Below are 56,289 nucleotides of genomic sequence, written 5' to 3'. Positions count from 1 at the left end.
GAAGATCGTGGACGACAAGGGCGGGCAGGTGGCGGCGGAGCCCCGGGAGGACGGCTCGGGCTGGGTGCCCAGCGCGCCGCTGAAGCCCAGCCGGACGTACACGGCCGAGGTGACCGCCACCGGTGACCGCGGCAGGACCACCACCCGGAAGACGACATTCACCACGATGCCGAAATCCACCAAGCAGGCGATAACCAGTACATTGTATTTCGCCGGTAATCGGACTTACGGAACGGCGATGCCGGTAACCGTCGCGTTCGACCCGCCCATTCCGAAAGAGGCCAGGGCGGCGGTGCAGCGCCGATTGTTCGTGAAGACCGACCCGCCGCAGCCGGGGGTGTGGTCCTGGGTGTCCGACGGCACCCAGGTGTACTACCGGGCGCCCGACTTCTGGCGGCCGGGGACCACGATCAGTTTCCGCGCCGGGCTCGAGGGCCTGCCGATCGGCAAGGAGCACGTGGGCGACGCCGACCGGAGGGCGACCTCGAAGATCGGCCGGCAGGTCTCCCTGGAGATCGACAACGCCACCAAGCAGATGTCCGTGCACCGCGACGGCAAACTCGTCCGCAAGATCCCGGTGAGCCTGGGCAAGCCGAGCACGCCCACCTCCAGCGGCAAGATGGTGATCATGGAGAAGCACCAGTTCACCACGTTCGACACCCGGGGCTCGGCCGACCCGTACGTGGTCGACGTCGAGGACGCGCAGCGCCTCACGTGGGGCGGCGAGTTCATCCACGGCGCCCCGTGGTCGGAGGGGGTCCAGGGGAGCGAGAACGTCTCCCACGGCTGCACCAACGTCTCCGCCACGGCGGCGGACTGGCTCATGAACATCACGCAGGTCGGCGACCTGGTGACGATCAAGGGCACCGAGGTGAAGCTGGACGAGGGCAACGGCTGGACCGCCTGGAACGTGAGCTGGGACAAGTACGTCAAGGGCAGCGCGCTGCCCGTGCCGGCCGGCCTGGCGCCGAGCCCCACGCAGGTGCCGCACCCCGGCGCGGTCGCCGGCGGCTCACCCGCGCCGGTGCCGTCCGTCCGCGGCGGCTGACCCGGGCAGTACGCGGGGACCGGTCCGGAAACGCGGGCCGGTCCCCGTGGCGTGGGAGCGCCGGGTCCGCCCGGTCCGCGGTGGACGCTCAGCCCAGCGGCACCCGGGCCACCCCGGCACCGGTGAGGCTGCCGAGCCAGAGGTGGTCGCCGTGCTGGCGGACACCGGTGACCATGTCGTACGTCCCGTTCGGACCGTGCAGGGTGCGCAGCACCTGACCGTCGCCGTCCACGAGGGCGACCAGGCCGTAGCGCAGCGGCTTCGGCTGCACCGCCGCCGGCAGGACGGCCACGAGCTGCCGCAGCCGAGGGTGCGGCAGCAGCCGCTCGACGACCGGCACGCGGGGGCTCGGCAGGGCGATCCAGTACGTCCCGTCGCCCACCGGGGAGACGTTGTCCGGGTACGCCGGCAGGTCCGCGAGCACCGTGACGACCCCGTCCGGCAGGTCGACCCGGACCAGCCGGTGGGTGGCCGTCTCCACCAGCATCAGTGCCGACTCGTCCGGGGTCAGCGCGATCCCGTTGGGGAAGTACAGCCCCGAGCAGACCACCTCGGTGCGCCCACTGCCCGGGTCGTACGCCAGCACCCGCCCGTTGGGGCGGTGCTCCAGCAGGTCGCGTTTCCAGTGCGAGACGGGGAACCGGCTGGACGAGTCGGTGAAGTAGACCGTGCCGTCCCGGCTGATCGCGGCGTTGTCGGCCAGGTGTGGCCGGGGGCCGGAGCCGCCCAGGTCACGGACCGCGCCGTCCCAGGTCACCCGCAGCAGCCCCCGGTAGGCGTCGCAGACCACGAGGCTGCCGTCGCGGGGGTCGACCTCCACGCCCAGCGGTCGGCCGCCGGTCTCGGCGAGAAGCCGCGGACGGGAGCCCGTCGGCGCGTCGACCGGCCACCACCAGATGCGGCCGTCCTCGGACCCGCTGACCACCCGCCCCGCCGGGTCGACGACGACGTCCTCGGGACCGGACGTGCCGTCGGGCAAGGGCAGCAGCTCGACGGCGTCGAGCCGGCGGTCGGCGGGCGCCCACGGCCCGTCGAGGGGCGGCGGGACCGTGGCGGGCTCGCGGACGGGTCGGATCAGCCACGGTGCGCGGGGGCGGGGGACGACCATCCGCTCATTCTGGCCCGCCGATCCGCCCGGCGTCGCCCCCGACGTACCGGCGCGGGCCGTCCACCGGTGTGGGTCGCCGCCATCGCTGCCGGGGTCGCCCGGAAGGGGGATCCCCGATACCGGCGGGTGCGACCCTGGTCGTACCCGGATCCCGTCCCGCGGCACGACGGAACTGTCGGTGGTCGGGGCTAGATTCGTGGCCATGGGACAGCGGGACGACCGGTTCCACGTCGAGGTCAGCGTGGGTGCCCGGGTGGTGGAGGTGCGCGCGACCGGCGAGATCGACGTCGCCACGGTCGGCGCGCTGCGGTCGGCGCTGTGGGCCGTGCCGGCCCGGTCGGTGCTCCGGCTCGACCTGTCCGGCGTCGGTGTTCTCTCCGCCGCCGGGGTGCGTGCCCTGGCCGCCGCCCACCTGCGGTTGCGGGCCGGTGGTGGCGAGCTGGTGCTGGTGCGGCCCGACCCGGTGGTCGCCCGGGTCCTGCGCGTGACCGGCCTGCACCGGGTGGTCCGCGTCATCGACGACGCTCCCGCGCCGGTGGCCGGCCGCACCTTGATCGCCGCCTGACGCAACCACTGACCGCCGCGATGCGGGCCCCGGTGGTGCCGGGGCCCGCATCGCGTCAGCGCACGCCGAGCAGGTCGACGACGAACACCAGCGTCTCGCCCGGCTTGATGACTCCGCCGGCGCCCCGGTCGCCGTAGCCGAGGTGCGGCGGGATGGTCAGGCGACGACGACCGCCGACCTTCATGCCGACGACACCCTGGTCCCAGCCGGCGATGACCCGTCCGCCCCCGAGGGGGAATTCGAACGGCTCGCCTCGGTTCCACGACGCGTCGAACTCCCGGCCGTCGGAGTGGGCGACGCCGACGTAGTGGACCCGCGCCACCTGCCCCGCACGCGCCTCGGGCCCGTCCCCGACGGTGATGTCCTCGACGACGAGGTCGGCCGGAGGCGCGCCCTCGATCGGGCCCACGTCGGGCTTGCCTGCCTGGTTCATCCGGAAGTCTCCTGCCGTGTCCGTCGTGATGTCCTTCGCCCCGTGATCCTGCCGGATCGCCACTCACCGATGTGCGCGCGGCCCCCGTTCACAACAGTTCCTGCCATGGACCGGCCCCTCGAAGGGCCGACAGCATCCGAGGTCTGGGCACCGCGAAGCGGGCCTCACCCGGAGGGTGAGGCCCGCCCCTGCGGCTGTGCGGAGATCAGGTCAGCGGAGCCAGGGGAACCGCTGGACGATGGGCAGCTTCTCCCAGGTGGCGCCGAGGCCGAGGGTCCGGCCGGGACCGATGAGGGTGAGGCCGACCAGGACGGCGGCGAGCGTCAGGTGTTCGTCCAGGAACGGGTTGGTCTGTGGGGGCAGGGCGACCGACCACATCATGACGTAGAGGGTGGCGCCGGTGGCGGCGGCGATGCGCATGCCGATGCCGAGGGTGAGGGCCAGGCCGATGCCGAGTAGGCCGAGCAGGAAGGCCCAGTTGGCGAAGGCGGTGCCGGCGAGGTCGTGGTAGATGCCGGCGAAGGGTCCTTCGGCGCCGCTCAGGAAGCCTTTGGTGGGGGCGTGATGAGGACATGGCAGGTGGGCGACGTGATGACCCGGGACGTCGCCACGGTGGGGGAGCAGACCCCGTACCGGGACATCGTCGAGCACCATCACCGCCGCGGCCCGGTTGATGGAGCACGAGTCGGTGAAGCGGCTGCCGGTGCTGGACGACCTGGCCGCCTGGTCGGCGTCGTGACCCGTGGTGACCTGCTGCGGGTGCACCTGCGGACCGACGCGGAGATCCGGGAGGACGTCGTGCGGGTGGTCAGCGCGATCGCGTACGACGTCGACGACACCGGCCTGGTCGCGCTGGAGGCGGGCCAGGTCACCCCGGTCGCCTGATGGGCACCGGGTTCGGCGGAGCGCCGCCGGAGGGCCGGCCGGCCGCCTAGGCTCGGGGCGATGACGTGGTCCGGTTTCCCCGCCGGTTGCCGGGCGGAACGGTCCCGCCCCGTGGCCGGCGCCGGGAGAGGGGCGTCACGGATGCGGGGGGCGCCGGGTGGACGAGGCGACGTTCGCCGTGCCGCTGTGGGGGTGGGCGGCGGTCGGCGCGGTCATCGCCGTCATGCTCGCCGTCGACGTGCTCTCCCACCGTGACAACCACATCATCGAGCTGCGCGAGGCGGTCATCTGGTCGGCGGTGTGGATCACCGCCGGTCTCGCGTTCGGCCTGGTGGTCCTGGTCTGGCTGGGCGGCGAGCCGGCGGTCGCCTACTACTCCGGCTATCTGCTGGAGAAGGCCCTGTCGGTCGACAACGTCTTCGTCTTCGCGCTGCTGTTCGGCTACTTCCGGGTCCCCGACGAGTTCCAGCACAAGGTGCTGTTCTGGGGCGTGGTCGGTGCCCTCGCGTTCCGGCTCGCCTTCATCTTCGCGGGCGCGGAGTTGCTGCACCGGCTGGCCTGGGCCGGGCTCGCCCTCGGAGCGTTCCTGGTCTGGACCGGCTGGCGGCTGGCCGTACGCGGCGAACCGGACGTCGATCCCGACCGCAACCCGGTCGTCCGGCTCTTCCGCCGGCTGGTGCCGACCGATCCGCGCTACCACGGCAGCCGGTTCACGGTCCGCGTCGACGGGCGCCGCAAGGCCACCGTGCTGCTGGTCGCCCTCGTCGCGATCGAGGGCACCGACGTGGTCTTCGCGGTCGACTCGGTGGCGGCGATCCTCGCCATCACCACCGACACGTTCCTGGTCTGGACGGCGACCGCCTTCGCGGTCCTCGGTCTGCGCAGCCTCTACTTCTGCCTGGCCGGCCTGCTGCGGCACTTCGAGTACCTGCGGTACGGGCTGGCGGTCGTGCTCGCCTTCGCCGGGGTGAAGCTGATCCTCGCCGAGACACCGGTGGGGGAGGTGCCGGTCTGGCTGACCCTGGCGGTGGTGGTGCTGGCACTGGCCACCTCGATCGCCTGGGGCCGGGTCGCCGCCTGGCCGGGACGCCGCCGGGCCCGCCGCCGGGCCCGCCGGAGACGGATCAGCCCGCGGGACGGGTGACCGGCGCGGCCAACTGGGCCGCCAGCAGGGCGGGAGCCTCGGCGAGCGACGGTCCGTACCAGGTCAGGTGCCGACCCGACACCAGGGCGCACGGCGTCCCGGGGAATGCGTCCGGCCCGTCGACGGCGGTGAACCGGTACGGCTCGTCGGGCAGCACCACCAGCTCCGGCGCCCGCCCGCGCAGCTCGTCCAGGCTCGGCCGGGGGTACCGCTCGGGGTGGTCGGCGTACCGGTTGGTCACGCCCAGCCGGCGCAGGACGTCACCGGCGAACGTGTCGCGACCCAGCACCACCCACGGCCGACGCCAGACCGGCACCACCGCCGGGCGCGGCGCCGCCTCGGCGGGCAGCGCCGCCCAGGCGCGGCGGGCCGCCAGCAGCCAGGTCGGCTCGGCCGCCGCGCCCAGCTCGGTCAGCAGTGCGCCCAGTTCGGTGAGCGCCTCGTCCACGGTCCGGGGGTAGGTGACCCGCACCGGCACGCCGGCCGCCGCCAGCGCGTCGGCGTCCTCGCGGCGGTTCTCCTCGACGTTGAGCAGGACCAGGTCGGGGCGCAGCGCGCGGACCCGGTCCAGGTCCGGGTACTTGCTGCCGCCGACCCGGGGGACGTCCAGCCCGGTCGGGTGGGTGCACCAGTCGGTCGCCCCGACCAGCAGCCCGGGCAGCGTCGACGCCACCGCCTCGGTCAGCGACGGCACCAGCGACACGACCCGCACCCGCACCCTCCCCGTTCCCGTACCGGCGGCCTCCGTCGATCATCCCGCGTCGGCTGGCCGGGACCGCCGGGGCCGCCGACAATGTCAGGATGCCCCCGAACCGCCCCGCCGGCCCGCCGGCGTCCCGGCCCGTGCCCGACTACGGCGTACCCCCGACGGATGCGCTGGCCCGGGTGCGGGCCTTCGCCGACGCGATGACCCGGCGCCGCACCGTCCGCGACTTCAGCGACCGGCCCATCCCGGCCGGCGTGCTCGACCAGGCGCTGCGGGCGGCGGCTTCGGCGCCGAGCGGCGCGAACCGGCAGCCGTGGCGGTTCGTCGTGGTCACCGACCCGGAGCTCAAGCGCCGGCTGCGGGTCGCCGCCGAGGCGGAGGAGCGGGTGTTCTACGAGCGGCGCGCGCCGGAGGAGTGGCTGTCGGCGCTGGCGCCGCTGGGGACGGACGCGAGCAAACCGTTCCTGGAGACCGCTCCGGCGGTGATCGTGGTCTTCGAGGTGCATCGGGGGCCCCGCAGCCCCCGCCCCTACTACGTGAAGGAGTCGGTGGGGATCGCGGTCGGCCTCCTGCTCGCCGCGTTGCACCAGGCCGGACTCGCCACCCTGACCCACACCCCGAGCCCGATGCGCTACCTCAACGAGCTGCTGGACCGGCCCACCGAGGAACGGGGCAACCTGATCATCCCGGTCGGTTACCCGGCCGACGACGCTACCGTGCCGGACATTTCCCGAAAGCCGCTGTCCGAGGTGGTCGTCTGGCGCTGAGCGGGGCACCCGGCCCACCCGACGCGCCGGCCGTGCTCGCACCCTAGACTCGGCCGGTCGCCGGCCGGGACGGCGACGGGACGGCGAATGGACGCGGGGCGATGACGAGCGGCGAGGGCGTGGACGGCGGCGGGCGGCGGGTGGTGCCCGGCGTCGGTGGTCCGGTGCTGACCCGGGACGGCCAGGTCGTGCACGGCCCACTCCGGCTGAGCGACCTGGTGCGCCGGCGCCCACCGGGGGTCACCGGCCACCAGTGGAGCACCGCCCTGCGCGAGACGTACGACCTCGTCGTCCGCGCCGCCGGCACTGGCCGGGTCATCGTCGCGGTCGAGATCGGGCCACCGCCGGCCGACGGGTCACCGGGCCAGCGCGTCGCCCGGATGAAGGACGCGGTCGCCGCCGCGGTCGGTCTGCCGGTGCTGCGGATCGGATCGTCGACCTTGCGGCCCGCCGACCACGGGCCCGGGATCGTGGCGTACGTCCTCGACGCCCACGCCTACACGAACCGGTGGGCGGGGGAGCCGGGTGTCACCGGGTTCCGGGACATCGCCGGTCGACTCCCCGACGGGCGGACCGGGTCGGTCAACGACCTCGGCGCGCTCACCCGCGCCGCGGCCGTCGAGGCGTACGTGGCGCGGCGGCTGTCCGACCCGATCGTGCGCGGTCTGCACGTGCGGTGGTCCGGTGGCCCGGCCGAGGGCTGGAGCTGGGTGGAGGTACGCCCCGGCGCGGTCCTGGTGGAGCGGGTCACGGTGGCGGAGCACCGGTTCACCTGCGGGGTCGACGCGGCGCGGCTCGCCGAGGACCTCGCCACCCTGGCGGTCGGTGAGCGGCTGCGCACGCTGGACGGTGCCGAGCCGCCCCTGACGTCGCGGGAGGAGCTGCGGGCCGGGATCCGTGGGCTGGCCGCGCGACGGGCCGAACTGGTCGACGGCTTCGCGTTCGACCACCTCTGCGTCGACTGATCGGCACCCCCCCCGCACGCCCTCTCGAAACCCGCGGGAAATTTACCTCGCCCCGGTTGAACCATCGCCGCGGCCGTTCCGTACTCATGCGGGAATGGACAGGATCTCCCCGACCGCGTCCCCCGACGTGGAAGACGGTGCGGAAAGGGCATCGTCGGTCATCGACGTGCCACCGGATACGGCCCGACGGTAGTCGTCGGGGCGTTCCACCTCAATTCCGTCGGTCCGCCGAGGTCTCGAATGAACTACCGGATCGAGAAGGAGAGCAATTCGATGCGCAGGTCCACACGGGCGCGCCGGCCATCCGGTAACGCGCGGAGCAAGCGGCTGATCGCCGTTGTCGGCACGCTCGCGGTCTTCGGCGGCATCGTCGCCGTGACCCAGATCTCGTCGGCGGGAGAGCGGCGGTCGAACAAGACCCGGCCCGCGTCCGCGCAGTGCGTGCAGCCGAGCCCGGGTGCGACCGCGCCGAGCGGAGCCGGCACCACGACGCGCACCTGGCAGAACGGACGGTGGGTGCGCAACCACTGGGGCGACGGCCAGCAGTCGGTCGAGGAGTGCCAGGAGACCCGGGACGGCCAGGCCCCCGGGAACAACGGCGGCTCCGCCGTGGCCTGTCCGGACGTGGCCGGCCGCCTGCCGCAGGTGCCCGAGCGGGCCCGCGCCGAGGTGGACCGCAACCTGGCCCAGTTGCAGGCCCAGATCACCGAGGCCGACCGGCGGCTCGCCGCCGAGGGAAGCCGCGGTGAGGCGTTCGTCCGCAACTCGATCCTGGCCCCGCTGGCCAGCAAGCGACGGGCGACGCTGGATCGCATCACGAACGCGATCGACCGGTTCGGTCCCCGCCCCCGCGGTCTGTCCCAGCTCGCCGAGTGCCAGGTCGCGCCGACCGGCAACACCAACGACGGAAACAACAACGGCGGCGACAACGACAACGACAATGACGGCGACAACAACGGCGGAAACGACAACGGGGGCAACAACAACGGCGGCGGTAACAACGCCCCGGGTGCCGGGCTCGGTGTGCTGGCGAACGACTGCGACGAGAGCCAGCTCCAGCCGCACGACGGTTTCCAGAACGGTAACCGGTGCGTGAGCACGGCCTTCGGTGAGGTCGCTGCCGCCGCGAACAACCCCTCGCTGCTGATCACGGACTTCCCGCAGGAGGTCCAGGCCGACGAGCCGTTCACCCTCCGGGTGAGCACCCGGAACCTGGTCCGGGACCGGTTCCTCGCCGCCGGCCAGGGCGGGTACTACGTGGAGAGTTCGCTGCTCAACGGCGACGGCCTGGTGCGCGGCCACTTCCACACCGCCTGCCGGATGCTGGAGAGCACCGACGAGGCCCCGGCGAACCCGGAGGACGTGCCGGCGTTCTTCGTCGCCACCGAGGACAGCCGGGGCGGCCGGGAGGCCGACGAGGTGACCATCCAGGTTCCGGGCATGCCGGAGTCCGGCACCGCGCAGTGCGCGGTCTGGGCCGGTGACGGTTCGCACCGGGTACCGATGATGGAGCGGGCCAACCAGACGCCCGCCTTCGACGTGGTGCGCATCGAGGTCAACTGACCGACCACGGTGGCGGGGCCGTCCGGGGGTACTGGGCGGCCCCGCCACCGTGCTCAGGCCGCGACCGGTGCCGGCGGAGCCGCCGTGGGCGCCGCGGCGGCCCGGAGCGCGGCGATCCGCCGCGTGCGGGACCGGGCCGCGAGCAGATTCGCGGCGGCCACCGCGAGCGCCAGGCCGAACAGGCCCAACCAGAGGGCGTCGACGGAGAACCGGTGGGCGACCAGGCCGCCCAGTGTCGGCCCGGCGAACGTGGCGAACGCGTGCCCGAGCGAGTAGACGCCCGGGAACGCGGAGACCGATCAACGCGGCGGTGCCCAGCAGCACGATGGCGTTGATCACGAACAGCAGCAGCGGGTCCACCCGGACCAGCAACCCGGCGACCGTCGCGGCGACCGAGAAGCCGATGTTGATGGCCAAGTAGTTCAGCGTCAGCGCCCGCAGCCGGTCCCGCTCACCGACGACGTCGATGATCGTGGCGGTGAAGGCGGGCCGGGCGACGCCGAGACACGCCCCGAGCAGCAGGGTCAGGGCGGCGATCGCGACCGGATGCCCGGCCAGGCCCAGCGGGAGCGCGGTGGCCGCGGCCGTGACGTTGCCGCCCAGCATCGCGGGCCGGCGCCCCCAACGGTCGGCGACGGGGCCGCCGATGACGCCCCCGGCCGCGCTGCCGGCCCCGTGCAACCCGATCACCATGCCGGCGTACGCGGGGCTGAAGTCCCGCACCGAGACGAGGTAGACGCCGAGGTAGATGGCGACGAAGCTGCCCAGCCGGTTGATCAGCGTGGCCGTCCACAGGTGCCAGAAGGTCCGGGGGAGTCCGCCCGCCGTCTGCGTCCACCAGTGCCTCATCCGCCGCCCCCGTCCGCTCGTCCCCGTAATGGCTGATCGGCTTTGCGATCATTACAGCCCAGGAGTGCGACAGGACGGCGGCCGCCGGCCGGCGCGGGTGGCGCCGGTCACGGTCCCGGCCGGAGGGAATGGTGCGGGCCGCAAATGCCGGCGGGGCCGTGCCGTTTTCGGCACGACCCCGCGCGCGGGCCGGCCCGCTCCGGCTCAGCGGTTCTTGTAGGCCTCGACGACCTCCACCGGGATGCGGCCCCGCTCGGAAATCTTGTAGCCGTTCTTGACGGCCCATTCCCGGATCGCGCGGTTCTGCTCGCGGTCCATTCCGGCGCCGGATCCGGCTCCCCGTCGGGGTGCCCGCGACGTTTCCACGCCGCCGCGACCGATCCGCCGGCCGGCGCTGATGTACGGGTCCAGCGCCTTACGCAGGACGCCCGCGTTCTCGTCGGACACGTCGATCGTGTACGCCACGCCGTCCAAGCTGAACTCGACGGTCCGATCGGCCTTTCCGCCGTCGAGATCGTCAGTCAGAACCGTGATTACTTTTCTGGCCATCGCCGATTACTCCCTGTGTGGGGACGGGGTGTGGTCAAAGTTTGACGTATCGCGTGGCATAACCGCAAGAAAACGCGTCCTCCTCATTTCGGCGGGTCGGGTAATCCCGCGCCGAAATCGGCGTGCCACCGGTTGGAAAGTGCCGTGCGGTCAGTCCCCGAGCAGGCCGGCGTGGCCGGCCAGGGCGGCAGCCTCGGCCCGGCTGGAGACCCGCAGTTTGCGCAGCAGCGCGGCGGTCATCCGCTTGACGGTGCGCTCGGAGACGTGCAGCCGGTCGGCGATGTCGACCGTGCCGTTCCCACCGGCGATCGCGCGCAACAGGACCTTCTCGTCGTCGTCCAGGTCCACCGGCGGGACCCGGGCCGGACGGAGCAGTCCCCGGAGCAGAACCGCGGGGAGCACCGCCCAGCCGTCGAGGACGGCCAGCAGCGGAGGCAGCAGTTCCTCGGGCTCGGCGCTCTTCGGCAGGAAAGCCTCGGCACCGGCCCGCAGCGCGTCGAGCGCGGGCTCCGGCTCCGTCGCGCCGGACATGGCCACCACCCGGACCCGCGGGCTGGTCCGGCGGATGGCGGCCACCGCCCGGACCCCGCCCGGCGGCGGCATGTACAGGTCGACCAGCACGAGGTCCGGCAGGCAGCGGCTGACCAGCGACGCCGCCGCGGCCGCGTCGTTGGTGGACCCCACCACGGCCGCCCGCCCGCGCGTCGTCGCCGGCAGCAGCAGTTCCAGCCCGCGTACGAACAGCGGATGGTCGTCGACGATCGCGAGCCGAAGGGAGGGGGCGGCGGGCCTGCCTGATCCCTTCCCGAGCGGGTACCGATCATGCGGGTGTGCACCGAACGAGGGGAGTCGGGTGGATGCGTGCGTGGCAGGGGCTTGTCCGGGGATTCCGTCGGTCCGGTCCGGCCCGCGCCGGCGCCCCGATGGCCGACGCCGACTCCGCGCTGGTGCTGCGGGTGCTCTGCCACGAGTTCCGTACCCCGGTCTGCACGCTCACCTCGGTGACCCGGGCGCTGGCGGACGAGCGGCACCCGCTCTCCGGTGACGACCGGCGCGCCCTCAGCGAACTCGCCCGAGACCAGGCCGTACACCTTCAGAACCTGCTCCGGGACGCGGTCGTCGGCACCGGCGTCCGCGCGGCGGCGCCGCCCGACCCGACCACCGTGCCGTTGGGGAGGATCCTGCACGAGGTGGCCCTCCTGGTGCCCGGGGACCGGCGGCGAACCGGGGCGACGGTGCGGGCCGGGGCCTGCCCGGTCCCCGAACGGCGGACCCGACAGGTGCTGGTGAACCTCGTGGAGAACGCGCTGCGGCACGGCCCGGCGGGCGGGCAGGTCGGCGTCCATGCCGCGTTGGGCCGCAGCGGCCTCCGCATCCTCGTCACCGACGAGGGACGGCTGGAACCGGCGCTCGTCAAGGCGGTCCGTCGACCGGCCCCCGGCGCCGGGACGTCCGGCCTCGGGCTGTGGATCGTGCGGCAGCTCGTCACGACCGACGGCGGCCGGATGCGCGTACACGGGCTGCGGCCACGGGGTGTGGCCGTGGAGGTTCTGCTCCCCGGCGTGGCTGCGGCGGGTTGACCCGGCCGGGCCGCCGGTTGGCACCGGCGGGCCAGCGCCGCGGGAAGTGTCCTCGGTACAGCGCATCCCGACCGAGGAGGACAGATGTTCAGTCACATCAAGGACCTGCAGTTCGAGGCGAAGCCGGACGGCCCGGACGCCGCCTTCGCCCGGCGGCTGCAGGAGATCCTGGGCGGCAAGTGGGGCGAGATGACCGTCGCCAACCAGTACCTCTACCAGGGATGGAACTGCCGTCTCCCCGGCAAGTACAAGGACCTGCTGCTCGACGTGGGCACCGAGGAGATGGGCCACGTCGAGATGATCGCCACGATGATCACCAGGCTGCTGGAGAACGCCCCGCTGTCGTTGCAGGAGGCCGCCGACGACAACCCGATGGTGGGCGCGATCTACGGCGGCTCCAACCCGGCGCACTTCATCCACGGCGGCGGCGGCGCCCTGCCGACGGACAGCAACGGGGTGCCCTGGAACGCCGCGTTCATCACGGCCAGCGGCAACCTGATGGCCGACTTCCAGCTCAACGTGACCGCCGAGGCGCAGGGCCGGCTGCAGGTCTCCCGGCTGTTCAACATGACCGACGACCCGGGCGTCAAGCAGATGCTGCGCTTCCTGCTCGCCCGCGACACCATGCACCAGAACATGTGGATGGCCGCCATCGAACAGCTCAAGGAGGACGGCCTCGAGGAGATGCCGGTGCCGGACGCGTTCCCCGACTCGAAGGAGTTCACCGAGCAGTTCAGCTACACGTACCTGGACTTCTCGCCGAGCCCCGACGGCTCCGCCGCCGAGGGGCGCTGGGCGGCCGGTCCCGCGCCGGACGGCAAGGGCGAGTTCCGGTACGACCACAGCCCCCGGGCGCACGCGCCCGAGCCGGTGCTGCCTCCTGGCGACCCGCGCCTGTACGGCACCAACCCGGGAATGGCCGGGAAGGTCGTCAACAAGGTCAAGAGCAAGCTCACCTGACCACGCCCCGCCGGGCCGTCCGTGAACGGCGGGCGGCCCGGCGGTGCCCGTACCGCACGGAGGTGTGCTGTGACCGACCTCGTCCTGCGTCCGCTCGCCGACGCGTTCATGCAGGTGGGCGTCTACGTCGCCGTGATGGTGGCGCTGTTCGGCTGGCTCCGCTGGCGCTACGGCGACCGGGTCACCGACGGCCTGACCCGGCGACGCAAGCTCGGCCCGCTGGTGGGCGCGCTGCTCGGGGTGAGCCCCGGCTGCGGCGGCGCGATCATCCTGATGCCGCTCTACGCGCGGCGCAAGGTGTCGTTCGGGACGGCGGTCGCCGCCCTGGCGGCCACGATGGGAGACTCGTCCTGGGTGGTGCTCGCCTGGAACCCGGTGTTCGCCGTCAAGCTGCACGGCCTGCTCTTCGCGGTCGGCCTGGTCACCGGGTACGTCGTCGACGCGCTCGGCATCGATCCGGCCCGGTCCCTGCGCCGGGCGCCCGCCCCGGTGGTGGCCGCGCCGGCCGGGCTCGCCGCCGCCGGTGGACCCGACCTGGCCGGCGCCCGGCGACTGCTCGGCGGGCTGCTGCCCCGGGTGCCCGCGTCCACCGCGTTCTGGGGGCTGACCACACCGGCGTTCGCCGTGTCGGTGCCGGTGGTCTTCCAGATGGTCGACGCCGAGTCACTCACCCGGACACTCGGGGGCGTCGACCCGTACCTGGCGCTCGGCGTGCTGGGAACGCTGGTGGCGGTGCTGATCTTCGCCGCCGGTCGGGGCCGGCTCGCCGACGACACGCTGGAGACGGCGCAGCCGCGCTCGGCCGGTGCCACCCTGCGGCACAGCGCCCACGAGGCGTCCTTCATCACCGTGTGGGTGGCCGTCGCGTACCTGGCGTGGGAGGTGGTCACCCGTACCACCGGGTTCGACGGCTCGCAGCTGGCCCTGACCGGTCTGGTCGGCGTGCTGGTCGGCGCGGCCATCGGCCTCATACCCGGGTGCGCGGTGCAGATCGTCTTCACCGGCCTCTACGTCAGCGGCGGCCTGCCGCTGCCGACCCTGGTCGCCAACGCGATCAGCCAGGACGGCGACGCCCTGATCCCACTCGCCGCGCTCCGCCGGCACTCCGCCGCGCTGGCCACCGTGATCACCACGATCCCGGCCGCCGCCGTGGGCGCCGCCCTGCTCGTCCTGCTCTGACGCCCGCCCGCCGTGTCCGCCCGGACGCCGCCGTGTCCGCCCGGACGCCGCCGTGTCCGTCCGGACGCCTACCTGAAGGAGGAACGCATGTCCGTCCCGCGTGCCCGACGCAAGCTCGTGTCCTTCGCGGCCCTGGCCGTCGTCGCCCTGCTGGCGGGACTGCCCGGCCCGACGGTCGCCGCCCTGGTCCTGACCACCGTGGCGATCCCGCTCGCGGTGGCCGTCGGCGGCGGAGGCGGGCCCGTGCGGGAACTGCTGGCACTCCGCCGGCCCGTCCGGGTTCGGCGTGGCCTGGGTCACACCGCGGAACAAGGGGAACGATTTGTTACTTGAGTTGAACACGCTCAACTCAACGCGATAGCAGGTGTTCGATGGCAACTCTTCCGGTCCTTCCCCTGACCGACGCCGTGCTGCTGCCCGGCATGGTCATCCCGGTGACCCTCGACCCGACCACTCAGGCCGCCGTCGACGCGGCCCGCGCCACCGGCGACCACCGGCTCCTCGCCGTGCCCCGCATCGACGGCGAGTACGGTCCCGTCGGCGTCGTCGCCACGATCGAGAAGGTCGGCCGGCTGCCCAGCGGCGAACCGGCCGCCGTCGTCCGCGGCCTCACCCGCGCCCGCATCGGCTCGGGCGTCCCCGGACCCGGCGCCGCACTCTGGGTCGAGGCGGCCGAACTCACCGAGCCGGCGCCCGCCGGCCGCGCCCGGGAACTCGCCCGCGAGTACCGGGCCCTGATGACCTCGGTGCTCCAACAGCGCGGAGCCTGGCAGGTCATCGACGCGATCGAGCGGATGACCGACCTCTCCGAGCTGGCCGACTCGGCCGGCTACGTCACCTGGCTCAGCCTCGCCCAGAAGACCGAACTGCTCGCCGCGCCGGACGTCACCGCCCGGCTCGAACTGCTGGTCGGCTGGGTGAAGGACCACCTGGCCGAGCAGGAGGTCACCGAGCAGATCAACACCGACGTGCGGGAGGGGCTCGAGAAGTCCCAGCGCGAGTTCCTGCTCCGCCAGCAGCTCGCCGCGATCCGCAAGGAACTCGGCGAGGACGAGCCGGACGGCTCCGCCGACTACCGGGCCCGCGTCGAGGCCGCCGACCTGCCGGAGAAGGTCCGCGAGGCGGCGCTCCGGGAGGTCGGCAAGCTGGAGCGGGCCAGCGACGCCTCACCGGAGGCCGGCTGGATCCGTACCTGGCTCGACACCGTCCTCGAGATGCCGTGGAACACGCGTACCGCCGACAACACCGACCTGGCGGCGGCCCGGGCGGTGCTCGACGCCGACCACGCCGGCCTGGCCGACGTGAAGGACCGCATCCTGGAGTACCTCGCGGTGCGCAACCGGCGCGCGGAGCGCAACCTCGGCGTGGTCGGCGGCCGCGGCTCCGGCGCCGTGCTGGCCCTCGCCGGCCCGCCCGGCGTCGGCAAGACCAGCCTCGGCGAGTCCGTCGCCCGGGCGCTCGGCCGGAACTTCGTCCGGGTCTCCCTCGGCGGTGTGCGCGACGAGGCGGAGATCCGCGGCCACCGGCGCACCTACGTCGGCGCGCTGCCCGGCCGGATCGTCCGGGCGCTGCGCGAGGCCGGCTCGATGAACCCGGTCGTGCTCCTCGACGAGGTGGACAAGCTGGCCGTCGGCTACGCCGGCGACCCGGCCGCCGCCCTGCTGGAGGTCCTCGACCCGGCGCAGAACCACACCTTCCGGGACCACTACCTGGAGGTCGACCTCGACCTGTCCGACGTGCTCTTCCTGGCCACCGCCAACGTGGTGGAGACCATCCCCGGCCCGCTGCTGGACCGGATGGAGCTGGTCACCCTGGATGGCTACACCGAGGACGAGAAGGTGGCCATCGCCCGGGACCACCTGCTGCCCCGGCAGCGGGAACGGGCCGGACTCACCGCCGACGACGTGACCGTCGCCGACGAGGCCCTGGCCCGGATCGCCGGCGAGTACACCCGGGAGGCCGGCGTCCGGCAGCTCGAACGCGCCCTCGCGAAGATCCTGCGCAAGGTGGCGGTCGCGCTGGCGACCGACCCCACGCCGGTACGCGTGGACACCGGCAACCTGGCCCGCTACCTGGGCCGGCCGAAGCACACCCCGGAGTCGGCGGAGCGTACGGCGGTGCCCGGCGTCGCCACCGGCCTGGCGGTCACCGGCGCCGGCGGCGACGTGCTCTTCATCGAGGCCACCAGCATGGAGGGCGAGCCGGGGCTGACCCTGACCGGCCAGCTCGGCGACGTGATGAAGGAATCCGCGCACATCGCCCTGTCGTACCTGCGGTCGAACGGGCGGCGGCTCGGGCTGGACCCGAACGCCCTCGCCGGACGGCGGATCCACCTGCACGTCCCGGCGGGAGCCGTGCCGAAGGACGGCCCGAGCGCCGGCATCACCATGGTCACCGCCCTCGCGTCCCTGGCGAGCGGCCGGCCGGTCCGCCCCGAGTTCGGGATGACCGGCGAGGTGACCCTCTCCGGCCGGGTCCTGCCCATTGGTGGCGTCAAGCAGAAGCTGCTCGCCGCCCACCGGGCCGGCCTGACCGAGGTGATCATCCCGAAGCGCAACGAGCCGGACCTCGACGACCTGCCGACCGAGGTACGCGAGGCGCTGACCGTCCACACCCTCGCCGACGTCGCCGACGTGCTCGCCCTGGCGCTGCGCCCGGCCGACCTCGACACGGAGGCACTGGACGGCTCGCCGGCCCTCACCACCGCCTGAGGTGTAAGGAAGGGCCCCCTGTTAACGCCTGGCGTTGTACAGGGGGCCCTTCTCAACAGCGTGGTTCCGGCGCCGCCCTCGATGCCGGTCGGCAACGTGCGGCGGTGTTAACAAGGGACCCTTTCGCTACCGCAGGCGTTGCGAAGGGGCCCTTCCTTACCGCTCAGCGGCGCTGCCAGCCGCGGTCGCGGCGGCCGTCGAAGCGGCGGTCACCGTCGGAGCGGCGGTCACTGTCGGAGCGGCGGTCGTCGCCGTCGGTGTCGCGGTCGCGGTCGCGGCGTACGGTGGCCTTGCGGCCCTTGATCGTGCTACCGCGCAGCCCGGCGATCACCTCGTCGGCCATCCCGACCGGCACCTCCACCAGCGAGAACCGGTCGGCGATCTCGATCGACCCGATGTCCCGCCCGCTCACCCCGGTCTCACCGGTGATCGCGCCCACCAGGTCCTGCGGCCGGACGCCGGCGCGCCGGCCCAGCCCGACGAAGACCTGCGTCGTGCCGGCGCCGCGGGGCCGGCCGCCGCCGCGCCGGTCGCCGCGGCCCTCGTACCCGGGCCGGCCCTCCCGCGCCGGGCGGACCGCGACCTGCGGGATCTCCTCCTCCTCGTCCGCGGTGCCCGGCAACGTGGCCTCGTGCGCCAGGCGCACCGCGGCGAGCGCCACCTCCATCAGGTCGAACTCGTCACTGAGCGACTCGACGATGGCACGGAACGGTTCGAGGTCGTCCTCCAGCAGGCTCTCCCGCAGCGCCGCCTGGGTGAGCTCCAGGCGGCGGGTCCGCAGGTCCGCCACCGTGGGGATCTTGTCGACGGTGATCCGCTGACCGGTGACCCGTTCGATGGTCTTGAGCATCCGGTGCTCGCGGGGCTCGGCGAGGGTGATCGCCACCCCCTCCCGCCCGGCGCGGCCCACCCGGCCGATGCGGTGCACGTACGACTCGGGCGCCGACGGCACGTCGTAGTTGACGACGTGGCTGAGCTGCTCCACGTCCAGGCCCCGGGCCGCCACGTCGGTGGCGACGAGCAGGTCGGCGGTGCCGGCGCGCAGGCGGCCCATCACCCGGTCACGCTGCTCCTGGCTCATTCCGCCGTGCAGCGCCTCGGCCCGGTACCCGCGGCCGTTCATGGTCTCGGTGAGCCGGTCGACCTCCTCGCGGCTGCGGCAGAACACGATCGCCGCGGTGGGCGACTCCACGTCCAGGACCCGGCCCAGGGCCGCCGGCTTGTGCCCCCGCGCGACGATGTACGCGCTCTGCCGCACCCGCGGGGCCTCACCGGCCACCGGCTGCTCGCGGGCGATGAGGATGCGCACCGGGTCGCTCAGGTGCTGGCGGGCCAGCCCGTCGATGCGCGACGGCATGGTCGCCGAGAACAGCACGGTCTGCCGCTCGGCCGGGGCGTGCTCCAGGATCGCCTCGATGTCCTCGGCGAAGCCCATGTCCAGCATCTCGTCGGCCTCGTCCAGCACCACGGTGGCGAGCCCGGCGAGGTTGAGGGTGCCCCGGGCGATGTGATCCAGGGCCCGGCCGGGGGTGGCCACCACGACGTCCACCCCGGCGTCCAGGGCGCGAAGCTGCCGGCCGATCGGTTGGCCGCCGTAGATCGGCAGGGTCCGGGTGCCGAGGTCCTTGCCGTACCGGTGGAAGGCCTCGGAGACCTGGACCGCCAACTCCCGGGTGGGCACCAGCACCAACGCCACCGGATTCCCGCCCGGCCGGTCGTCCGGCATCCGCTGCAGCAGCGGCAACGCGAACGCGGCCGTCTTGCCCGTACCCGTCGCGGCCTGACCGAGCAGGTCCCGGCCGGCCAACAGAGGAGGGATCGCCTCCCGCTGGATCGGCGTCGGCTCCTCGTAGCCGAGCGTCGAGAGCGCGGCCAGCAGTTCGTCGCGCAGGCCCAGGTCGGCGAAGGCGGTCGCGTCGTCGGTGGGCGATTCGGTGGGTGCGTCGTGCCGTACAGGTGCGGAACTCATGCCGCAAGCCTTCCATCACCGCCGCGCGTCCGCTCCGGCGACCGGCACAACACGCCGCCCGGGCATCCGCGGCCCCGTGCCGCGGATGCCCGATCACGTCGCCGACCGGGTGCCGCACGCGCCCCGGTCGTTCCTCACGGCGTGGCGAGGATCATCAGGCTCACCGTGACACCGACGACGGCGTCGAGGACGCCACAAAACTCGGCGTACCCGCGGGGCACGACCTCGTTCCGCCGGTGGTGGACCGCGTCCCACGCCGCGTGGGCCAGCCACCCGGCGGCCACCAGCCAGAGGGCGGCGTCCCCGCCGAGGGCCACCGCGGCCAGGGCCAGCGCCGTCCACCCGGCCAGGCCCGCCAGTTGTACGGCGAGCACCCGGCGGTCGCCGAGCCGGCCACGGTACGCCCCGATCAGCAGGTAGCCACCGGGCAGGACGAGCAGGGCCAACGGGTGGGGCGCCAGCGGCGAGAACCAGTTGCCGAAGGTCATCAGCAGGGCGAGTCCGGTGGGCCAGCGGTGGGCCAGCGCGCGGACCCGCGGGTGCTGGCGCGGGGTGGGGCGGGAGGCGTGGTGCCGGGCGTACTCGTCGCGGCGCCGAAGCATCGCCACCAGCATCGCCGGCAGCATCAGCAGATGACCGCCCATGAGCAGGGCGTCACCGTCGATCAGCCCGGCCCGGAACGGCACGAGCAACAGCAGCACCGGCACGTACATGGCGGCGGTCATCTCGCCGATCGCCGGCCCGGAGTGCCCGCGGTACCACATCCACACCGCCATGCCGACGCTCATGTCGGTGGCCATGAGCAGCGCTCCGACGCCGGGTGACGCCGGCGCCAGCCCGAACGCGCCGGCCAACGCGCCGCGTGCCGGACCGAGCAGCAGCATCCCGGCCAGCATGGCCAGCGCCATCTCCAACAGGTGCCGGGCCAGGGGCCGGAGTCCGGCGCGCCGCGCCCGACCGTCCTCGTGGTGGGGGGTCGTCGTGGTGGAGGTCAGCTCTGTCATGGGATCGAGCCTTCCGGCGGCGCCCGGCCGGAACCATCCGCGCGGTGTCACCGGTCGGCCGGGCGGAACGCACGGGCCGACCGTGCGCACCCGGCGGGTCCACCGGTGGGGCCGCCGCCTCTACGCTTCAGACCGTGGTGGCGGACCCTGCGGTGCCGGGCGGAGACCGGACCTTGTCGCGCGCCCGGACCGCGACCCTGGTCTCCCTCGCCTCCGGCATGGCCGCCACCCTGCTCCTGCCGGCGGTGGGGCTGTCTCGGGAACCGGATCCCTGGCGGGTGACGGCCGGTGCGGCCGGGCTCGGCGCGTTCGCGGTGGTGCTGGCGGTGGCGCTGCGCACCGCGGTGACCCCCGCGTCGTCCGACCGGTCACGCCGGCGGCTGCGGTCCGCGTACGCCGCCGTGGCGGTGCTCGGCGTTCCGCTCGTCGCACCCGTGGCCGTCGGCGTGTGGCCCACCTGGGCCTGGCTGGGCGCGGCCGTCGTCGGCGGGGTCCCGTTACTGGCCCCGTTCCGCTGGGTGGCGCCGACGCTCGTCGCCGCACTCGCCGTCGCCGGGGCGGTGGCCGGGTTGTCCGGTACGTCGGTGGCCCGGTCGCTGCTGGTCACCGGCCTGGGCGGCCTGGGCGTGGCCGCGGTGACGGGCTTCCAGGTGTGGTTCTGGGAGCTGCTGGTGCAGGCGGGGCAGGGACGGGCAGCCCAGGCTCGGCTGGCGGCGGCGCAGGAGCGGCTGCGCTTCGCCGGTGACGTCCACGACCTGCTCGGGCACCACCTGACAGTCATCGCGCTGAAGGCCGAGTTGGCGGCCCGCCTCGCGCCCACCGACCCGGAGCGGGCCGGCCGGGAGGCGGGCGAGGCGCAGCGCCTGGCGGCCACGGCGCTGACCGAGCTGCGCCGGACGGTGCACGGGTACCGCAGGGTCGACCTCGTCGAGCAGCTCACCGCCGTCGGGGAGGTGCTCCGCTCGTCCGGGGTGCGGTGCACCGTCGTGCCGCCAGCGGGCGAGCTGCCGCCGGAGGCGGCGACCCAGCTCGCGGCCGTGCTCCGTGAGGCGGGCACCAACGTGTTGCGGCACAGCCGGGCCGGCTGGTGCCGGATCGAGATCATCCAGGAGGACGACGTGGCGCGGATGACCGTGACCAACGACGGGGTGACCGGCAGGGCGGCGCCGGACCGGCACAGCCACGGCCTGCTCGGCCTGGCGGACCGCCTCGCCGGCGTCGGGGGACAGCTGCGGACCCGCAGCGTCGACGGTGTCTTCACCGTCGAGGCGACCGTACCGACCGCCGCATGATCCGCGTCCTGCTCGCCGACGACGAGGACCTGATCCGGTCCGCCCTCGCCGCTCTGCTCGACCTGGAGGACGACCTGGAGGTCGTCGCGCAGGCCGCCGACGGGGACGCCGCGGTGACCGCTGCCCTCGCGCACCGGCCCGACGTGGTGGTGGTCGACCTGTCGATGCCCCGGCGGGACGGTTTCCAGGTCGCCGCCGAGCTGTCCCGGGCGCTGCCCGGCTGCGCCGTGGTCATCCTGACCGGCCAGGGACGGCCCCCGCACCTGGCCCGCGCGCTCACCGCCGGGGCCCGGGGCTTCCTGCCCAAGGGCGCGCCCGGCGGCGCGCTCGCCGACGTGATCCGGCGGGTGCACGCCGGCGGCCGTTACGTCGACCCGGCGCTGGCCGCCGACGCGCTGCTGATCCCGCCCTGCCCGCTCACACCACGCGAGCTGGAGACCCTGCGCCTGGCGCAGGACGGCGCACCGGCGGCGTCGATCGCCCGCCGTGCGCACCTGTCCACCGGCACGGTGCGCAACTACCTGGCGGCGGCGGTGCAGAAACTCGGCGTCGGCAGCCGCGCCGAGGCGGTGCGAGCCGCGCGGGAGAACGGCTGGCTCTGAACGCCGTGCCAGCGACACCACCCCGGAAACCGCCATGCCGGGTGGCGAGGACCCGTGCCCGCAGGGCGCTGCCGTGGGCATCAGGGCGGGTGGGTGTCGGTCCGGGTCCTTTGGAGCTGCCCGCATGGACGGGGCAGGTTTCGCGAGAGCGGGTCCGCGGGGGCGGACCGGGACAGGGCCGGCGAGACGTGCTGTCGAACCGGGGCGCATCGATACCGTGGGCGCATAGACGGGGCAGCTCCGCAGTCGCCCCGGAGCAAGTCTGGGCGGGGCCGGCCGGCACGGGAGACGGGGCGGCGGTCCGGGCGGGTCGGCCCGGTGCAGGAGGTCCGCAGCGGTGCCGGGCCGGTCCGGCTGCCCCAGGCGAGGCGGGGCGTCCGGTTAGCCTGGCGGGGTGCGTACGGTGGAACTGGTCTGCTCGGCGGGCCTGGACGCCGCCGTGCGGGCGGCGTGGGCGCGGCTCGGGTTGGCCGGCCTGCCGAGCCTGGCCCGCAACACCCACCCCACCAACCGTCCACACCTGACGCTCGCCGCCGTCGACGACTTCCCGCCGGGGGCGGTCGCCCGCCTGGTCGCCCTCCTGGACGCGGCGCTGCCGCTGCCGGCCGTGCTGGGCGAGGTCGCCGTGCTGGACGGCAGCGCTCCGCTGGTGTGGCTGGTGCGTCCCGGTCCCGACCTGGTCGCACTGCACCGCGCGGTCTGGGCGGTGCTGGCTGACGCGGACGGCCGCAACCCCTGGCACGCGCCGGACCACTGGACGCCGCACCTCAGCCTGGCACTGCGCTTCCGCGATGCGGACCGGAGCCTGGCGCGGGCGGTGGTCGGGTCGGACCGTCCGACCGGTTCCTTCGTGGGCGCCCGCAGCTACGACAGCGCCGACCGGTCCGTCCACGTCCTGTCCGGCCGGCGCTGAATCCACCCGATCCGATCTTTTGCGGCGGCGTTCCGCGGGGTTTAATGCTCGGTAACTTGTGGCGCACGCCACAGGCAACCCTTGGGGGTGCCGTGCTGCGGGTACGGAATCTCGAGGTCGTCTACGACGACGTGATGCTGGTCCTTCGCGGCCTGAGCATCACCGTGCCGCCCAGTGCGATCGTCGCGCTGCTCGGCGCGAACGGCGCCGGGAAGACCACCCTGCTGCGGGCGATCACCGGCCTGCTCGACATCCACGACGGCGAGGTCGCCCGGGGTGAGGTCACCCTGGACGGCGAGCCGCTGCACCGGCTGCGGCCGGCCGCGATCGTGCGCCGGGGCGTCGCCCAGGTGATGGAGGGGCGGCGCATCTTCGGCGAGCTGACCGTCGAGGAGAACCTGCGCCTCGGTGGGCACACCGACCCCCGCCGGATCCCGGCCCGGCTCGACGAGGTCTACGCGCTGTTCCCGGTGCTCGCCGACCGCCGACGCCGGACGGCCGGCTACCTGTCCGGCGGGGAGCAGCAGATGCTCGCGATGGGCCGCGCGTTGATGGCCGGGCCACGGTACCTGCTGCTGGACGAGCCCAGCCTGGGCCTCGCGCCCCGGCTCGTCGAACAGGTCCGGGAGCTGATCCTGCGGATCAACGCCGCCGGCACCGCGGTGCTGCTGGTGGAGCAGAACGCGACGATGGCGCTGTCCATCGCCGCCCACGGGTACGTGCTGGAGACCGGCCGGGTGGTGCTCGACAAGCCGGCCGCCCAGTTGCTCGCCGACGACGACGTCCGCGAGTTCTACCTCGGGCTGCACGCCGGCGACGGGTCCACCCGGCGGTCGTTCCGGGACGTCAAGCACTACCGGCGACGAAAGCGGTGGTTGTCGTGAGCCACGAGCCGACCCGGACCGACGAGCCGATCCTGACCTTCGACGACGTGCGGCTCGCCTTCGCGGGCGTCCGGGCGATCGACGGGGTGAGCTTCACCGTCGGCCGCCAGGAGCTGTTCGCGGTGATCGGGCCGAACGGCGCCGGCAAGACGTCCATCTTCAACGTGCTCTCCGGCGTCTACCGGCCGCAGGCCGGCCGGGTCGTCTTCGACGGCGTCGACCTGATCGGCCGCCGCCCCCACGAGATCGCCGCCCTCGGCCTGGCCCGAACCTTCCAGAACGTCGAGTTGTTCGCCAACCTCACCGTCCTGGAGAACCTGCTGCTCGGGCGGCACCACCACATCCGCTACGGGCCCCTGGCGGCGGTCCTGTGGCGGGGCCGCGCCCGCCGCGAGGAACTCGCCGCCCGCGCGGCGGTGGAGGAGATCGTCGACTTCCTGGAGCTGGAACAGTGGCGGCGGATGCCGGTCGGGCTGCTGCCGTACGGGGTGCAGAAGCGCGTCGAGCTGGGCCGCGCGCTCGCCATGGAACCGAAACTGCTGCTGCTGGACGAGCCGGTGGGCGGGATGAACCTCGAGGAGACCGAGGACATGGCCCGCTACATCCTCGACGTCCGCGAGGAACTCGGCATCCCGATGGTGCTCGTCGAGCACGACATGGGCCTGGTCATGGACCTCGCCGACCGCGTCCTGGTGGTCGACTTCGGCCAGCCGGTGGCCACCGGCACCCCGGCGGAGATCCAGCACCATCCGGACGTCATCCGCGCCTACCTGGGGGAGGTGACCAGGACATGAGCACCACCACCGCGCCGTCGGGGACGCCCGCCGCGGACACCGCCGGCGCCGCCGCCACCACGATCGCCTCCCGGGTACGCGACCGCGCCCGCGCGACCCCCGACCGGGTGGCCATGCGGGAGAAGGTCCGTGGCGTCTGGTCGGAGGTCGCCTGGGCGTCCTACTGGGACACCGTGACCACGGTGGCGCACGGCCTGCTCTCCCTGGGCGTACGGCCCGGTGACCGGGTGGCCGTCCTAGCCGAGAACCGGCGGGAATGGCTCTGGACCGACGTGGCCACCGTGGCCGTCCGGGGCGCCACGGTCGGCCTCTACCCGACCAGTCCGGCCGGCGAGATCGGTTACCTGCTGGCCCACTCCGGGGCGCGCGTGCTGGTGGCCGAGGACCAGGAGCAGGTCGACAAGGTCCTCGACGTCATCGACGACTGCCCCGACCTGGAGCACGTGGTCTACCTGGAACCGCGCGGCGTCCGGGGCCGCTACCCCCACCGGGCCCTGCTGCACTGGGACGACTTCCTCGCGCTGGGCACCGCGCACCGGGTGGCCCACCCCGGCGCGGTCGACCACCTCATGGCCGCCGCCGCCGACACCGACCTGGCCACCCTCATCTACACCTCGGGCACCACCGGCCGGCCCAAGGGCGCCATGCTGACCAACGCCAACGTGGACTTCGCCGTGCGGACGGTCACCGACGGCGCCGGCCTGGCCGACCCGCCGCCGGGCCCGGACGACCTGATCCTGTCCTACCTGCCGCTGTGCCACGTCGCCGAGCGGGTCTTCACCACCTGGAGCAACGCGGGCGCGGGCGTGCAGGTCAACTTCGCCGAGTCGATCGCCACCGTGCCGGCGAACCTGCGCGAGGTGCAGCCCACGCTGCTGTTCGGGGTGCCGCGCATCTGGGAGAAGATCCTCGCCACGGTCACCACGCGGATCGCCACCGCCTCGCCGCTCAAGCGGGCGGTCGCCCGCTTCTGGCTGCGGGTCTCCGACCGGATCGGGGCCCGGCTCGTCGCCACCGGCGGCCGGCACACCGCGGCCACCCGGCTGGCGTACGCGATCGGCTGGGTCTTCTGCTACCGGGCGCTGCGCGAGCGGATCGGTGTGCGCCGGGTCCGGTACGCGGCGTCCGGCGCCGCCCCCATCGCCCCCGAGGTGCTGCGCTTCTTCATGGGCATCGGGGTTCCCATGCACGAGGTGTACGGCATGACGGAGAACTCCGCCATCGCCACCGGCAACCACCCCGGGCGGGTGAGGCTCGGCACCGTCGGCGAGCCGCAGCCCGGCGTGGACCTGCGCGTCGACGAGGCGACCGGTGAGATCCTCACCCGCAGCCCCGGCGTGTTCGCCGGCTACCTCGACGACCCGGAGGCCACCTCGGCCGTGCTGGAGCCGGACGGCTGGCTGCACACCGGCGACGTGGGGGAGTGGGTGGACGGCACCCACGTGCGGATCACCGGCCGCGCCAAGGACATCATGATCACGGCTGGCGGCAAGAACATCGGACCCGCCGGCATCGAGAACGAGCTGAAGGCGTCCCCGTACGTCAAGGAGGCCGTGCTGATCGGCGATCGGCGCCCGTACCTGGTGGCGCTGATCGGCATCGAGCCGGACACGGTCGGGCAGTGGGCGCAGACCCGCCGGCTGGCGTACACCACCTACCGCGACCTGACCACCAAGCCGGAGGTGGTCGAGCTGGTCCGGGGCGTCGTCGACGAGGTCAACCGCCGGCACCCCCCGGTCGAGCAGGTGAAGCGGTTCCGGCTGCTGCCCAAGGAACTCGACCAGGACGACGGCGAGCTGACCGCCACCCAGAAGGTCCGCCGGGAGGCCGTCGGCCGGGCCTTCGCCGACCTGGTCGACGACCTGTACGCCCCGGGTGGTGACCGGTGACGGAGCTGATCGAGAGCCTGCTGCGCGGGCTCGGCACCGGCAGCGTCTACGCGCTGCTCGCGCTCGGGTTCGTCATCATCTACAAGGCCACCCGGGTGATCAGCTTCGCGCAGCCGGCGTTCATGCTCGCCGGCGTCGTGGCGGTCACGTACCTCAGCCCGGCCGTCGGCTTCTGGGCCGCGGTGCCCCTCGCGGCGCTCGGCACGGCGCTGCTCGCGCTGGGGGTGGAGCGCAGCGCCGTCCGTCCCATGGTGGGGCGGCCGGCGTTCGTCGTCGCCATCATCACCCTCGGCGTGGACGTGGCGGTCCGGGTGGTGGTCAACGCGTTCATCGGCCTGGACGTGCGGCACGTCGGCGACCCGTGGGGGCTGCGCACCCTCGCCCTCGGCCCGGTGGAGATGCAGCAACGGCACCTCGCCGCGGTGGCCGCGGCGGCCCTGCTGGTCGCCGGGCTGTTCGCGTTCTTCCGCTTCACCCGCACCGGGCTGGCGATGCGCGCCGCCGCGCTCGACCAGGAGGCGGCCCTCGCGCACGGCGTCTCCGTCGGCGCCGTCTTCGCGGTCAGTTGGGCCCTCGCCGGCGGGCTGGCCGCCGTCGCCGGGACGTTCGCCGCCGCCGGCGCCAGCGTGGACAGCGCCCTCTGGCTGATCGCCCTGACCGCCCTGCCGGTGATCATCCTCGGCGGGTTGGACTCGCTGCCCGGCGCGGTGATCGGCGGGCTCGCCGTCGGCGTCCTCCAGGAACTCGTCGCCACGTACGCCAACGACGTCGCCTGGCTCGGCGGCAACGTCTCGGTCATCACCCCGTACGTGCTGATGCTGGTCGTGCTGCTGGTCCGCCCGTACGGGCTGTTCGGAACCCGGGAGGTGGAGCGGGTATGAGGGGTCGGCCGCTGCTGCGCACGTCGTACGCGGAGGAGCTCGCGCTGCTCGACACCCCGGCGAAGCGGTGGTGGACCGGCGCGCTGCTGGTGCTGGCGTTCACGCTGCCCTTCCTGCTCACCGACGACCTGCTGCAACTGCTCGCGGTGTGCTGCGTCGCCGCGATCGGCGCGATCGGGCTCGGCCTCGTCACCGGGTACGCCGGCCAGGTCTCCCTCGGCCACGCGTTCTTCCTCGGCATCGGGGCGTACACGGCCGCGGCCCTCAGCGGCGACCCGGACGGCCGGGTCATCGGCCTCGGCGTCACCGACATCGCGCTCTGGCTGCCGGCCGCCGGCCTCGTCGCGGCGGTCGCGGGGGTGCTCGTCGCGCCCCTCGCGACCCGGCTGCGCGGGCTCTACCTCGCCATCGTCACCCTCGGCCTGGTCTTCATCGGCCAGCACGTCTTCAACGAGTGGTCGTCGCTGACCGGCGGCGCGGGGGTCGGCCGGCCGGCGGCCACCCTGGAGTTCCTCGGGCGGCCGCTCGCCGTCACCGACGAGGTCGCCACCCGCGACCAGAAGCTGTACTGGTTGATGCTCGCGCTGCTGCTGGTCTTCGCCCTCGCCGCGCGCAACCTGGCCCGCTCCCGGATCGGGCGGGCCTTCACCGCGATCCGCGACCGGGACATCGCCGCCGGCGTGATCGGGGTGAACCTGCCCCGGTACAAGACCGTCGCCTTCGCCGTGTCGTCGTTCTACGCCGGCTGCGCGGGCGCGCTGCTCTACACCGTCACCGGCTTCTTCGACCCCGGTTCGTTCAGCCTGCTGCTGTCCGTGCAGTACATCGCCATGGTGCTCATCGGCGGCGCGGGCACCATCTCCGGCGCCGTCGCCGGGGCGTTCTTCATCACCCTGCTGCCCCGGCTCACCCGGGAACTGCAGGCGTGGGTGCCGTTCATCAGCACCCAGCCGAACGAGGTGCCGAACGTCTTCCAGGTGGAGACGATCCTCTACGGCGTACTCATCATCGTCTTCCTCATCTTCGAACCACGCGGGTTGTTCGGCCTCTGGGTACGGGCCCGCAGCTACTGGAAGGCGTGGCCGTTCTCCTACTGACACACAAGTGAGGAAGCCATGGGAAGAGCGACGTCGCGGATCGCCCTCGGGGCGGCCGTGGTCCTGCTGGCCGGCACCCTCACCGCCTGCCGGGGCGGTGACACCGAGACCGACGCGTCCGGGTTGAAGACCGACGTGGGCGTGACCTCCGAGCCCTGCCCGGAGGCGGTGGACAAGAACAAGGGCTGCATCTACCTCGGCATCATCTCCGACCTCACCGAGGGCCCCTTCCGGGCCCTGGCCGTGCCGATCACCGACGCCCAGAAGGCGTTCTGGAAGCGGGTCAACACGAGCGGCGGGATCGGCGACTACGAGGTGGACGTCAGCCGGTACGTGCGCGACAACAAGTACAACCCGCAGACCCACAACCAGGTGTACCAGGAGATCAAACCGAACGTGCTGGCGCTCGCGCAGAGCCTCGGCTCGCCCACCACGGGCGCGATCCTCGGCGACATGAAGGCCAACAACGTGATCGCCGCCCCGGCGGCGTGGACGTCCGGGTACGCCTTCGAGGACGTGATCATCGAGTCCGGCGCGAACTACTGCGTCGAGTCGATGAACGCCCTCGACTACGCCCGGGAGGCGTACAGCCCGAAGTCGGTGATGGCGGTGCACCTGGCCGGCGACTACGGGGACGACGCCGCCGCCGGGGTGAAGCTCGCCGCGCAGGCCCTCGGGCTGACCTTCACCGACGTCAAGACCGACTCGGGCGCCGACAAGCAGGCCGGGGCGATCCAGGCCATCCTGACCGGCAAGCCGGACCTGGTGGTGCTCACCATGGGCCCGGCCGACGCGGCGACCATCGTCGGCCAGGCCGTCGCCCGCGGCTTCGCCGGCCGGTTCATCGGCACCAGCCCCACCTGGAACCCGGCGCTGCTGCAGAGCCCGGCCGCTCCGGCGTTGCTGGCGAAGTACGAGCAGTCGGCACCGTGGAACTCCTGGAGCACCGACACCCCCGGCCACCGGGCGTTGCGGGAGGCGCTGCCCGGCGTCACACCCAACGACGGCTACACCGCCGGCTGGGTGTGGTCGTACCCGATGAAGGCGGCACTGGCGAAGGCGGTCGCCGACGGCGATCTGACCCGCGCCGGGCTGCTCAAGGCGGTCAAGTCCCTGACCAGGGTGGACTACGAGGGCATGCTGCCGGAGAACGCCGGCAACTACGCCGCCGGGCCCAACGACGGCGCCGTCCGGGTGACCGCGATCTACAAGCCGGACCAGGCCGCGCCCACCGGGGTCAGCCGGGTGCGGGACCTCTTCACCGGGCCGACGGCGCAGGCGTACACGCTGGACCGGCCCTGCTACGAGAAGCTCTGACGGGGTGTTAGGAAGGGTCCCCTGTACAACGCCAGGCGTTAACAGGGGGCCCTTCCTTGTGTGCCAGGATGGGGGATGAGTACCGCCGCCACGGGTGGTCCGGCGTTGGCCCGGCTCGCCGCCCTGCTCGCCGACGACACCCGGGCCCGGATCTGCCTGGCGTTGCTCGACGGGCGGGCGTGGACCGCGGGCGAGCTGGCCCGGCTGGCCGGGGTGGCGCCCTCCACCGCGAGCGACCACCTCACCCGGCTGGTCCGGGGCGGGCTGCTCGCCGAGGAACGGCAGGGGCGGCACCGGTACGTCCGGCTCGCCGACCCGTCGGTCGCCCAGCTCGTCGAGGACCTGGCCGCGCACGCGCCGGCCACGCCCGCGCCGGTCCGCTCGTTGCGCGCCGCCCGGGCCGACGCCGCCCTGGCGTACGCCCGCACCTGCTACGACCACCTGGCCGGCCGGCTCGGGGTGCTGCTCCGGGACGCGATGCTGGCCCGGGGACTCCTCGACGCCACGTCGGGGCTGGCGCTCACCCCGACCGGACACGACTGGCTCGCCGACCTCGCGGTGCCGGCGACCCGACTTGGTGCCACCCGGCGGCCGCTGGTACGCGACTGTCTGGACTGGACCGAGCGCCGCCCGCACCTGGCCGGCGCGCTGGGCGCGGCGCTGTGCGACCGCTTCCTCGACCTGGGCTGGCTGGCCCGGGGCGGCGGCCGGGCGGTCCGCCTGACTCCGGCGGGCGGACCGGCGCTCGCCCTCGCCCTGGGTGTGCCGCCGGCCGACCTCGCGCCCGCGACGGCGGCGGGAGCCGGCAGCGGGCGCGCCTGACCCCGGCCAGATCCGCGCAGTTTCGGGGAAGGTGCTGCCTCGCCACGGAAAGAGGCAGCAAACTCCCCGACGTTGTGCGCCGGCCGGCCACGCGGGGGCGGGCGGCACGCGGGGTGCTCCGCGAGGGGTGCGGGGGCGGGCGGACGGTTCGGCGGGCGCCGAAGCGATCGGCGCCTACGGTCGGGCGGTGACCGATCTTCTCATCGCCCCGCCGCCCGGTACGCCCGCTTGTGGGCCGCCCGTCCGCGACCCCGACAGCGGCTGGGTGGTGACCCGGCACGCTGACGTGTGCGCGGTCCTCACCGATCCGGCCTTCCAGGTCCCGGTCGCCGACGCGGGCCCGGCCGGAACCCTGGCCTGGCTGCGGAGTACCGTCAGCCGGTTCAGCGCCCCGCAGCGGCATCCGGACCGGCGGGCGATCGGGGTGGCCGTGCTCGCCGCGCTCGACCCGGACGAGTTGCGTACGGCAGCGGCCCGGCTGACCCACCAGGTCCTCGACGGGGCCGGCGACCGGCTGGAGGTGATGTCCGCGCTCGCGCGGCGCGGACCGCTGCGGGTGCTGGCGATCCGGCTCGGCCTGGCCGACCCCGATGCGGCGGTGCCCGCGGTGACGGCGGTCGCCGCTGCCTGGCATCCGGGCGCCGAGGGGCCACGGATCGCGGCGGCGGACCGGGCGGTCACCGCGCTGCTGGCGATGCTGCCGCCGAGCGCGCCGGACGTGGCGGCGAACCGGCTCGGCCTGCTGGTCCAGGCGTGCGACGCCACGGCCGGACTGATCGGCGCGGCCGTCCGGCACGGCCTGGGAACGCCACCGGCCGTGTCGACCGCCGCCCTGCTGGCGGAGGTGCTGCGGCTCGACCCGCCGGTCCGTGGGACCCGCCGGGTCGCCACCGCGTCCGTCCGGCTCGCCGGCCGCCACCTGGCTGCGGGCGATCCGGTGCTGCTCCGCTTCGACGCCGCCAACCGGGATCCCGCGGTCGTCGCCGACCCGGACCGCCTGCTGCCCGGCCGTACGGGGCTGCCGGTGACGTTCGGGGCGGGGCCGCGCGGCTGCCCGGGCGAACGCCACGCCCTCGCGCTGGCCGGTGGCGTGGTGGAGGTGCTGCGACACCGCTGCCGCCTCGTCCCCGGCCCGGCGGACCACGAACCGCACCCGCTGCTGCGCGTCCCGACCCGGCTGGAGGTGGAGGTCCGGTGACCGCCCGCTGCGCCGCCTTCCACGCCCTGCACCACGGCGACCGGCCCCTGCTGCTGCCCAACGCCTGGGACCACGCGAGCGCCGCCGCGTTCGCCGCCCGGGGCCACCCGGCCGTCGGGACCACCAGCCTGGGGGTCGCGGCGGCGGCCGGCCTGCCCGACGCGGCGGCGGCCACCCGGGCCGAGACTCTCCGGCTGGCCCGGCTGCTCAGTCCGCTGCCGGTGCTGCTGACCGTCGACATCGAGGCCGGACACGCCGACGACCCGTCGGCCGTCGCCGACCTCGCCACCGAGCTGGCCGGGCTCGGCGTGGTCGGCGTCAACATCGAGGACGGCCGCGGGGACGGGAGTCTCGGTGCGCCCGACGTGACCGCCGCCAAGGTGGCGGCGGTCAAGGCGGCAGCGCCCGGGTTGTTCGTCAACGCGCGTACGGACACCTGGTGGCTCGGTGTCCCGGATCCGCTGCCGGCCACCCTCGACCGGGCACGCGCCTACCGGGAGGCGGGCGCGGACGGCATCTTCGTTCCCGGTGCCCTCGACGGGCGGACCGTCGGCGTGCTCGCCGCCGCGATCGAGGGGCCGCTGAACGTGCTGTACCGGCCGGGCGGGCCGACGCTCGATGAGCTGGGTGCCCTCGGGGTGGCCCGGGTCAGCACGGGGTCGCTGTTGTTCCGGGCGGCGCTCGGCGCGGCGCTGGACGTCCTCGACGCCGCCGTCTCGGGTCGGCCGGCGTCGACCGAACCGCCCTCGTACGCCGAGGTGCAGCGGTTGAGTCCGGTGTCCGGGGCGGAGCCGTTCGCGCCGGGGCGGCCGTCCTGACTCGTTGCGGGGAAGATAGGAGGATTGTTCGGGCTTTGACCGCTGCGCGTGATTACGGTGTGACACAGGGTGACGTACACCGTGATGCCGTGACGGGAGAGAGGACCCGACCATGCGCGTGCCCAGTCGAAGCCCGGGACACCAGCCCGGTCCTCCCACCGCGCCGGCCCGGCGGCGCGCACCCGCCGTGTCGCACCGCCGCACCCCGGCCACCGAGCCCGACCTGGACGCGTACCGCGCCGCCGTCGCCGACCTGCTGGTCGAGATCGGCGCGCTCGCCGACACGTCCTGCGCCGCCGCCCGGCAGGTGCTGGTCGACCAGCGGCTGCGCGAACCGGCCCTCGCCGCGGTGCTCGACGCCACCCCGCAGGGCCTGGTCGGCGCCCGCGAGACGCTGCTGCTCGAGATGGCCCGGTACGTGCCGAACGAGCGCAGCTCCGCCGGTGACCTCGCCGCCCTGGTCCGGATCTACCTGCTGTCCCGCATCGACGTGATGTGGTGGCGTGACGCGCCCACGTACCTCACCGACGAGCAGGTCAACGGCAGCCCGGACCTGGTCGACCTGGAGTGGCTGCGCCGGCGCGACCTGCTGCGCTTCCGGTACCAGGAGCAGCCCGCCACGCTGCTCGGCCGGGGCGTGCGGGCGGTGCGCCGCCGCGTCTTCCCCGGCGCCACCCCGCGCACGGCCGGCCTGCTGTTCCGCCGGACCCGCCGGGAGGTCGTGGCGTTGCTGAACGACATCGGCCGGGAGTTCGCCGCCCGTACCCCGGCCGCCACCCCGCCGCTGTGGGTGACCAGCCTCGTCCGCAGCGTCGAGCACCAGCACCGGCTGCGCCGGCTCGGGTACGCGGCGATGGTGCCGAGCGGGCACTGCCTCGGCTGGGCGGTGGACGTGGAGATGACGTGGTTCGAGCGGTTCGGGGTGCGGGACACCCTCGCCGACCTGCTGCTCGCCCGGCAGCGGGCCGGCGAGGTCAACGTCGTCGACGAGGGTCAGGCCTGGCACGTGTGCCTCGCGCCCGCGGCCCGCCACCGCCTGCGCCGCGCGTACGAAGCCGAGATGGGGATCTGAGCCGATGTGCGGCATCACGCTGAGCATCGGCCCCGAGGCCGACCCGAGTGTCTTCCGGCGCATGCTGGCCACCCTGCAGACGCGCGGCGAGGTGACCGAGACCCGGTACGAGACCGGCCTGCTCACCGGCGTCCGCCGGCTGCGGGTGGTGGACCGCGACCGGGCCGTGCAGCCCTGGGTGTCCGACGACGAGGCGTGGGTGCTCTGCTACAACGGCGAGGTCTTCAACCACGACGAGCTGCGGGCGGAGCTGACCGCGCTCGGGCACCGCTTCCGCAGCGTCAGCGACACCGAGGTGGTGCTCGCCGCGTACCTGTGGTGGGGCGAGGGGATGGTCTCGCGGCTGCGCGGCGAGTACGCCTTCGCGATCGTGGAGCGGGCCAGCGGTCGCGTCTACCTGGTGCGCGATCCCCTCGGCGTCAAGCCGCTGTACTGGACGCGCACGCCGGGATGCCTGCACGTGGCGAGTGAGGTCAAGGCCCTGGCCGGTTTCGGGACCCCGATCGGCGAGGTGCCGCCGGGCCACCACGGCTGGGCGGACGTGGCGCTGCCGGTCCGGCTTCGCCCGTACGTCGACCTGCTCACCCTCGGCGACGGACTGCCGCCGGTGGACGACCCGGACGAGGCCGCCCTGCTCGTCCGTGCCGCTCTCACCGAGAGCATCCGCCGGCGGGTGGACACCGACCTCACCGTCGGCGTGGTGCTCTCCGGAGGGCTGGACAGCTCGCTGGCGCTGCTCCACGTGCGCGAGATGCACCCGGACTGCGTCGCCGTCACCGTCGGTGTCCCGGAGAGCCCCGACGTGGCGTACGCCCGGCGGCTGGCGAGGGACCTCGGCGTGCCGCACGAGGTGGTGGAGTTGCGCCCGCGCGACATCCGGCTGGCGGAGATCCGGGAGGCGATCCGCATCTCGGAGCTCACCGAGTACGGCGACATCATCAACGCGGTGGTGTCGGTGCCGCTCTTCCGGCGGCTGCGCGAGCTCGGCGTGAAGGTGGCGCTCACCGGCGACGGCTCGGACGAGCTGTTCGGCGGCTACCCCATGTACCAACAGGTCGGCCCCGAGGCGGCCCGCCGGCTCTTCCTCCACAAGATCCGCAACCTCTGCCGTACGGAGTTGCAGCGCGTCGACCGGACCAGCATGGCGTACGGCGTGGAGGCCCGCGTGCCGTTCCTCGACCTGAGCGTGGTCGAGCTGGCGATGCGCCTGCCGGTCGAGCTGAAGATGCGCGACGGCCAGGAGAAGTGGATCGTCCGCCGCGCGTTCGCCGACCTGCTGCCCGACTACATCCGGCGCCGGCCGAAGAACCCGATGTCGTACTCCTCGGGCCTGCACGAGCGCGCCCGCCTGTACAAACCGCTGTTCGCCCGACTGCACCGGTCCTTCCGCTACGACCTCCTGGAGCCGGTGCGCCGGGACTTCGACAGTGTGCTCACCCGCTGCGGCAACGACCTGGACCGGGCGCTCGCCGCCGGCCGGGCCCGGCCCGACTACACGATGCTGGAGCACGCCCGGGACCTGGTCGGCGCGGCGAGGTGGAACGCCGTGCCGGTGGTGCGCCGGCTGGTCGGGCCCCGCCGCAACCGGGGGGACGGCGCGCCGCTGCCGGGGTGACCCGCTCTGATCCGCGGGTTGACTCTGACACCGTGTCAGGGCCGACCGTGGAGGGACCATGTTCACCATCGGAGACTTCGCCAGGCTCGGCCGGGTGTCCGTGCGGATGCTGCGTCACTACGACAGCATCGGCCTGCTCCGGCCGGCCGCCGTCGACCCGCACACCGGGTACCGCTACTACACCGCCGTGCAGTTGCGCCGGCTCAACCGGGTGATCGCCCTCAAGGACCTCGGCCTCACCCTGGCCCAGGTGCAGGTGATCCTCGACGACGCGCTCGACGTGGCCGAGCTGCGGGGGATGCTGCGGCTGCGCCGGGCCCAACTGGAGGCGCAGGTCGCGGCGGACACCGCCCGGCTGGCGGGGATCGAGGCGCGGCTCCGGGCCATCGAGAAGGAGGGCGGCATGACCAACCAGGACGTCGTACTCAAGGAGATCCCGCAGGTCCGCGTCGCCGAGCTGACGGCGGTCGCGCCCAGCTACGCGACCCCGGACATCGGTCCGGTGATCCAGCCGCTCTACCCGGAGCTGTTCCGGCGGCTGGAGGCGGCCGGGATCACGCCGACCGGGCCCGGTCTGGCGTACTACGAACCGGCCGGCGAGCGGGAGAACGTCGTCGTGCACGCGGGCGTCGGCGTCGCCGTCGACCCGGACCGGGCCCGCGACTTCGCGGTCGTCGACCTGCCGGCGGTGCCGGCGGCGGCCACCATCATCCACCACGGTCCGATGGACGAGGTGGAGGGCACCATGCAGGTCCTGGCCCGCTGGATCGAGGAGAACGGCTGGCGGGCGGACGGCTACGCCCGCGAGCTGTACGTGGAGTACTGCGCCGACGACCCGTCGGCCGGGGTGACCGAGCTCCAGCTGCCGGTCCGCCGCGACTGAGGTCGGCGCTGACGGTCGACGGGGCATCGGTCCCGGCCGCCGCGGCCGGGGCCGACGCGGGCGTTCCAGTCGTCCGCGGGAGTGCGGGCCGCCGCGCCGGGTACAGGGAGCGCGTGAGGGCACCGGACGTGATGGTGGTCGGGCAGCTGGCCCGCGACCTCGTACTGCTGGTCGACGAGGTCCCGGACGCCGGCGGCAGCGCGCCCGTGCGGCGCCGGCGGGAGATGCTGGGCGGCAAGGGCGCCAACCAGGCCGTCGCGCTGGCCCAGCTCGGCGCGGCCGTGGGCCTGCTGGCCGTGATCGGCGACGACGAGGTCGGCGAGCGGTTGCTGGCCCAGGCGCGGGCCGACGGGATCGACGTCGGCACGGTACGGTGCCGGCGCGGCGTCCGGACCGGACTCATCGTGGACGTCGTCGACGGGTGCGGCCACTGGCGCTACCTGGAGGACCTGCCGGACGGCGTGCTGGTCACGCCCGACGACGTGGCGTGGGCGGCCACCTCGCTGCGTGCCGCGCGGGCCGTCCTCGTCCAGCTCCAACAGCCACCGGCGGCGGCCCTGGCCGCGGCGCGTACCGCCCGTGACGGCGGGGCGATGGTCGTCCTCGACGGGGCGCCGTCCGACCCGGCCGCCACGGACGAACTGCTGGTGCTCGCCGACGTGCTGCGCGCGGACGCGCGGGAGACCGAGCAGATCACCGGCGACCGTCCGGAGGACGCGGACGCGGGGCTCGCCGCCGGCCGGGCGCTCGTGCGCCGCGGTCCCTCCCTGACGGCGGTCGAGGTGGCCGGCGTCGGCAACGCCTTCGTCTGGCCCGACGGCGAGCTGTTCGTGCCGCTGAGCGAGACACCGACGGTCGACAGCACCGGGGCCGGGGACGCCTTCGTCGCCGCGCTCACCCGGGCTCTGCTGGCCGGCGAGCCCCGGGACCGGGCGGCGCGGCTGGCGGTGGCGGCGGCCGGCGCCACCGTCGGGCACCCGGGCGGTCGCCCGGCGCTGGATTCGGCGGCGATCCGCCGTCAGCTCGACCGCATCCCCGGCTGACCCACCCGCGCGGCAACCGACCGTACGGTCCAGGGCGTCGAATAAGCATGTGGCGGAAGATTCCGGGCGCCGGCGCCGCCCTCCTGATCGCCGTGACCGCGTGCTCCGCGCCGCCGGCGGCCTCTGGGACCGCCTCGCGCCAGGACGCCGGCCAGGCCGCGGCGACCCTCGCCAGCCTCCGGCGGGTCGACGACCTGCCGCTGTACGAGATGACGTACGTCGGGGCGTACGACCCGACCGTCGGCACCGACGCGAGCCCGGAGGCGGAACCGTTCGGCTGTTCGCTCTTTGTGGCGGCGGGTGACCGCGCCCGGCCGCTGTTCGCCCGCAACTTCGACTGGGACCCGAACCCGGCGCTGGTACTGCGCGTGGACCCGCCCGACGGGTACGCGTCGATCTCGGTGGTCGACATCTCGTACCTCGGTGTCGGCACCGACCCGGCCGGCGACCGGCGGCTGCTCGACGCGCCGCTGCTGCCGTTCGACGGGATGAACGAGCGGGGGCTGGCGATCGGGCTGGCCGCCGACGACGGAGCCCGGGCGATCCGCGACCCGGGCAAGCCCACCGTCGGGTCGGTCCGGATCCAGCGGCTCGTCCTGGACCGGGCGGCCACGGTGGACGAGGCGGTCGCCGTGTTCGCGCGACACAACCTGGACTTCACCGGCGGGCCGGCGCTGCACTACCTGCTCGCCGACGCGACCGGGGCGAGCGCCGTGGTCGAGTTCGTCGACGGACGGATGCGGGTCGAGCGGGGGCGTGCCGCGTGGCGTGCCCTGACCAACGTGCCGGTCGTCGGGGTGCCCGAGCAGCGCCGGCGCGCCGACCACCGGTACGGGCGGATCGCCGCCGCCCTGGACCGGGCCGGCGGTGCGGTGGACGCCGCGGGTGCGGCCGCCCTGCTCACCGAGGTGCGCCAGCCGCACACCCGCTGGTCGGTCGTCTACGACCTGCGCGGCGGTGAGGTTCGGCTGACCACCGCCGCCGGCGGTTCGCGGCGTTACCGGATGCCGATGGCCTGACCTGGAACGCGGCCGGGCCCGGCCGCCGCGAGCGGAGCCGGGCCCGGAGGTGCGGGCGGTGCCTAACCGCCCAGGTAGCTGGGCTGGGTCTGCACGTTCAGCTCGCGGTAGCGGATCAGGTTCGCCGTCCAGGTGCGCCAGTCGCTGAGCTTGAGGACGTCCAGGCCCTTCACCATGTCGTTGGAGTAGATGTAGCCGTTGTACCAGTACGCGGACCAGGTGCCGCCGCCGGTGAGGCGCTCCGCGTTCAGCGGGCCCCGCTCCCAGTACGCGATCTCCCGCGGGTTGGCCGAGTCGGTGAAGTCCCAGACCGAGATGCCGCCCTGGTACCACGCCTGGACCATGATGTCGCGCCCGAACACCGGCACCAGCGAGCCGTTGTGCGCCACGCAGTTCTCGGTGTCGGCGTTGGGCCGCGGGATCTTGAAGTAGCTGCGGAAGACCATGGTGCGGTTGTCGCCGCGCCCGAGGATGTCGTAGACCGCGTCGGCGCCCCGGTTCGGGCCGACGGTCTCGTTGCAGGTGGCGGCGCCGCCACCACCCAACTCGTCGGTGAAGACCACCTTGGTGCCGGCGTTGTTGAACGTGGCCGAGTGCCAGAAGGCGAAGTTCACCGTGTCCCGCACCCGGTTGATGACCCGGGGCGCCTCCCGGTTCGAGATGTCCATCAGGATGCCGTCACCCATGCACGCGCCGGCGGCCAGGTTCTTCGACGGGTAGACGGTGATGTCGTGGCAGCCGCTGGTCGCCGACTTCTGACCCGGCACGCCCTCGAAACCGCCGTCGGGGAACAGGTTCGGCACGGCCACCACGGCCGCGTCGGTGGGCGACTTCACCGGCACCTTGATGATGGAGATGGAGTCGTGCGGCCGTGGGCAGCCGACGTACGTGTCCGACGGTCCGTACGACGACACGTACACGTACACCGTCTTGTGGTTCTTGCCCGGCACCAGCGTGTGGGTGTGCGAGCCGCAGGCGGTCTGCACGCTCTTGATGTAGCGCGGGTTGGCCTTGTCGCGGATGTCGAAGATCTTGATGCCCTCCCACCGCGTCTCGGTCGACGGCACGCCCGTGCTGGCGCAGGAGTCGTCGCTGCGCGGCGAGTCGGTGGAGAGGAACAGCAGGTCACCGTGGACGGAGATGTCGTTCTGCGACCCGGGGCAGAGCACCCGCGACACGACGGTCGGCGCGGTGGGCTTCGAGATGTCGTAGACGACGAAGCCGTTGTAGTTGCCGGCGAACGCGTACCGGCCCTGGAAGGCGAGGTCGCTGTTCGTGGCGTCGAGCGGCGCCACCTTCGGCAGGTTGGCGACCTGCTTCAGGGTGGGACTGCTCCGGATCTCGTCGACACCGGGGATGGTGTTCGCGGTCTCGACCGTTCCGGACGGTGCGGTCGCCACCCCGGCGCTGCCCGGTGGGGCGGCGACCGTGCTGGCGAGGAGGAGGCCGGCCGTGGCCAGGCTCACGGTGGTGAGCCGTCGGGACCGCGGCGAGGGAAATCTGAACATCGGCGGCGCCCTTCGCAAGGGGTTGACGATTGGGGACACGTTACCGGCCACTGGCCGCCTTCGATGTGACACAGATCACATTTGCGGATGTTCTTCGATGGATACGATCGCCATGACCTCGACCTCCAGGGGGTATCGGATGACCGTGCGAGGCAGATGGGTGCTGGCCGCCGTAACAACGGTGGCGCTGCTCCTGGTCGTGGTCGCCGCGCTGCTCCGGTCGGGCTCCGACACCGACCGCCCCTCACCCGCCCCGAGGGCCGCGACCGCATCGAGCACCAGTGCTGGCCCGTCGGTCGTCGTGCCCGGACGACCGGGGGAGTCCGCCCAGGTCCGGCCCGCCGAGGAGGTGCGGGCCACGGCCTCGCCGGCCCACAACTCGATGGACACCTGGTACGTCCGGATGATGATCCCGCACCACGAGCAGGCGCTGGAGATGGCCGCACTCGCCCCGGACCGGGCCGCCGACCCGCGGGTGAAGGCCCTGGCGGACCGGATCCGGGCCGGTCAGGCGCCCGAGATCGGCGTGCTGCGGGCCTGGCTCCAGGCCCGGAATCTCCCGGCCGACGTCGCCGGGCACGACCACGGCACCATGCGGGGCATGCAGTCGCCCGAGGCGATGCGACGGCTCGCCGATGCCCGGGGCGCCGACTTCGACCGGCTCTTCGTGCGGATGATGAGCGACCACCACGCCGGCGCCGTCGAGATGTCCACCAACCTGCTGAAGGTGGGCGCGGAGCCGCTGCTCCAGGAGTTCGCCAACTCGGTCGCCGTGGAGCAGAACGTCGAGATCAACCGGATGCGGGAGATCGTCGGCGCCTGACCTGGCCGCCCGGCCAGGCACGTCGCCCGCGTACGCTGGGTGACCGTGGACCGCACCATCCTCGGCCGCCCGCTGCGCGGCGTCGCCTTCGACGTGTTCGTCTCCGGGGCCGTGGTGCTCGTCGGTCTGGCCGGCGTGGTTAACCAGCCCGGCGGGTGGTGGGCCACCCTGGTCGGGGTCGGCATGGCGGTGGCGCTGCTGTTCCGCCGCGCCCACCCGTCGGCGGTCGCCGCCGTCGTGGCGGGGCTGGCGCTGGTGCAGGTGATCGCCGGGTGGGGGCCGCTGGCGTTCGACATCGCGGTGCTGATCGCGCTCTACAGCGTGGTGAAGTACGCCGACCGGCTCCGCGACGGTGTCCTGGCCGGCGTCGCCGCCGCCGTCGGCGTGGTGCTGGCCGCGCTCCAGACCGACGGCGCCCTCGCCTGGTGGGCGAGCGCCCTCTACTTCGGGCTGGTGACCGGCGCGGTCTGGCTGGTCGGCCTCAACGTGCGCACCCGGCGGCTCTACGTGGTCAGCCTGGAGGAGCGGGCGGCGACCCTGGAGCGCGAGCGGGAGGCCGAGGCGCGGGCCGCCGTGGCGGGGGAGCGGGCCCGCATCGCCCGCGAGTTGCACGACGTGGTGGCGCACAGCATGGCCGTGATGATCGTCCAGGCCGACGGTGCCCGCTTCATGATCGACCGTGATCCGGCGACCGCCCGGGAGGCCGTGCGGGTGGTCGCCGACACCGGCCGCCAGGCCCTCGAGGAGATGCGGCGGCTGGTCGGCGTACTCCGGGAGCCGAGCCCGCCCGAGACGGTGGCGGCCGGCCCCGACGGCGCCCGGGTCGTCGAGCCGGAGCACCGCCGCCCGGCCCTCGCGGAACTACCCGCGCTGCTCGACCGGTTCTCCGACGCCGGCCTGCGGGTGCGCCGGACCGTCAGCGGCGAGCCGGCGCACCTGCCGCCCGGTCTGGAACTGACCGTCTACCGGGTCGTGCAGGAGGGGCTCACCAACGCGCTCAAGCACGCCGGGGTCGGCGCCACCGTCGAGGTCACCCTGGACCACACCGCCGACGCCGTCGCCGTGCGGGTGGTCGACGACGGGCGGGGCCGGCCGCCGGTGCGGCCCGCGCCGTCCGGCGGGCATGGCCTCGTCGGCATGCGGGAGCGGGTCGGCGTGTACGACGGCCGGCTCACCGCCGGGCCCCGCCTCGCCGGCGGCTGGCAGGTCGAGGTGCGGCTGCCGCTGCCGTCGACCCCGACCGCCGAGGCGGTGGCAGCGTGACCGTCCGGGTGGTGATCGTCGACGACCAGGCCCTGGTCCGGGCCGGATTCCGCATGGTGCTGGACTCCCAGCCCGACATCGAGGTGGTCGGCGAGGCCATCGACGGCGCCGACGCGCTGCGCGTCCTGGCCCGCGTCGAGGCCGACGTCGTGGTGATGGACCTGCGGATGCCCACCATGGACGGGGTGGAGGCCACCCGCCGGCTCTGCGCCGGCCGGCCCGCCGGCCCCCCACGGGTGCTGGTGCTGACCACCTTCGACACCGAGGCGGACGCGTTCGCCGCGCTCCGGGCCGGGGCCAGCGGATTCCTGCTCAAGAACGTCCCGCCCGAGGACCTGCTCGCCGCGATCCGGGTGGTCGCGCAGGGCGACTCGGTCGTGGCGCCGTCGATCACCCGCCGCCTGCTCGACCGGTTCGCCGGCCAACTCGGGCCCGGCCCCGCCGAGGACCCGCGCCTCGCACAGCTCACCGACCGGGAACGGGAAGTGCTGCTGCTGGTCGCGCAGGGCCTGTCCAACGCCGAGATCGCCGGCCGCGTGCACGTGGCCGAGGCGACGGTGAAGACCCACGTCGGCCGGATCCTGGCCAAGCTCCAGCTCCGCGACCGGGTGCAGGCGGTGGTGCTCGCGTACGAGAGCGGCCTCGTCACGCCCGGCGGCTGACCCGGCGTACGCCTCAGGTCGTACCCGCCGGTCCCGCCGTACCGCCCGAGGGCGCAGCGGGATCGAGAGCGCGGGTGGACGCCACCCCCGCGCGGCGTCCATAGCGTCGGAAGCGTTCACACTTCCGACCCACGGGGAGCAGACATGCCCGTCGCACCTCCCGCACACGCCACCGCCGGTGTCGCGGTCACCGCCCGCGGCCTGACCCGCCGCTACGGCACCGGCCCGGCCGCCGTCGTCGCCCTCGACTCGGTCGACGTCGACTTCGCCGCGGGCGCGTTCACCGCCATCATGGGCCCGTCGGGCTCCGGCAAGTCCACCCTGCTGCACTGTCTCGCCGGCCTGGACCGCGCCGACGCCGGCACGGTCCACGTGGGCACGGCCGACCTCGGGCGGCTCGACGACCGGGGACTGACGCTGCTGCGCCGGGACTGGATCGGCTTCGTGTTCCAGTCGCTCAACCTGCTGCCGGCGCTCACCGCCGAGGAGAACGTGGTCCTGCCCCTGGCGCTCGCCGGCCGGCGCCCCGACCCGGCCTGGCTGCGCCAGGTGGTGACCGCCGTCGGCCTCGGTGACCGGCTGCGGCACCGGCCGGCCGAACTCTCCGGCGGCCAGCAGCAGCGGGTCGCGGTGGCGCGGGCCCTCGTCACGAAGCCCTGGGTGGTGTTCGCCGACGAACCCACCGGAAACCTCGACTCCCGGTCCGGTGCCGAGGTGCTCCGGCTGCTCCGGGAGGCCGTCGACGCGCTCGGCCAGACGGTGGTCATGGTGACCCACGACCCGGTCGCCGCGAGCCACGCCGACCGGGTGGTGTTCCTCGCCGACGGCCGGCTCGTGACGGAGCTGACCGAGCCCACCGCCGAGCGCGTGCTCGACGCCCTCGCCCGCCTCGATCCGGCCCGCCGTCCCGAGGCGGTGGCCCGGTGATCCGGCTGACCCTGCGCTCGTTGCGGGCCGAGGCGCCGCGCCTGCTGCTGTCCGCCCTCGCCGTCGTGCTCGGCGTCGCGTTCGTCGCCGGCACGCTGATGTTCGTCGACGGCATGCGGGCCGGCGCGTACGACCGGGCGGGCGCCTTCGACCGCCACACCGACCTCGGCGTGTACCCGGCCGGCTCGGAACCGCTGTCTCCCGCGCTCGTCGAGCGGGTACGCGGTGTCGACGGGGTGGCCGCCGCCGAGGGGGAACTGCTCGGCTCCGGCGGGATCGTCGGCGCCGACGACCGGCCCGTGCTCGGCTACGTGGTCCTCGCGGCCATCCCCACCGACCCCGCGCTGCGCTCGTACGACGTGGTCGCCGGCCGGCTGCCGGACCGTCCCGGCGAGGTGGTCCTGGACGCGCCGACCGTGGCCGAGGAGGGCTTCGCCGTCGGCGCGCCGGTCCGCGTCGGCGGCGCGGCCGGCGCCGCCCGCCCGTACACCCTGGTCGGCACCGTCGACGTGGCCGGCACCGCCCGGGACGTCGGTGGCCCGTTCGTCGGCCTGGTCGGGGCGGACGCGCTCGCGGTGACCGGGCAGCGCGGCTACGACCGGATCCTCGTCGCCGCCGCGTCCGCGGGCGACGGCACGGGTCTCGCGGACGCGGTGGCGGTGACGGTGGGCACCGGTGCCACGGTGAAGACGCGGGCCCGGATCCTCGACGAGGCGGTCGAGGACGCCGTACGCAACCTGGAGCAGTTCAACCTGGTGCTGCTCACCTTCGCCGCCGTGGCGGTGGTGGTCGCCGCGTTCGTCATCGCGAACACGTTCGCGATCGTCCTCGCCCAGCGGACCCGCCGCACCGCGCTGCTGCGGCTGGTCGGGGCCGCCCGCGGGCAGCTGTTCCGGGCCGCGGTGCTGGAGGCCGCCGTGGTCGGGCTGGCCGCGTCGGCGCTCGGCGTGCTGTTCGGGGTGGGCCTGGCGGGTGGCCTGAACCAGCTCATGTCGCGGCTCGACGCGCCGGTTCCCGGCGGGCTGACCATCACCGCGCCGACGGTCCTGGCGGGCCTGGCCCTGGGCACGGCGGTCACCGTGGGCGCCGCCCTCGCGCCGGCCTGGCGGGGGACCCGGGTGGCGCCGGTGGCCGCGCTGACCGACGCGGCGGTGCAACCGACGCGACGGGCCGGGTGGCTCCGGCTGACCGCGGGCGCGCTGGTCCTCGCCGCCGGGATCGCCGCCCTGGTCGCCGCGGGACCGGCGGTGCAGGTGCCGCTGGTCGCCGCGGGCGGGGTGCTCTCCTTCTTCGGGATCGTCCTGTTCGGGCCGGTGCTGGTCCCCGCCCTGGTCCGGGTGTTCGGTCTGCCGGCGCGCCGGCTGTTCGGGGCGACCGCCGGTCTCGCGGTGGCGAACGCCGTGCGCAACCCGCGCCGGATCGCGGCGACCGCGACCGCACTGGTGATCGGCATCGGGCTGGTCTCCGCCTTCGTGGTCGGCGCGCACAGCACCAAGGCGGGGATCGAACGCAGCGTGGACGCCGAGGTCGGCGTGGACTGGCTGGTCACCGGCATCGGTGGCCCGCTGCCCGCCGCGGTCGTGGGCGAGCTGCGGGCACGGCCGGAGCTCGCGGTCGTCCACGAGCAGCGCAGTGGCCTGTGGTCGGACGTGGAGGTGCGGGCCGCCCATCCCGCGCTGGTCGGCCGGACGCTGACCGGTGTGCTCGCCGGGGACCCGGACCGGCTCGGGCCCGGCACGGCGCTCGTCGGCCGGGAACTCGCCGAGGCGCGGGGGTGGACGGCCGGCAGCGCCATCACCGTGCGGGGCCGGCCGCTGCGGGTGGCCGCCGTGGTCACCGACGGCGGGCCGGCGTTCGCGGGCAGCCCGGTGCCGGCGGGTCACGTGGTCCACGTCGTGGACGCCGACTTCACCGCCCTCTTCCCGGACGAGCGGGGAATCCTCGCCGAGATCGACCCGGCCGGCGGGATCACGCCGGACCGGGCGCGGGCGGCGATCGAGGCGGTCGTCGTGCGTTACCCGACGGTCAACCTGATGGACCAGGGCGCGTACAAGAAGATGCTCACCGGCACGGTCGACATGCTGCTCGCGATCGTCACCGGTCTACTCGGCCTCGCCGTGGTGATCGCGCTGGTCGGCGTCGCGAACACACTGTCCCTGTCGGTGGTCGAACGGACCCGGGAGAACGCCGTGCTGCGCGCGGTCGGGCTGACCCGGGGGCGGATGCGGGGCATGCTCGCCGTCGAGGCGGTGCTGACCGCGCTGGTCGGGGCCGTGCTCGGGGTGGGCCTGGGCGCCGCCGTGAGCGCGGCGGCGATGGCCCTGCTGAGCCGGCTCGGCGACGGGTTCTCGGTGGTGCTGCCGCTCGGCCAGCTCGGGCTGATCCTCGGTGTGGCGGTGGTCGCCGCGCTGGCCGCCTCGGTGCTGCCGGCCCGCCGGGCGCTGTCCCGGCCGGTGGTGGAGGCGCTCGGCGCCCAGTGACGTGCCGGCAACCTGGTCGGCGGTGCCGTCGAGTGGCGGCACCGCCGGGTCAGGTGGTCGGGTTCGCCGGCTCCGTGGTGGTCGGGTTCGGCAGCGGCGGCGTGGTGGGGGGCGTCCCCGGGTCGCTCGTGGTCGGCTCGGGATCGGGCGTCGTCGGGTCCGACGTCGGGGGCGGGGTGGTCGGCTGTTCGGCCGTGGGGCTCGGCTCGCCCGTCGGCGACGGGCTCACCGACGGCGACGGGCGGCTGGTGGACCCGGCCGGCCGGTAGGGGCGCTGCGGAGCGGACGACGTGGTCTCCGCCGGCAGCACCGGCACCGCCGCGTCACCGGTCCCGTCGTCGACCGGTGTCGTCGCCTCCGGCACCTTGACCCCCGCCGGAGCATCCGCCGCCCCGCTGATGCCCAGCGCCGCCGCCAGACCGGCAACCCCCACCAGTACGGCGGTGGCCGCGCCCACCAGGGGGCCGCGCCCGCGTCGGCGTGCCGGACCCGCGGCGGCGGGTACGTCGGCGCGGGTGTGCGGCCCGGCGTCGCGCAGCGCCGCCGCACCCGCCGCGGGCACGACCGTCGTCGCCGCCGACGGGTCCGACACGGCGGCCCGGGCCGCCGCCGCCATGGCCGCGCCGTTGCTGAACCGGTCCGCCGGGTCCTTCGCCAGTGCCCGGGCGACCAGCGCCCGCACGGCCTCGGGGATGTCGTGGGGCAGCTCCGGCGGCTCGTCGTCGAGGTGCCGGACGGCGACCTGGAGCGGGTTGTCGCCGGTGAACGGCGGGCTGCCGCTGAGGCAGCAGTACGCCACCGCGCCCAGTGCGTAGATGTCGGTGGCTCCGGAGACCGGCCGACCGGCGGCCTGCTCGGGCGCCATGTAGAGCGCGGTGCCGGGGACCGCGTTGGTGCTGGTGATGCTGGTCACGTTGGTCGAGCGGGCCACCCCGAAGTCGACCAGGACGACGTTGCCGTCCTCCTGCACCAGCAGGTTGCTCGGCTTGACGTCGCGGTGCACGATGCCGTTCTTGTGCGCGGCGTGCAGCGACTGCGCCACCTGCGCCACGATCGACATGGTCTCGGCCACGTCGAGCCGGCCGGCGGCCTCGATCCGTCGCGACAGCGGCTCGCCGGTGACGAACTCCATGACCAGGTAGTCGGCGCGGCTGCCGTCGTCGAGCTGGTCCTCGCCGTAGTCGAAGACCTGGACGATGCCCGGGTGCCGCAGCGCGGCCATGATCCGCGCCTCCGCCCGGAACCGGGCGATGAAGTCGGGATCGGAGACGAGCGCGGGCAGCAGCACCTTGACCGCCACCTGCCGGCCCAGGACCAGGTCGGTGCCCCGCCAGACGTCACCCATGCCGCCCGTGGCGACACGTTCGTCCAGGCGGTACCGACCGCTGAGCACGACCTCCGATGACAACACTGCACTACCGTACCCAGAGGGTGCATGGTCGGCGCGTCGTGGCCGGCCGGCGCCGGCGGGCCCACCAGCCCTCGTACGGCGTCGGGTGAGCGTCCGGCTCCGGTGTGCTGTCACCGGGCGACTACGTGCGGTGACAGGGGTGAGTTCACCCGTGCTTTACCCTGGGCAAACGTCGCGTTCGCCCGTTGCGTCGCGTGCGGAGCGTCCGGAGGAGTCGTGACGTTACGGCGACGCGCGGGCTGACCGTGTTGATTATTCTCACTCTTTTCCTGACCTCGGGCGACTTGTCCGATCGGCCTTCGACTCCTAGCGTTGGCCCGGCTCGGGCCCACACGACGTCGTCGGCGGCGGTACGCCGACGGCGGGGCCGTCCTGGTGGAGCCCAGGCGAACGGTCGGGCCGAGCGGCCCTGGTGTGATCAGGTCAGCGGGGGGCTGAGGGTGCGGGATCAGGTCCGGTTACCGGACCGGGTTGAGGTCGCGCCCACGGGCGTGTGCCGGCCCGGTGGGGCCGAACGGAAGCGGGCGGCGTGACCGGTGAGCTGAACGAGGCCGTCGTCGCGGCGCAGGCCGGGGACGAGCAGGCCTTCCGTTACCTCTACCGCAGCCTCCAGCCCGGTCTCCTGCGCTACCTGACCGCCCTGGTCGGGGCGGACGCCGAGGACGTCGCGTCCGAGACGTGGCTGCAGGTCTCCCGCGACCTGCCCACCTTCACCGGCGGGGAGTTCCGCGCCTGGACGGCCACCATCGCCCGGAACCGCGCGATGGACCACCTGCGCCGGCAACGCCGGCGTCCCTCGCTCCCCGTGCCCGTGCAGGCGATGAGCGACCTGGCCAGCGACGCGGACACGGCCGAGCGGGCCGGCGAGACCATCGGGACCGAGGCGGCCATCGCGCTGATCGGCACCCTTCCGCCCCGGGAGGCGGAGGCCGTCCTCCTCCGGGCCGTCCTCGGGCTGGACGCCGAGACCGCCGGGCGAGTGCTCGGCCGGCGCCCCGGCGCCGTCCGGACCGCGGCCCACCGGGGACTGCGCCGACTCGCCGCGCTGCTGGAGCGCCGTGGCGAGGACGTTCCGGCCGCCGCCGCCGAGGATGCGACCCCACCTCGTCCCCGAGACGCGCGCCGGCAGACGCCGCATGCCGAACCGGCGGACGGTTGACGTGAGGGGATTCAGGATGTTCTCCCGCCGATCCGCGCGGGCCGACCGGGCCGCGCTCGACCGGCTCCTCGACGCCGCGCCCGACGCCGTCCCGGGTGCCGGCGCCGAACCGTTGTCCCGACTCCTGTCGGCCGCGGCCGCCCCGGGGCGGCCCGACGAACTCGCCGGTGAGGAGGCGGCCCTCGCCGCCTTCCGCGCCGCCCGCGCCACCCCGACCGCTGCGCCGGAGCCGCGGCGACGGCGCCGGCCGGTCACCGCGGGGGTGCTCGCCTGGGCCGCCGCCGCGGCCGTCACCGCGACCGCCGGTGTCGCGTTCGCGGCCGTCACCATCGACCGTCCCGACGCCCCGCCACCCCGCCCGGCCCCGACCACCGGCGTGAGCGGTCCGGGCGGGACCGACGGTCCCGGCGGCACCCCGGGCGGTGGCGCCAGCACCGGCACGCCGGGCGAAACGCCGTCGGGGCCGCCGGCGCCCACCACGGAGCCTCCGGCGCCCACGGCCACGACTGGCCCCGGCTCCCCGTCACCCCGCGAGCGGGCGGCACAGGTGCACGGAAAGTGCCGCGCGTACCTGGCGAAGTCGCCGGCGCAGCGGGAGAAGGCCCTCGACAAGCCCGCCTTCGAGAACCTCGCGAAGGTCGCCGGAGGTCGCGAGCAGGTGACCGACTACTGCGCCGCGCTGGTCGGTGAGCCCAAGCCGGCGAAGACGAAGAAGGCCAAGAACAGCGGCGACGACAGTGGCGGCGACGACGGCGGCGAGGACTGACAACCCCGACGTGGGAGGGCCACGGTCATCCCTGAGCAGCCTTCGCGTTCCGGCCGGCCATGTCGAATTCGTCTGCTAGACAGAGATGGGTCGGCCCGCCGGTGCCTGCCGATGTCGGTGGGTCGCGTTACGGTGGCTCGGACCGGACGTCGGGCGGCGAAGGGGGCCGAACCTGTGGTGACGTCACCGGAGGTGGATCGGGCAACCGTCCTGTCCTCGTCCGCCGCGGCCGCGGGCCACATCGCGCGGATCTGCTTCAAGACCGGGCCACCCCGGCACGTCGGAGTCGAGCTGGAATGGACGGTGCACGACGCCGTCGACCCCGCCCGCCCGGTCGAGGCCGACCGACTGCGGGCCGCGCTGGGGCCGCACTGCCCCCGCACCCTGCACAGCACGAGCCCCGCCCAGCAGCTCCGGCACGGCAGCACCGTGACCGTCGAGCCGGGCGGGCAGGTGGAGATCTCCACTGCCCCACGCACCTCGATCGCCGCGCTCGTCGACGCGACGGACGCCGACATCGCCCAACTGTCGGCGCTTCTCGCGCCGGCCGGGCTGGTCCTCGGCCGCGACGGCATCGACCCCCACCGGCCGCCCCGGGCGGTGCTGGAGACCCCCCGTTACCGCGCGATGCGCCGGGTGTTCGACCGGCGCGGCCCGGCCGGGCGCACGATGATGTACAGCACCGCCGGTCTCCAGGTCTGCCTCGACGCCGGGGAGGCGGAGCACCTCCCGGACCGGTGGGCCACCGCGCACGCGATCGGGCCACCCCTGGTCGCGGCCTTCGCCACGGCCGGCCGGCACGCCGGACGGCCCACCGGCTGGGCGTCGGCCCGGATGGCCGCCTGGCTCGCCATCGACCCGGCGCGCACCCGCCCGGTGTGGACGCCGGAGCAGGGCGACCCGGACCCGGTGGCGAGCTGGACGGCGTACGTGCTCACCGCGCCGCTGCTCTGCCTGCGCGACGCCGGTCCCGACTGGACACCGCCGGCCGGCGTCACCTTCGCCGACTGGCTCGCCGGCGCGCTGCCCCGACCGCCGACCACCGACGACCTCGACTACCACGTGAGCACGCTGTTCCCGCCGGTACGCCCGCGTGGCTACCTGGAGCTGCGTTACCTCGACGCGCAGCCGGGGCGGGCGTGGACGGTGCCGGTGGCGGTGGTCGCCGCCCTGCTGGCCGACCCGGCCACCACCCACGCGGCGCAGGCCCTCGCCCGCCCGCAGGCCCACCGGTGGACCACGGCGGCCCGCCACGGCCTGCACGACCGGGGCCTCGCGGCAGCCGCCGCCGACCTGTTCGACCTGGCGCTCGTCGCGCTGCCCCGGATGGGGCTGCCGGCGGCGCTGCACGACGAGATCGACCGAGGCGTACGGCGGCGGCGTGCGGCCGCCGGGAGGAGGCAGCGGTGACGGAGACGACGACGGACCTGCGCGGCCGGGAGGCGTTGCGGGCACGGATCGCGGCGGAACTGGCCCGCACCCGCGCCCGCACCGCCGCCCTGACCGACGCGGTCGACGACGAGGACTTGATGCGGCAGCACTCGCCCCTGATGTCCCCGCTCGTGTGGGACCTCGCCCACGTGGGCAACCAGGAGGAGCTCTGGCTGGTGCGCGACGTCGGCGGCCGCCCACCGGTCCGCCACGACATCGACGACCTCTACGACGCGTTCAAACAGCCCCGCCGGGACCGGCCGTCCCTGCCGCTGCTGCCACCGACCGAGGCCCGCGCCTACGTGGCGACGGTCCGGGACAAGGTCTTCGACCTGCTGGACCGGGTGCCCTTCACAGACCGCCCGCTGGTCGCCGACGGCTTCGCCTTCGGCATGATCGTCCAACACGAGCAGCAGCACGACGAGACCATGCTCGCCACCCACCAGCTGCGCTCCGGCGCGGCCGTCCTGGACGCCCCGCCCCCGCCCGAGCCGCGGGCCCGGGTCGGCGGTGAGGTGCTGATCCCGGCCGGCGAGTTCACCATGGGCACCGACACCGACCCGTGGGCGCTGGACAACGAACGCCCCGCGCACCGGGTGCACCTCCCGGCGTACGCGATCGACGCGGCGCCCGTCACCAACGGCGCGTACGCGGGTTTCATCGCCGACGGCGGCTACGACGACGCCCGCTGGTGGAGCACCGCCGGATGGGCGCATCGGCAGGAGGCGGGGCTGTCCGCCCCGTCGCACTGGCGTCGCGACGGCGACGGCTGGGCGTACCGCCGCTTCGGCCGCTGGGCGCCGGTCCGTGAAGACGAACCGGTGGTGCACGTCTGCTTCCACGAGGCGGAGGCGTACGCCGCCTGGGCCGGCAAGCGGCTGCCCACCGAGGCGGAGTGGGAGAAGGCGGCCCGCTGGGACCCGGCGACCGGCCGCTCCCGCCGCTACCCCTGGGGCGACGAGGACCCGACGGCCGACCACGCCAACCTGGGCCAGCGGCACCTCTGGCCGGCGCCGGTCGGCGCGTACCCGGCCGGCGCGTCACCGTTGGGCGTCCACCAGCTCATGGGCGACGTCTGGGAGTGGACCTCGACGAGCTTCCGTGGCCACCCGGGCTTCACCGCCTTCCCGTACCGGGAGTACTCGGAGGTCTTCTTCGGCGACGACTACCGGGTGCTGCGCGGCGGGTCGTTCGGCACCGACCGGGCGGCCTGCCGGGGCACGTTCCGCAACTGGGACTATCCGATCCGGCGGCAGATCTTCAGCGGGTTCCGTTGCGCCCGGAACGCGACGCCCGAGGAGGCCCACGCGTGAGGGTGTGCGCCTGATGTGCCGCCACCTGGCCTACCTCGGGCCCCCGGTCACCCTGCGGGAGCTGCTGTTCGATCCGCCGTACGCGCTGGTGCGCCAGTCCTGGGCGCCGCGCGACATGCGCGGCGGCGGAACGATCAACGCCGACGGCTTCGGCGTGGGCTGGTACCCGGGCGACGGCGAGCCGGTGCGCTACCGGCGGGCGCAGCCGATCTGGAGCGACCCGACGATCGAGCAGCTCGCCGGCGTCACGTCCGCGGGCGCGGTGCTCGCGGCGGTGCGCTCGGCGACGGTCGGCATGGCGGTGCTGGATTCGGCCGCCGCGCCGTTCGCCGAGGGACGCTGGCTGTTCAGCCACAACGGCGCGGTGCGGGGCTGGCCGGACAGCATGGTCCCGCTCGCCGCCGCGCTGCCCGTCCGGGACCTGCTCACCCTCGACGCGGCCACCGACTCGGCGTTGCTGTGGGCGCTGGTCCGGCACCGGCTGCGGTCCGGGATCAAGCCGGCCCGGGCCGTCGCCGAGACGGTCGTCGCGGTGGCCCGGACGGCACCCGGGTCGCGCCTCAACCTGCTGCTCACCGACGGGCACACGGTGGTGGCGAGCGTGGTCGGGCACGCGCTGTCGCTCCGCACGACGCCGGCCTCGGTGCTACTGGCATCCGAGCCGCACGACGACGACCCCGGCTGGCAGGACGTGCCGGACGGGCATCTGGTGGAGGCCACCGCCACCGGGGCGCGGGTCCGCGCCCTGACGGAGGCGTGACCGCCCACCGAGACACCTCGACAGGAAGGGCAGAGATGGGCGCGGAGCCGTTGGAGATCCACCTCGAGGAGCAGGACCTGGGACGCAGTCTCCGGCAGGACGTGCGCACCGGGCTGACCGCCGAGGAGAAGTGGTTGCCCCCGAAGTGGTTCTACGACGCGCGGGGCAGTCAACTCTTCGAGGAGATCACCCGGTTGCCGGAGTACTACCCGACCCGGGCGGAGCGCGCGGTGCTCGCCGAACGCGCCGGCGACATCGCCGCCGTCACCGGAGCCAAGACGCTGATCGAGCTGGGCTCTGGCTCGTCGGAGAAGACCCGCCTGCTGCTGGACGCGTTCACCCGGCACGGCGACCTGGGCACCTTCGTCCCGCTGGACGTGTCGGTGAGCGCCCTGCGGCAGTCCACCGCCGAGATCGCCGCCGACTATCCGGGCCTCCGGGTCCGCGGCATCGTCGGCGACTTCACCCGCCACCTCGACCGGCTGCCCGCCGGTGGCCGGCGGCTCGTGGTGTTCCTCGGCGGCACGATCGGCAACCTGCTGCCGGCCGAGCGCGGGGAGTTCCTGACCCGGATGCGGTCCTCCCTGGAACCGGGGGACTGGCTGCTCGTCGGCACCGACCTGGTCAAGGACCCGGCGGTCATCGTGCCGGCGTACGACGACGCGGCCGGTGTCACCGCCGAGTTCAACCGCAACGTGCTGCGGGTGATCAACCGGGAGTTGGGTGCCGACTTCGACCCGGCGGCCTTCTGCCACGTGGCGTGCTGGGATCCGGAGCGGGAGTGGATCGAGATGCGGCTGCGGGCGCTGCGGCCGATGCGGGTACGGGTGCTCGACCTCGACGTGACGTTCGCCGTCGGGGAGGAGTTGCGGACCGAGGTCTCGGCGAAGTTCCGGCCGGAGGGGATCGCCGCGGAGCTGGCCGGGGCGGGCTTCACCGCCCACGACTTCTGGACCGATCCCGGCGGCCTCTTCGGGGTGACGCTGGCCCGCGCGGACTGACCGGTTGCGGCTGTTCACCCCCGGCACCCCGCCGCTCGGGTGATCGGCTAGGGTGGGCGCAGCGAAGGGGAGTAGCCCCCAACGTCGTGGTCGACACACTGGTGCGTTCCGCACCCGGCCACGCGGCCCCGCACCCACGGGGCGGGCGAGACCTTCGACCCAGGCTTGTGCAGCCGGGTCGAGGGCGCCCCGTACCTCCTCCCGGCCTGATCCGGAAGGATGTCATGGAGGGTTTCCTCGTCGCGCTGGTGGTCAGCTTCGGCGTCATCTTCGTCGCCGAGCTGGGGGACAAGTCCCAGCTGATGGCCCTGACCTTCGCCACCCGCTTCAAGCCGCTGCCGGTGCTGATCGGCATCACCGTCGCCACGGCCGTCGTGCACCTGGCGTCGGTGGCGATCGGCTACGGGCTGGGCGCCGCGCTGCCCACCGAGTGGATCTCTCTCCTCGCGGGCGTCGCGTTCCTCGGCTTCGGCGCGTGGACCCTGCGCGGCGACGTGCTCACCGAGGAGGAGCGGCGCAAGGCGCAGAAGAGCAGCAAGTCGGCGATCGTCGCGGTCGGGGTGGCGTTCTTCCTCGCCGAGCTGGGCGACAAGACCATGCTGGCCACCATCACCCTGGCCACCCAGTACGGCTGGTTCGGCACGTGGATCGGCTCGACCGTCGGCATGGTGGCCGCCGACGCCCTGGCGATCCTCGTGGGCCGGCTGCTCGGCCGGAAGCTGCCCGAGAAGACCGTGAGGTACGGCGCCGCGATCCTCTTCGCCGTCTGCGGGCTGTGGCTGATTCTGGAGGCCGTCGACCAGCTCACCTGACCTGCCGACTACCCGCCCGTCCGACGGGTAACGCCAGCGGGTGGGGGACGTCCTGCGGCACGGGTACGGGTTCCTGATCACCACGGTGGAGCTCGCCGGCGCGGTCATCATCTTCGTCGGGGCGGTCTGGGCGGCGGCCCGGTTCGTCGTCGAAGGGCTGCGGCACCGCACCGCGAAGGTGTGCACCCCGATCCGGCTCGCTCTGGGGCGGGCCCTCACGCTCGGACTGGAGTTCCTGCTCGCGGCGGACATCCTGCGGACGGCCGCGTCGCCGACCTTCACCCAGATCGGCCAGCTGGCCGCCATCGCCGCCATCCGGACCGCGCTGAACTACTTCCTGGGCCGGGAGATCCGCGAGGAGCAGCGGCAGGTGCAGGGCCGGGACGAGGCGTGATCAGCACCCTGGTCACCGTCGTCACGGCGCTCGCCGCCGTGGCGGGGGTGGCCGTGCTGGTCGGCACCGGCTCCGGCCGCGCCGCCCTGCGCGTGCTGCTGGACCTGCTCACCGCCGCCGGCCTGCTCCGGCTCGTGGCCGGTCAGGGCTGGGTGGACCTGGCCACGGCCGCGGCGATCATCGCGCTGCGCCGGCTGCTCTGGGCGGTCCTGACCGCTTCCGGGCGACTATCCGCCCCCCGTCCGGGGAAAGACGATCACGGACCGCCGCTGACGGTGGGCGGTGAACGCGGACGTTCCGGGAGGTTGACCCCATGAGCAGACATGACGAGCCGAACGAGTACGGCTTCGCCGGTGGCGCCACGGCGCCCGAGCCGCCGCCCGGCGGGCGGGCCGACGAGCAGGACCGGGCGGAGGAGGTCGCGGTGCCCGGCGACGACCTCATGGAGCCGGTGAGCGACGCCCTGGCCGACGAGCAGGAGGAGCGTCGCCGCCGTACCGAGGGGCGGGCCTGACGAGCGGCGGCGGGCACCGGGCGGCCCCCGCCCGGCCCGCCGCGGTGCCCGGCCCCGACAGCGGTGTCCGTCCGGCGCCCGCCCCCGCGAGGTGCTCCGGTCAGGCGTCGCGGCGCTGGTAGACGTCGGGGATGCCGTCGCGGTCCGAGTCCACCTGTTCCGCCTCGGCGATCCGCCGGTAGGCGGCGTTGCGGCGGACCAGGACGGCGGTGGCGAGCAGGGCCGAGATCAGCGAGCCGCTGAGCACCGCGGCCTTCACGTTGCCGTCCGCCGCGGTTCCGGTGCCGAACGCCAGCTCGCCGATCAGCAGGGACACGGTGAAGCCGATGCCGGCGAGCAGGGCGACGCCGAGCAGGTCCGACCAGGTGATGTCCTCGTCGAGTTGGGCGCGGGTGAACCGGGCCAGCAGGAACGTCGAGCCGAGGATGCCGATCGCCTTGCCGAGCACCAGCCCGGCCACGATGCCGATGACGATCGGGTCGGTGACCACCGCCTTCAGGTCGGCGTCGCGCAGCGACACCCCGGCGGCGAAGAACGCGAAGACGGGCACGGCGAAGCCCGCGGACACCGGCCGCCAGCGGTGCTCCAGGTGCTCGGCGAGCCCGTGCCGGTCCCCCTCCTTGCCGCGTAGCACCGGGACGGTGAAGCCGAGCAGCACGCCGGCCACCGTGGCGTGCACGCCGGAGGCGTGCACCAGCGTCCAGGCCACCGCGGCGAGCGGGATGAGGGCCCACCACCAGGTTAGGCGGCGCTGCACCAGCAGCCCGAACAGCGCGATCGGCGCCAGCGCGCCGAGCAGCGGCAGCAGGCTGAAGTCGTCGGTGTAGAAGATGGCGATGATCGTGATGGCGAAGAGGTCGTCGACCACGGCGAGGGTGAGCAGGAAGGCCCGCAGCCCCTGGGGCAGGTAGGAGCCGATCACGGCCAGCACCGCCAGGGCG

At 74.3% G+C, this 56,289-nt stretch carries 56 protein-coding genes and 1 pseudogene (2 of these 57 only partly in view); 44 read left to right on the top strand and 13 right to left on the bottom strand.

The window, feature by feature from the left end:
• Positions 1–1,048: the 3' portion of an Ig-like domain-containing protein gene (locus AB0873_RS19685; protein WP_366601108.1), read on the top strand. It extends 218 nt beyond the left edge of the window; 1,048 of the gene's 1,266 nt are visible here — the last part of the coding sequence; the start codon falls outside the window, past its left edge; its stop codon occupies positions 1,046–1,048.
• 88 nt (positions 1,049–1,136) lie between these two features.
• Here AB0873_RS19685 and AB0873_RS19680 read toward each other — a convergent pair whose 3' ends face one another.
• A complete protein-coding gene (locus AB0873_RS19680; protein WP_366601107.1) occupies positions 1,137–2,156 on the bottom strand; it encodes an SMP-30/gluconolactonase/LRE family protein in 1,020 nt (339 codons plus the stop codon).
• Positions 2,157–2,358: 202 nt separating this feature from the next.
• On the opposite strand from AB0873_RS19680, the gene AB0873_RS19675 reads away from it, so the two are divergent.
• Positions 2,359–2,721, top strand: coding sequence for an STAS domain-containing protein (locus tag AB0873_RS19675; RefSeq protein WP_366601106.1), 363 nt, complete (start codon positions 2,359–2,361; stop codon positions 2,719–2,721).
• Positions 2,722–2,776: 55 nt separating this feature from the next.
• Here the strand turns inward: AB0873_RS19675 and AB0873_RS19670 are convergent, their stop codons facing one another.
• Positions 2,777–3,154 (bottom strand): FKBP-type peptidyl-prolyl cis-trans isomerase, encoded by a 378-nt coding sequence (locus AB0873_RS19670; protein ID WP_155332484.1) that lies wholly within the window; start codon positions 3,152–3,154, stop codon positions 2,777–2,779.
• A 210-nt stretch (positions 3,155–3,364) separates the two neighbouring features.
• Entirely contained in the window at positions 3,365–3,919 is a 555-nt protein-coding gene (locus AB0873_RS19665; RefSeq protein ID WP_366601105.1) for a hypothetical protein, read from the bottom strand.
• On the opposite strand from AB0873_RS19665, the gene AB0873_RS19660 reads away from it, so the two are divergent.
• Together AB0873_RS19660 and AB0873_RS19655 are read left to right on the top strand one after the other, a co-directional pair.
• On the top strand, positions 3,914–4,039 hold the full coding sequence (locus AB0873_RS19660; RefSeq protein WP_366601104.1) for a hypothetical protein: 126 nt from the start codon (positions 3,914–3,916) through the stop codon (positions 4,037–4,039). The genes AB0873_RS19665 and AB0873_RS19660 overlap by 6 nt on opposite strands.
• Before the next feature lie 178 nt (positions 4,040–4,217).
• Positions 4,218–5,183 carry a TerC family protein gene (locus tag AB0873_RS19655; protein WP_366601128.1) on the top strand — a complete coding sequence of 322 codons (966 nt, stop codon included), beginning with the start codon at positions 4,218–4,220 and terminating at the stop codon, positions 5,181–5,183.
• Here AB0873_RS19655 and AB0873_RS19650 read toward each other — a convergent pair.
• Positions 5,164–5,895, bottom strand: coding sequence for a helical backbone metal receptor (locus tag AB0873_RS19650; protein WP_366601103.1), 732 nt, complete (start codon positions 5,893–5,895; stop codon positions 5,164–5,166). The two genes, AB0873_RS19655 and AB0873_RS19650, sit on opposite strands and share 20 nt — an antisense overlap.
• 89 nt (positions 5,896–5,984) lie before the next feature.
• Here AB0873_RS19650 and AB0873_RS19645 point away from each other — a divergent pair, with 89 nt between their 5' ends.
• The 3 genes from AB0873_RS19645 to AB0873_RS19635 all read left to right on the top strand — a co-directional run bounded on the left by AB0873_RS19645 (position 5,985) and on the right by AB0873_RS19635 (position 9,184).
• Positions 5,985–6,656, top strand: coding sequence for a nitroreductase family protein (locus AB0873_RS19645; RefSeq protein WP_366601102.1), 672 nt, complete (start codon positions 5,985–5,987; stop codon positions 6,654–6,656).
• 101 nt (positions 6,657–6,757) lie between these two features.
• The gene (locus tag AB0873_RS19640) at positions 6,758–7,621 is read left to right on the top strand and encodes a hypothetical protein (RefSeq protein WP_366601101.1); all 864 of its coding nucleotides are present in this window, start codon (positions 6,758–6,760) and stop codon (positions 7,619–7,621) included.
• A 273-nt stretch (positions 7,622–7,894) separates the two neighbouring features.
• Positions 7,895–9,184, top strand: coding sequence for a hypothetical protein (locus AB0873_RS19635; RefSeq protein WP_366601100.1), 1,290 nt, complete (start codon positions 7,895–7,897; stop codon positions 9,182–9,184).
• A 53-nt stretch (positions 9,185–9,237) separates the two neighbouring features.
• On the opposite strand, the gene AB0873_RS19630 is transcribed toward AB0873_RS19635, so the two are convergent.
• The 4 genes and pseudogenes from AB0873_RS19630 to AB0873_RS19615 form a co-directional block, all read right to left on the bottom strand.
• Positions 9,238–9,372, bottom strand: coding sequence for a hypothetical protein (locus AB0873_RS19630; RefSeq protein WP_366601099.1), 135 nt, complete (start codon positions 9,370–9,372; stop codon positions 9,238–9,240).
• Positions 9,373–9,523: 151 nt separating this feature from the next.
• Positions 9,524–10,033, bottom strand: a pseudogene (locus AB0873_RS19625) (MFS transporter); the annotation flags it as partial.
• Positions 10,034–10,237: 204 nt separating this feature from the next.
• Positions 10,238–10,582 (bottom strand): Lsr2 family protein, encoded by a 345-nt coding sequence (locus tag AB0873_RS19620; protein ID WP_155332475.1) that lies wholly within the window; start codon positions 10,580–10,582, stop codon positions 10,238–10,240.
• 150 nt (positions 10,583–10,732) lie between these two features.
• Positions 10,733–11,344 carry a response regulator transcription factor gene (locus AB0873_RS19615; protein ID WP_366601127.1) on the bottom strand — a complete coding sequence of 204 codons (612 nt, stop codon included), beginning with the start codon at positions 11,342–11,344 and terminating at the stop codon, positions 10,733–10,735.
• Between the two features lie 95 nt (positions 11,345–11,439).
• Here AB0873_RS19615 and AB0873_RS19610 point away from each other — a divergent pair, with 95 nt between their 5' ends.
• The 5 genes from AB0873_RS19610 to lon all read left to right on the top strand — a co-directional run bounded on the left by AB0873_RS19610 (position 11,440) and on the right by lon (position 17,012).
• Positions 11,440–12,162 carry a HAMP domain-containing sensor histidine kinase gene (locus tag AB0873_RS19610; protein WP_366601098.1) on the top strand — a complete coding sequence of 241 codons (723 nt, stop codon included), beginning with the start codon at positions 11,440–11,442 and terminating at the stop codon, positions 12,160–12,162.
• An 84-nt stretch (positions 12,163–12,246) separates the two neighbouring features.
• Positions 12,247–13,122: a manganese catalase family protein gene (locus tag AB0873_RS19605; RefSeq protein ID WP_366601097.1), complete on the top strand. Its 876-nt coding sequence runs from the start codon at positions 12,247–12,249 to the stop codon at positions 13,120–13,122.
• 69 nt (positions 13,123–13,191) lie between these two features.
• Positions 13,192–14,301 carry a putative manganese transporter gene (locus AB0873_RS19600; protein WP_366601096.1) on the top strand — a complete coding sequence of 370 codons (1,110 nt, stop codon included), beginning with the start codon at positions 13,192–13,194 and terminating at the stop codon, positions 14,299–14,301.
• Positions 14,302–14,388: 87 nt separating this feature from the next.
• Complete coding sequence (locus AB0873_RS19595) at positions 14,389–14,634, top strand: hypothetical protein (protein ID WP_366601095.1); 246 nt, start codon at positions 14,389–14,391, stop codon at positions 14,632–14,634.
• 38 nt (positions 14,635–14,672) lie between these two features.
• Positions 14,673–17,012: an endopeptidase La gene (gene lon, locus AB0873_RS19590; protein WP_366601094.1), complete on the top strand. Its 2,340-nt coding sequence runs from the start codon at positions 14,673–14,675 to the stop codon at positions 17,010–17,012.
• Positions 17,013–17,175: 163 nt separating this feature from the next.
• On the opposite strand, the gene AB0873_RS19585 is transcribed toward lon, so the two are convergent.
• Positions 17,176–18,981, bottom strand: coding sequence for a DEAD/DEAH box helicase (locus AB0873_RS19585; protein ID WP_366601093.1), 1,806 nt, complete (start codon positions 18,979–18,981; stop codon positions 17,176–17,178).
• 134 nt (positions 18,982–19,115) lie between these two features.
• Positions 19,116–19,985 carry a hypothetical protein gene (locus AB0873_RS19580; protein WP_366601092.1) on the bottom strand — a complete coding sequence of 290 codons (870 nt, stop codon included), beginning with the start codon at positions 19,983–19,985 and terminating at the stop codon, positions 19,116–19,118.
• A gap of 134 nt (positions 19,986–20,119) precedes the next feature.
• Here AB0873_RS19580 and AB0873_RS19575 point away from each other — a divergent pair, with 134 nt between their 5' ends.
• The 17 genes from AB0873_RS19575 to AB0873_RS19495 all read left to right on the top strand — a co-directional run bounded on the left by AB0873_RS19575 (position 20,120) and on the right by AB0873_RS19495 (position 38,124).
• Positions 20,120–21,277, top strand: coding sequence for a histidine kinase (locus tag AB0873_RS19575; RefSeq protein ID WP_366601091.1), 1,158 nt, complete (start codon positions 20,120–20,122; stop codon positions 21,275–21,277).
• Positions 21,274–21,879 (top strand): response regulator transcription factor, encoded by a 606-nt coding sequence (locus tag AB0873_RS19570; protein ID WP_155332472.1) that lies wholly within the window; start codon positions 21,274–21,276, stop codon positions 21,877–21,879. The genes AB0873_RS19575 and AB0873_RS19570 overlap by 4 nt, the downstream gene beginning before the upstream one ends.
• Before the next feature lie 394 nt (positions 21,880–22,273).
• Positions 22,274–22,792: a 2'-5' RNA ligase family protein gene (locus AB0873_RS19565; protein WP_155332471.1), complete on the top strand. Its 519-nt coding sequence runs from the start codon at positions 22,274–22,276 to the stop codon at positions 22,790–22,792.
• A 134-nt stretch (positions 22,793–22,926) separates the two neighbouring features.
• A complete protein-coding gene (locus AB0873_RS19560) occupies positions 22,927–23,676 on the top strand; it encodes an ABC transporter ATP-binding protein (protein ID WP_366601126.1) in 750 nt (249 codons plus the stop codon).
• The gene (locus tag AB0873_RS19555) at positions 23,673–24,470 is read left to right on the top strand and encodes an ABC transporter ATP-binding protein (RefSeq protein WP_366601090.1); all 798 of its coding nucleotides are present in this window, start codon (positions 23,673–23,675) and stop codon (positions 24,468–24,470) included. The genes AB0873_RS19560 and AB0873_RS19555 overlap by 4 nt, the downstream gene beginning before the upstream one ends.
• Positions 24,467–26,359 (top strand): AMP-binding protein, encoded by a 1,893-nt coding sequence (locus AB0873_RS19550; RefSeq protein ID WP_366601089.1) that lies wholly within the window; start codon positions 24,467–24,469, stop codon positions 26,357–26,359. The genes AB0873_RS19555 and AB0873_RS19550 overlap by 4 nt, the downstream gene beginning before the upstream one ends.
• Positions 26,356–27,240: a branched-chain amino acid ABC transporter permease gene (locus AB0873_RS19545; RefSeq protein WP_155332467.1), complete on the top strand. Its 885-nt coding sequence runs from the start codon at positions 26,356–26,358 to the stop codon at positions 27,238–27,240. The genes AB0873_RS19550 and AB0873_RS19545 overlap by 4 nt, the downstream gene beginning before the upstream one ends.
• A complete protein-coding gene (locus AB0873_RS19540; RefSeq protein ID WP_366601088.1) occupies positions 27,237–28,337 on the top strand; it encodes a branched-chain amino acid ABC transporter permease in 1,101 nt (366 codons plus the stop codon). The genes AB0873_RS19545 and AB0873_RS19540 overlap by 4 nt, the downstream gene beginning before the upstream one ends.
• 18 nt (positions 28,338–28,355) lie before the next feature.
• Entirely contained in the window at positions 28,356–29,654 is a 1,299-nt protein-coding gene (locus tag AB0873_RS19535; RefSeq protein WP_155332465.1) for an ABC transporter substrate-binding protein, read from the top strand.
• A 75-nt stretch (positions 29,655–29,729) separates the two neighbouring features.
• Entirely contained in the window at positions 29,730–30,476 is a 747-nt protein-coding gene (locus tag AB0873_RS19530) for a winged helix-turn-helix domain-containing protein (protein WP_366601087.1), read from the top strand.
• A gap of 187 nt (positions 30,477–30,663) precedes the next feature.
• On the top strand, positions 30,664–31,674 hold the full coding sequence (locus AB0873_RS19525; protein ID WP_366601086.1) for a cytochrome P450: 1,011 nt from the start codon (positions 30,664–30,666) through the stop codon (positions 31,672–31,674).
• The gene (locus AB0873_RS19520; RefSeq protein ID WP_366601085.1) at positions 31,671–32,492 is read left to right on the top strand and encodes an isocitrate lyase/phosphoenolpyruvate mutase family protein; all 822 of its coding nucleotides are present in this window, start codon (positions 31,671–31,673) and stop codon (positions 32,490–32,492) included. The genes AB0873_RS19525 and AB0873_RS19520 overlap by 4 nt, the downstream gene beginning before the upstream one ends.
• A 112-nt stretch (positions 32,493–32,604) precedes the next feature.
• Positions 32,605–33,564, top strand: coding sequence for a DUF5715 family protein (locus AB0873_RS19515; protein WP_366601084.1), 960 nt, complete (start codon positions 32,605–32,607; stop codon positions 33,562–33,564).
• A 4-nt stretch (positions 33,565–33,568) separates the two neighbouring features.
• Positions 33,569–35,179 (top strand): asparagine synthase-related protein, encoded by a 1,611-nt coding sequence (locus tag AB0873_RS19510; protein ID WP_366601083.1) that lies wholly within the window; start codon positions 33,569–33,571, stop codon positions 35,177–35,179.
• Between the two features lie 58 nt (positions 35,180–35,237).
• On the top strand, positions 35,238–36,062 hold the full coding sequence (locus AB0873_RS19505; RefSeq protein WP_155332460.1) for a MerR family transcriptional regulator: 825 nt from the start codon (positions 35,238–35,240) through the stop codon (positions 36,060–36,062).
• 113 nt (positions 36,063–36,175) lie between these two features.
• Positions 36,176–37,105 (top strand): PfkB family carbohydrate kinase, encoded by a 930-nt coding sequence (locus AB0873_RS19500; protein WP_366601082.1) that lies wholly within the window; start codon positions 36,176–36,178, stop codon positions 37,103–37,105.
• Between the two features lie 47 nt (positions 37,106–37,152).
• A complete protein-coding gene (locus AB0873_RS19495) occupies positions 37,153–38,124 on the top strand; it encodes a carcinine hydrolase/isopenicillin-N N-acyltransferase family protein (RefSeq protein ID WP_366601081.1) in 972 nt (323 codons plus the stop codon).
• Between the two features lie 62 nt (positions 38,125–38,186).
• On the opposite strand, the gene AB0873_RS19490 is transcribed toward AB0873_RS19495, so the two are convergent.
• Positions 38,187–39,632 carry a hypothetical protein gene (locus tag AB0873_RS19490; RefSeq protein WP_366601080.1) on the bottom strand — a complete coding sequence of 482 codons (1,446 nt, stop codon included), beginning with the start codon at positions 39,630–39,632 and terminating at the stop codon, positions 38,187–38,189.
• A 139-nt stretch (positions 39,633–39,771) separates the two neighbouring features.
• On the opposite strand from AB0873_RS19490, the gene AB0873_RS19485 reads away from it, so the two are divergent.
• The 5 genes from AB0873_RS19485 (at position 39,772) to AB0873_RS19465 (ending at position 45,787) form a co-directional block, all read left to right on the top strand.
• The gene (locus AB0873_RS19485; RefSeq protein ID WP_366601079.1) at positions 39,772–40,455 is read left to right on the top strand and encodes a DUF305 domain-containing protein; all 684 of its coding nucleotides are present in this window, start codon (positions 39,772–39,774) and stop codon (positions 40,453–40,455) included.
• 39 nt (positions 40,456–40,494) lie between these two features.
• The gene (locus AB0873_RS19480) at positions 40,495–41,718 is read left to right on the top strand and encodes a sensor histidine kinase (protein WP_366601078.1); all 1,224 of its coding nucleotides are present in this window, start codon (positions 40,495–40,497) and stop codon (positions 41,716–41,718) included.
• Positions 41,715–42,380, top strand: coding sequence for a response regulator transcription factor (locus tag AB0873_RS19475; RefSeq protein WP_366601077.1), 666 nt, complete (start codon positions 41,715–41,717; stop codon positions 42,378–42,380). Before AB0873_RS19480 ends, AB0873_RS19475 begins: the two co-directional genes overlap by 4 nt.
• Before the next feature lie 144 nt (positions 42,381–42,524).
• Positions 42,525–43,307 (top strand): ABC transporter ATP-binding protein, encoded by a 783-nt coding sequence (locus AB0873_RS19470; RefSeq protein WP_366601076.1) that lies wholly within the window; start codon positions 42,525–42,527, stop codon positions 43,305–43,307.
• A complete protein-coding gene (locus AB0873_RS19465; protein WP_366601075.1) occupies positions 43,304–45,787 on the top strand; it encodes an FtsX-like permease family protein in 2,484 nt (827 codons plus the stop codon). The genes AB0873_RS19470 and AB0873_RS19465 overlap by 4 nt, the downstream gene beginning before the upstream one ends.
• A gap of 49 nt (positions 45,788–45,836) precedes the next feature.
• Here AB0873_RS19465 and AB0873_RS19460 read toward each other — a convergent pair whose 3' ends face one another.
• A complete protein-coding gene (locus AB0873_RS19460) occupies positions 45,837–47,198 on the bottom strand; it encodes a serine/threonine-protein kinase (RefSeq protein ID WP_366601074.1) in 1,362 nt (453 codons plus the stop codon).
• 529 nt (positions 47,199–47,727) lie between these two features.
• Between AB0873_RS19460 and AB0873_RS19455 the strand changes: the two genes are divergently transcribed.
• The 10 genes from AB0873_RS19455 to AB0873_RS19410 all read left to right on the top strand — a co-directional run bounded on the left by AB0873_RS19455 (position 47,728) and on the right by AB0873_RS19410 (position 55,348).
• Positions 47,728–48,357, top strand: coding sequence for an RNA polymerase sigma factor (locus tag AB0873_RS19455; RefSeq protein WP_366601073.1), 630 nt, complete (start codon positions 47,728–47,730; stop codon positions 48,355–48,357).
• A gap of 16 nt (positions 48,358–48,373) precedes the next feature.
• Complete coding sequence (locus AB0873_RS19450) at positions 48,374–49,123, top strand: hypothetical protein (RefSeq protein WP_366601072.1); 750 nt, start codon at positions 48,374–48,376, stop codon at positions 49,121–49,123.
• A 174-nt stretch (positions 49,124–49,297) separates the two neighbouring features.
• Positions 49,298–50,533, top strand: coding sequence for an ergothioneine biosynthesis glutamate--cysteine ligase EgtA (gene egtA, locus AB0873_RS19445; RefSeq protein WP_366601071.1), 1,236 nt, complete (start codon positions 49,298–49,300; stop codon positions 50,531–50,533).
• On the top strand, positions 50,530–51,867 hold the full coding sequence (gene egtB, locus AB0873_RS19440; protein WP_366601070.1) for an ergothioneine biosynthesis protein EgtB: 1,338 nt from the start codon (positions 50,530–50,532) through the stop codon (positions 51,865–51,867). Before egtA ends, egtB begins: the two co-directional genes overlap by 4 nt.
• Before the next feature lie 13 nt (positions 51,868–51,880).
• On the top strand, positions 51,881–52,627 hold the full coding sequence (gene egtC / locus AB0873_RS19435) for an ergothioneine biosynthesis protein EgtC (RefSeq protein WP_366601069.1): 747 nt from the start codon (positions 51,881–51,883) through the stop codon (positions 52,625–52,627).
• A 35-nt stretch (positions 52,628–52,662) separates the two neighbouring features.
• Positions 52,663–53,628 carry an L-histidine N(alpha)-methyltransferase gene (gene egtD / locus AB0873_RS19430; RefSeq protein ID WP_366601068.1) on the top strand — a complete coding sequence of 322 codons (966 nt, stop codon included), beginning with the start codon at positions 52,663–52,665 and terminating at the stop codon, positions 53,626–53,628.
• Between the two features lie 224 nt (positions 53,629–53,852).
• Entirely contained in the window at positions 53,853–54,440 is a 588-nt protein-coding gene (locus tag AB0873_RS19425) for a TMEM165/GDT1 family protein (RefSeq protein ID WP_155332445.1), read from the top strand.
• A gap of 40 nt (positions 54,441–54,480) precedes the next feature.
• Positions 54,481–54,834, top strand: coding sequence for a DUF1622 domain-containing protein (locus AB0873_RS19420; protein ID WP_366601067.1), 354 nt, complete (start codon positions 54,481–54,483; stop codon positions 54,832–54,834).
• Positions 54,831–55,151: a hypothetical protein gene (locus AB0873_RS19415; RefSeq protein WP_155332443.1), complete on the top strand. Its 321-nt coding sequence runs from the start codon at positions 54,831–54,833 to the stop codon at positions 55,149–55,151. Before AB0873_RS19420 ends, AB0873_RS19415 begins: the two co-directional genes overlap by 4 nt.
• Positions 55,148–55,348, top strand: a complete 201-nt coding sequence (locus AB0873_RS19410) for a hypothetical protein (protein WP_155332442.1) — start codon at positions 55,148–55,150, stop codon at positions 55,346–55,348. The genes AB0873_RS19415 and AB0873_RS19410 overlap by 4 nt, the downstream gene beginning before the upstream one ends.
• A gap of 100 nt (positions 55,349–55,448) precedes the next feature.
• Here the strand turns inward: AB0873_RS19410 and nhaA are convergent, their stop codons facing one another.
• On the bottom strand, positions 55,449–56,289 hold the 3' portion of the coding sequence (gene nhaA / locus AB0873_RS19405; protein WP_366601066.1) for a Na+/H+ antiporter NhaA. The gene runs 470 nt beyond the window's last position; the window shows 841 of its 1,311 coding nt (coding positions 471–1,311); its start codon lies beyond the right edge, outside the window; it ends in the stop codon at positions 55,449–55,451.

It is taken from the genome of Micromonospora sp. NPDC047707, assembly GCF_040704235.1.
Lineage (GTDB): Bacteria > Actinomycetota > Actinomycetes > Mycobacteriales > Micromonosporaceae > Micromonospora.
The sequence above is the reverse complement of the archived record's forward strand: the minus strand, read 5'-3'. Positions and strand labels throughout refer to the sequence as shown.

Coding starts and splice junctions, on each gene's coding strand:
- AB0873_RS19680 (WP_366601107.1), bottom strand. CDS start 2,156: ATGGTCGTCCCCCGCCCCCGCGCACCGTGGCTGATCCGACCCGTCCGC.
- AB0873_RS19675 (WP_366601106.1), top strand. CDS start 2,359: ATGGGACAGCGGGACGACCGGTTCCACGTCGAGGTCAGCGTGGGTGCC.
- AB0873_RS19670 (WP_155332484.1), bottom strand. CDS start 3,154: ATGAACCAGGCAGGCAAGCCCGACGTGGGCCCGATCGAGGGCGCGCCT.
- AB0873_RS19645 (WP_366601102.1), top strand. CDS start 5,985: ATGCCCCCGAACCGCCCCGCCGGCCCGCCGGCGTCCCGGCCCGTGCCC.
- AB0873_RS19640 (WP_366601101.1), top strand. CDS start 6,758: ATGACGAGCGGCGAGGGCGTGGACGGCGGCGGGCGGCGGGTGGTGCCC.
- AB0873_RS19635 (WP_366601100.1), top strand. CDS start 7,895: ATGCGCAGGTCCACACGGGCGCGCCGGCCATCCGGTAACGCGCGGAGC.
- AB0873_RS19620 (WP_155332475.1), bottom strand. CDS start 10,582: ATGGCCAGAAAAGTAATCACGGTTCTGACTGACGATCTCGACGGCGGA.
- AB0873_RS19610 (WP_366601098.1), top strand. CDS start 11,440: ATGCGTGCGTGGCAGGGGCTTGTCCGGGGATTCCGTCGGTCCGGTCCG.
- AB0873_RS19605 (WP_366601097.1), top strand. CDS start 12,247: ATGTTCAGTCACATCAAGGACCTGCAGTTCGAGGCGAAGCCGGACGGC.
- AB0873_RS19595 (WP_366601095.1), top strand. CDS start 14,389: ATGTCCGTCCCGCGTGCCCGACGCAAGCTCGTGTCCTTCGCGGCCCTG.
- lon (WP_366601094.1), top strand. CDS start 14,673: ATGGCAACTCTTCCGGTCCTTCCCCTGACCGACGCCGTGCTGCTGCCC.
- AB0873_RS19585 (WP_366601093.1), bottom strand. CDS start 18,981: ATGAGTTCCGCACCTGTACGGCACGACGCACCCACCGAATCGCCCACC.
- AB0873_RS19580 (WP_366601092.1), bottom strand. CDS start 19,985: ATGACAGAGCTGACCTCCACCACGACGACCCCCCACCACGAGGACGGT.
- AB0873_RS19570 (WP_155332472.1), top strand. CDS start 21,274: ATGATCCGCGTCCTGCTCGCCGACGACGAGGACCTGATCCGGTCCGCC.
- AB0873_RS19560 (WP_366601126.1), top strand. CDS start 22,927: ATGCTGGTCCTTCGCGGCCTGAGCATCACCGTGCCGCCCAGTGCGATC.
- AB0873_RS19550 (WP_366601089.1), top strand. CDS start 24,467: ATGAGCACCACCACCGCGCCGTCGGGGACGCCCGCCGCGGACACCGCC.
- AB0873_RS19540 (WP_366601088.1), top strand. CDS start 27,237: ATGAGGGGTCGGCCGCTGCTGCGCACGTCGTACGCGGAGGAGCTCGCG.
- AB0873_RS19535 (WP_155332465.1), top strand. CDS start 28,356: ATGGGAAGAGCGACGTCGCGGATCGCCCTCGGGGCGGCCGTGGTCCTG.
- AB0873_RS19530 (WP_366601087.1), top strand. CDS start 29,730: ATGAGTACCGCCGCCACGGGTGGTCCGGCGTTGGCCCGGCTCGCCGCC.
- AB0873_RS19515 (WP_366601084.1), top strand. CDS start 32,605: ATGCGCGTGCCCAGTCGAAGCCCGGGACACCAGCCCGGTCCTCCCACC.
- AB0873_RS19510 (WP_366601083.1), top strand. CDS start 33,569: ATGTGCGGCATCACGCTGAGCATCGGCCCCGAGGCCGACCCGAGTGTC.
- AB0873_RS19505 (WP_155332460.1), top strand. CDS start 35,238: ATGTTCACCATCGGAGACTTCGCCAGGCTCGGCCGGGTGTCCGTGCGG.
- AB0873_RS19495 (WP_366601081.1), top strand. CDS start 37,153: ATGTGGCGGAAGATTCCGGGCGCCGGCGCCGCCCTCCTGATCGCCGTG.
- AB0873_RS19490 (WP_366601080.1), bottom strand. CDS start 39,632: ATGTTCAGATTTCCCTCGCCGCGGTCCCGACGGCTCACCACCGTGAGC.
- AB0873_RS19485 (WP_366601079.1), top strand. CDS start 39,772: ATGACCGTGCGAGGCAGATGGGTGCTGGCCGCCGTAACAACGGTGGCG.
- AB0873_RS19470 (WP_366601076.1), top strand. CDS start 42,525: ATGCCCGTCGCACCTCCCGCACACGCCACCGCCGGTGTCGCGGTCACC.
- AB0873_RS19450 (WP_366601072.1), top strand. CDS start 48,374: ATGTTCTCCCGCCGATCCGCGCGGGCCGACCGGGCCGCGCTCGACCGG.
- egtC (WP_366601069.1), top strand. CDS start 51,881: ATGTGCCGCCACCTGGCCTACCTCGGGCCCCCGGTCACCCTGCGGGAG.
- egtD (WP_366601068.1), top strand. CDS start 52,663: ATGGGCGCGGAGCCGTTGGAGATCCACCTCGAGGAGCAGGACCTGGGA.
- AB0873_RS19425 (WP_155332445.1), top strand. CDS start 53,853: ATGGAGGGTTTCCTCGTCGCGCTGGTGGTCAGCTTCGGCGTCATCTTC.
- AB0873_RS19410 (WP_155332442.1), top strand. CDS start 55,148: ATGAGCAGACATGACGAGCCGAACGAGTACGGCTTCGCCGGTGGCGCC.